This is a genomic window from Paenibacillus sp. J2TS4 (assembly GCF_018403245.1).
GTDB lineage: Bacteria > Bacillota > Bacilli > Paenibacillales > NBRC-103111 > Paenibacillus_L.
In genome coordinates this window covers 173015-230685 of the sequence record NZ_BOSH01000007.1, presented here as the reverse complement: position 1 = coordinate 230685, position 57671 = coordinate 173015, and the positions used below count along the sequence as shown (strand labels likewise).

Genomic DNA, 57671 nt, shown 5'->3' with positions numbered 1-57671 from the left:
TCGGAACGGAATGATCGCTTTCTTTAGTGCCATTTATATAGTAAACAATTGACGTCTCTGGCATATCCGTGAATAATAGAAAGAAGGCATCGAGCTAGGAGGTCATAATATGTCAATCATTCCGAGTCTATTGGAATTCAACAAGAAATTCGTAGAGGAGAAACAGTACGAAGCTTACTTAACGAATAAATTCCCTGATAAAAAAGTAGCTATTCTTACTTGTATGGATACGCGGCTTGTGGAATTGCTTCCGAAAGCGCTAGGACTGAAGAATGGGGATGCGAAATTTATTAAAAATGCGGGCGCTGTCTTAACCCAGCCTTTCGGCAGTGCCATGCGAAGCATATTGGTGGCGGTGTATGAACTGGGCGCGCGTGAGGTGCTGGTCGTTGGACACCATGGCTGTGGAATGACGAATCTGGACGCGCAAGGGATGGTCAATAAGTTTATCGAAAATGGCATTGATCCTACGGTGATCCGTACGCTGGAAAACTCCGGTATTCGCATGGAGAAGTTTCTGCGCGGGTTTGCCAATCCCGAGGATGGAGTTATGCAAAGCGTTAAGATGATCCGCAAGCATCCCTTGTTTCCTCAGACGGTGCCTGTTCACGGGTTTATTATGGATCCGGTGACGGGAGAGCTGGAGGTTCTGGTCGAGGATTACAGGGAAGAACAGTGAGAAAAACTGCAGTCTAACGTCCCTCGGGGGTAAATTCCATATGTGTTAAAAAAGAGACAACGCCGTCCAATCGGACTTACGGTTGTCTCTTTCATTTTTGCGATATTAGAATTTATAAGTTTTCGAGGGGGGGAGAGCAGGTCTCTTTCCTCTTCATGGATTAGTCAGAATTGGCGAGGATTAGTCAGCCTTGATGAATGAAAGCAAAAGTGCAGTCGATGGGTGACTTTTGATCTCATTTCGATAGATCTACTGCAAATATACAGTAGATTCGGCCATTTGGGCCCGAAAATGGCTGAATTGAAGAAATCGACTGCATGTTTGCAGTTGATGACCCTAAAAGAGCGGAGTCCGGTCAAAAGTGATGTATTATTGCAGTCGATTGTCAACGATGCTACTACACCAACACCTACTTTACGCTTGTTCCAGATACGGTGACGATCCAGGCTGCCTCACTGCATGCTCCTACACCTAAGGTTACTTATTCATCCTCAAAGGACGCCGTCAGGCGTTTTCTTATCATCCTCCAACGTCAGGCATGTTGCATGCAGCGCTGAGATATTATTTGGACGCATATTCCTCCGGAGTTTTACCGATAATCGATTTAAAATCTTAAATAAAATGTGATTGATCATAGTAACCGAGCTCTATGGACAGGTCTAGCCAATTGATGCATTGTCCTTGATCCATAGCCTCAGCCGCATTCTGCAGCCGGTAAAGCTTGATGACCCATTTCGGGCTGACCCCGACGTATTGGCTGAATATGCGCTGCAGCTTCCGTATGTTGAGCTGAAACGTCTCGCAGATCTGATCTACTTTCGTGATGCTGCGGTCGGCCTGAACCCGGTCGATGATTTCATTGATCAGCACGATCCTCTCATCCTGGTCCGGGAGCTGCTGGCGGATTAAGCTTTCGGCCAGCTTTACCATCTTATGAGGGTCGTCTTGGGACAGGATGCTGCTCCCTATTTGATCAGATTCCGCGTTAAATACGTTCTCTACAGGGATGGAGCCGGCCGTTAGCCTGGAGATAGGCCACTTTACAAAAGGGTAAAATCCCCCCGGTTTAAATTTGACGCCAAATACTTGATCCATCCCTTGAAGAAGGCGTGAGAATTTCTGTCTGGAAGCACCGTAAATGGATGAATGGTTCCGCTCGAACACCATATTGACGCAAGGATTCGGCACCACCTCCTGGGAATAGGAGAGCTGTCCTATTAAGTCCCAGCTGACGATCCAGAAGTGCTTGACGAAAAAGCCGATGTCCTCTGACGGAACATGACGGGTAAGCTGGAACTTCTTCTCGCCTTCTTGTAAATGCAACACGCCCAGACTGGGTCTTGGGGCATTGGAATTAGAATTGGAATTGGAATTCATCCTGCTACTCCTCCCGGCTGTGCATGGAATCAAGGGATGAAGAGATCATAAAGATGGTTTTGCTGATGAAGCAATGGACGGGCTTTGTCGTGTTTTTACAATACGGGCTTGGTTGCCAAAGTTATTATTATAGTAGCACAGTGGAAGGATGGTTCAAATAAATAACATTTCCCTGAAGCAAAGGAGTGATTCTGGATGCAATTGAAATACGAATTTTATATCGGCGCGACACCTGAACAAGTGTGGGATGCGTTCGTTTCCCCGGAAGGAACCCGCCAAACTTTTTTTGGATGTGTGATCCGGTCTTCTTTCCGGGCAGGAGATCCTTATGAATATGTAGGTCCGGGCAATGACGGAGAGGAAACGGTCCATGTCTACGGCAAAATATTAGCTTATGAGCCCCATAAAGTACTAAGCTACACTGAACATCCCGGTCCATCCTATTATTCCAACCATGAAGAGCTGGAAACAAGAGTAACCTTCACACTGGACACTGTTGGCAGCTGCACGAAGCTGACGCTAGTTAACGACGAATGGGCGCCCGACCACCCATCTTATCAAAATGCCAAGGAACATTGGTGGATGATCCTGAGCAATATCAAGACGTTGGCAGAAACAGGAAAACGGACTTTGGATGGTAAAAGCCATTCCGTTCTGCAGGAAAGTGCCTCCCGGCTTCAAGCAACTATGCCGACAATATAATTTTATTATCGCATCTATAGCTGCGGCGAAGATTAAACCGATCCTCCTAGAGAGGATTGGTTTTTTGACGTCTAGTCCTTCTGTATGTAAATATAGAGACAAGGCAGTGATGTATGGCGGAAGAGAGGGACTGATGATGGCAAAGCAAAAGTACTATGTCGTATGGGTCGGCCACCGGCCGGGAATTTATACGAGCTGGCCGGAATGTAAAGAGCAGGTGGATGGACGGAATGATGCGAAATATAAATCCTATTCTTCCAAGGCCGAGGCGGAGCAGGCCTACCGGGAAGGCTGGACCAAGCATTGGGGCCGCCAAGGAGCTGCTGCGAAGCAGACCCCATCCGTCTCCTCCCAATCCGTGAAGAAGATTGATTACGACAGTATTTCGGTGGATGTAGGAACACGAGGCAATCCGGGACCGATTGAATATAGGGGAGTCTGCACCCGGACAGGCGAGGTTCTCTTTTCCCATGGCCCGATTCCTAATGGCACGAATAATTTGGGTGAGTTTCTGGCCATTGTTCATTCCTTGGCTTATTTGAAAAACAAGGGCAGTACTCAAACCGTATACAGTGACTCGAGAACGGCTCTGAAATGGGTGAGGGAGAAGAAGGTGGCGACGACCCTGGAGCGTAACGAATCTACGAAGGAAGTATGGGATCTGGTGGATAGAGCGCTGGCATGGCTGCATACCCATAGCTACGACAACAAGGTATTGAAGTGGGAGACCGAGAAGTGGGGAGAGATTAAAGCCGATTACGGCAGAAAGTAAATGCACTGTAAGGATAATGAATAAGCTGGAAAGCAGCGTTGGAAATTCAGCCTTGATGTGAGGGCAACAAGGCACCACCGCCATGATAGGAGCAACCGTGTTAAAGGCACCGTAATCGGTGTCTTTTTCAGGCTAATCTTGGACGAGAGATGCGTTCAATCTACTTGCTGATGAGAGGTGAATGGGTGATGGAAAAGGGCAAGAAGCAGTGGCTCAACGATTATCTTTCCAAGCTGCGGATCGAGTTGTTACATGCCAAGCTGTCCATCTGCGGACGCGATTGGAAGCGTTTTAATTATGCTCCGTCCTATAACAAGCTGTACTATATATGCAACGGTGAAGGCTGGATTCAGTTCGGGCATGAGCAATACACTCCCATGCCTGGAGAGCTGATGTTTATTCCCGGAGGCATCCTGCAGTCGTTTTCCGTGACCGAAGGTACGCCCTATACGATGTATTGGTGTCATTTTAGATCCAATATCCAGTTTGTGCACTTGTTTAACCTGTTTGATATTCCGAAGATCGTTGCGGCTGATCCTTCCGCCGGGCTGCAGCAGCATTTCCTGGAGCTGTCCGATAACCGTGCCAATGACGGTCCCGCTACTTCCCTGAAAATTTATTCCGCATTGTTTGCGATCATCGCGTATTTTATCGACCAAGCCTTCATGGTTAAGGATGACAGTCCCCAGACGATGTCCATTCGGAAGCTGCTGGATACGATCCACTATATCGATACTCACTTGACCCAAGAGCTCACTATAGAAGAGCTGGCGCAAACTGCTCATTTTCACCCCAACTATTTTATCCGTTTTTTCAAGAAGCATCTGGGGGTGCCCCCTATGCGGTACATCTATGAAAGAAGATTGGAGGAAGCGAAGCACTTGCTTGCGTTTACCGATCTGGCTGTGAATGAAGTCGCCTACCGGGCGGGATTTAATGATGGCTCTTATTTTTCGGCGGCGTTCAAGAAGAGCTTGGGCTTGTCTCCTTCGGAATATAGAAACCGGATGAGCAGCGATGAGCGGGTGAATCCATAGGTTGGTTCGTGAACAGGTTAATTTAACAATAAAAAAGGTTAGAATAGCTAATTTATTTGGGCGGGAAGGCGCCATACAATGGAGGTGAAAGACGGCGATAGCGATGCTTGACAAGGAAGGAGGGGCGGTTGACGACAATTCTGACAGTCATATCCCAGCAGTTCATTAACTGTAAGAGGAGAGGTGAGATCGTATGAGAGACAAGCCGTGGTTAAGGGTTCTTGTTTTATTTACGGCAGTATGTACTATTCTTATAGTTAGCGGTCAAGGCCATTCCGTCATGGCGGAGGTTAATGCGGCGGTTCACTTGTATGTTGCCAAAGATGGAAATGACGCGAACGACGGGTCCCTCGATCAGCCGTTTGCGACATTGGAGAGAGCTCGGGATGCCGTTCGTGAGATGAAGAGCGGAGGGGGCTTTCCGGCCGGAGGCGTTGAAATTCAGATCAGGGAGGGAGTCTATCGGTTTACCGATACCTTCCAATTGGATGGGCGCGATTCGGGAGTCTTGAATGCCCCGGTCGTATACAAAGCGTATGAAGGAGAAAAGGTGACCTTCGCCGGGGGAGATTTGCTCGATGCCGCCTTGTTCAAGCCAGTTACCGATTCGGCCTTGTTGGCACGAATCCCGCAAGGAGCCAGAGATCACGTCCTTCAGCTGGATCTGCAGTCTATCGGTATAACCGATTACGGTGTTCTGGGGGACAATCTGGATGTAGCCCCGGAGCTGTTCATTAACGGGAACGTGATGACTCTGGCCCGCTGGCCCAATCATGGCTTTACACTGGTAGACCAGGTTTTGGTGAAACCGGATGAGGCTAACCCGGGCTATACGTTTACCTATAAAGATGAAATTCCTAACCCGTGGCCCAATAACAATGATGTCTGGATGTCAGGTTATTGGGGGAATGATTGGTTCGCCAATGATCTGCATATTAAATCGATAGATTTCGACCAGAAGACGATTGAAACCTATAACTCCTCCAGCTATGCCATGAAGGCCGACCAGCGGTTTTACTTTTACAATATCCTGGAGCTGCTGGATGCGCCGGGGGAATGGTATCTGGACAGGAATACAGGGATTTTGTATCTTTACCCGCCGACTCCGGTGGCAGAAGGGAAAATTCAGCTCTCGCTTATGAAAGACAGTTTAATTCGGATGGATCAAACGTCGAATATCGTCTTTAGCGGACTGAATATGGAAGTGAGCCGCGGCAACGGCATTGAGATCACCGGAGGGGAAAATAACCGCATCGAATATAGCGAAATTAGCAAAATGGGCGGATACGCCGTCAGGATTTATGGAGGGAGGAATAATGGTGTATACGGCAGCCTGATTTACAGCCTGGGGAATGGCGGAATTCGTCTGGATGGCGGTGATTTCGAGACGTTGACGCCTGCGGAGAATTATGTGGTTAACAATGACATCTCGGATTATTCGCGAGTGAAGTTGACGTATACCCCCGCTGTAGAATTGAACGGTGTCGGCAATCGTGTGGCCTATAACAAGCTGCATAATGCCCCCCACTTTGCGATTCAATTCCGGGGCAACGATCACTTGATCGAATATAACGACATCTATGATGTAGTCAAAGAAACTGCGGATGCGTCCGCCATTTATTCCGGCAGAAGCTTCGTATGGCGCGGCAACGTCATTCGCTATAATTATTTCCATGACATGGTGGCCAGCCAATTGCGGGTTTCCACTGCTGCTATTTATCTGGACGACTATATGAGTGGTGTGGAAATGCGCGGCAATGTATTTCACGATATCGGCAAGCAGGCCTTCAAGCTGGCGAACGGACGGGAGAATGTCGTGGAGAACAATATCGTCCTCGACAGCGGGACATTCATTGCTTTCATGAACCGGAACTATAAGCCGGGGGAGAAAAATTATGACTCTTTAATGAGCAAATTTGATCAGGTTCCTTATCAAGGGGAAATCTGGAGCGCGCGATATCCAACTCTCCCCAATATATTGGAGGACGATCCGCTGCTGCCCAAGCGAAATGTCGTCCGCAACAATGTATTCGTGAATACGGGCAACATCACTGGCGACAGCCGAAATATGGAAATGGGAACCTTTGAGAACAATATCGCCTTTGCAGATAAAGAGGGACTGGGCTTTGTGGACCCGGCTAACGGAAATTTTGGCCTGCGCGACGATTCACCGATCTATGCCCAACTGCCGGAATTCGAGAAGATCCCGTTTGACCAAATCGGGGTGATTGGGGACGGTCTGCCCCCTGCGCATGCGGAAATAAGTACCCCCTTCCTGGAGTACCCGCAAAATAACAGCGATCAGACCATCCGTATGAGACTGAACGGAAATCAGCTCGCTTCGATAGCCAACGGTTCTGTTGGGCTGATCGAGGGGCTGGATTATATCGTGAACGGAGAGACCGTAGTATTGACGAAAGCTTACTTGAGTTCTCTGAATATCGGGGAATATGCTTTGAAGTTCACCTTCTCTCAAGGCAATGACGCCTTTCTGAGTCTTAGTGTTGTGCTTCCGAAGAAGGCGGAGCTGGAAGTATCGACTCTCGTATATCCTCAGAATTCGGGAGATCGTGTGATCCCCATGAAATTGAACGGGAATACGCTCGTCTCTATTAAGGGGGAGACTGGTGATTTAACTGAAGGCGTAGATTATATCGATAATGGAGCCACGGTGACCTTAAAGCAGGAATACTTGGCTACCCTTCCACTTGGTCAGCATAAGCTCACTTTTCATTTCAGCTACGGGAGCGACGTGTTGACTGTAGAGATCCATAACGAGAATCTCGCAGCGAATCGAAGCTATTTTGCTTCGTCTGTCTGGGGCGGCAGTTATGAGGCAGCGAAGGCCTTCGATTCGAATGACGGCTCCCGCTGGTCTGCGGGAAAAGGGGAGGTCGCCGATCAATTTCTGGGCGTAGACTTCGGGGAAGATTTAACCTATAACATGGTTATCATTAAGGAGATCGATTATCCCCGGGTCAACTCCTATGTACTGCAGTATTCTGAAGACGGCATCAATTATATCGATATTCCCGGCACCGAGGGGACCACCATCGGGCCGAGCAAGACGATCGAGTTCGCCCCGGTGACTTCGTCCTATTTCAGGGTGTGGATGAACTCTACTACGGAGAAAGAACCGACGATTAATGAAATTGAGATCTACTATTCGGCGGAAGCTCCTGAACCGGAAATATTGGAGGCCGCTGTTGAGATCCATCCGCGCACTTTGAACCTGAAAAGTCAGGGAGGGGCGAATTCCATGACGGCGTACGTAGAATTGCCGTCCCCCCATGAGGTGTCTGGAATTGATCTCTTCTCTGTCAGGTTGTACGTAGGGGAAACCTATATCGAGGCCCAAACGCACCCGACTGAAATTGGAGACAGGGATCACAATGGAATTCAGGATCTGATGCTCAAATTTGACCGGCAGAAAGTGATTGCTGCGCTAGGAGAGGCAGAAGGGGAAGCGGAGATGGTGCTTAGCGGCCATCTGAACGATGGAACACGCTTTACGGGCCGTGATACGATCCGGGTAAAGCGGTAATAACCGAAACGGGCTTTCGCTTGGCGGCGGGAGTCCGTTTTTTTGTTAGAGGAAGCTTTTCTTGCCAACAGGAATCTTGTTTACACCGCTATAAAGAACTTTAAAATTTTTCTGTTGTAAAATAATCCCATAAAAAGTGACGTATGACCTTCGAAGTTTATTGCGTCCGCACTCCAACGGAGTCGGCGTCTAAACCTTCCTCTAATCGCGGTCGCTCTTCCTGACTTTGCTTCGAGGGCTTCCCGCCTCGTGCACATCGCCCATAGACTCGTCATAAACTGTAAGCGATAAAACTAACAGAGGAGTGAATCCGATGTACGGTTATGCTTACGGCTTTGGCCCCAGGCAGCCGGAGTCAAACCCATCCGCTGCCATGCTGATAGTGGATCGGAAGATCGGGGACGTCAATGGGGATCATGTACCCGATATGGTTTATTTGGTTGGCAGCAAAAGTCCGGGCAGTCCGTTCATACAGCACATTACGCTGCTCATTCAGGACGGAAGAACAAGAAGGAGTCGTCTCATCCCGCTTCCACAAAATGCAGGGTATAATCCTACTGTATCTTTGAAAGACTTTACGGGGGATAGGGTGGACGATATATTGATCCGCATCGATTCAGGGGGGTCTGGAGCATTTACATTTGACTATGTCTTTTCTTATGTCAATAATCAACCCCGTAAATTATTTGATGCGATGGAGTATAATGAACAGCACAAATACACCGTCCATTATTTGGATGGCTATAAGGCACAGGTCAAGAGTCAGACCCCAATGCGCACGTATATTATCGATCTGACCTATAAGGGACGCCAGTATTTGTCCGAAATATATGATGCCAACGGTAAATTAAAAGAGCCCATCCAAGGGGATGTCAATCCACTTAGCGGGCTGGAACCGGTAGATTTTGAACGGGATGGTCAATTTGAACTGATGGCTCTGCAGCGGATTACCGGAAGATACAACGCCGATGGTCTCGGTTATGTCATGAATATATTGAAATGGAACGGTGCTCGATTCACTCCTTCTCAACAGTGGGTTTGGATAATGGGGAAGGACTAGCCGAACGACAGTCTCCATACATTCACAGGTGCAAATTAAGACAGCGATGGTTAACGGGGGAGGACACCTTTCGGGTGTCTTTTTATGTTTTATTGGGCTTAAATCCCTATTTTTGCAGGATGTTTACTGAATAATTGAATCTTATGATGAGTGATGTGCTATAGTTTTCTAGGGAGGTTAATTTTGACATTTTGGTGCAAAGCGAGGGATAGAGATTTGAAAAATAACCAGTATTCGGGCTTGCCGAAAGTTTCTTTCAACTATGGACTATTTGAAAATCACTCTGACGCCATTTATATCACGGGCCTCCAGGGGGACATTGTTTATGCGAACCCGGCAGCATCAGACCTGTTTGGTTACTCCAAAATTGAACTGATCAACCGTCATTACAAGGAAGTTATGAATTCCGAGGATTTGGAAGCTTTTCATTATTATTTTCAAAGGGCGGTTGAAGGGGAGACCCATGAGTTCGAACTGGCAATGAACAGCGGCAAGAGGAACAGAATCCTCCTTCGGGTTATGATGGTTCCGAACGAAATAGAGGATCAGCCAGTCAGTATTGCCGTATACATAAGAGAGATCACTGAGCGTAAAAAAGCGGAGAACGACAACCTGGAGACTTCCAGAGGGCTCTGCGAATCTTTTATTGAAAATAATCGCGATCCCATTCTGTTATTGGATCTTGAGGCCACCATCGTGTTGGCAAATCGGGCTTTCTCGCAATTGCTGGGATGGCGCAAAGAGAATTTGGAAGGGGTTCACATTCTGGATTGTCCCTCTATTCCACCTAATCTTGTGGAACAAATGAAGGACTATTATGAGCGAGTCACTGCCGCCGCCTTCAGCTCCAAGCTGGCCACTGATTCTGAGCTGGCCACTCTGCAGACCATCCGAATGACGAACGAAGGAGAAGAGCATCAGATGCTGCTCTCCATTACACCTATATATGATCAATCCGGAAGCGTTTGCAACTGGGCGGTTCATCTAAGAGATGTGACGGATCATAAACAATTGGAGGAAAGACTGGAGCGTATCACTTTGGCGCAGGCCGTTTCTAATCAGCTGACACAGTTAGAGCATTTGCAGACGGTAAGCCAGCTAGCCGCCAGCATATCGCATGAAGTGAGGAATCCGCTTACAGTCACTAGAGGATTCATTCAATTATTACGGGATACGGTAGTTACCGAGGAGAAAAAGAAGCAGTACATCAGCATAAGCTTAGCTGAATTGGACCGGGCCGAGCATATCATAACGGATTATCTTTCCTTCGCCAAGCCTTCGCTGGACAATGTAGAGCTGCTGGAGTTGAACCGGGAGCTGGATTACATTGTTCAAGTTATTAAACCGTATGCCATCATGGGAAATATAAGTGTTCGCCTGATCAAGAATGAAGCAAAGCCCATATATATTATCGGGGAAGAAAAGAAGTTCCATCAGTCGCTTATTAATTTTATTAAAAATGGGATCGAAGCGATGGAGCTAGGCGGAGAATTGACGATTCGAATAACGGAGAAGGATGATAAGGCGACGATAGTTATTCGGGATACGGGGAAGGGGATGAATGCCGAACAGCTTCGCAAGCTGGGCACCCCCTTCTATACAACCAAGGATAAAGGCACCGGGCTCGGCATTATGGTTTCCTTCAGCATTATTAAAGCTATGGAGGGGGATTGCGAAGTGGAGAGTGAGCCGGGAAAAGGCACTTGTTTTATCATTTCTTTTCCCGTCATTCCGCTTCCATAATGTTGTAGTTGGCAGGAGCCTTCGAAAATGCGAGGGCTCCTGCCAGCGTTTAATGAATATTCCCCACCAGAGTCGTAATGGTCTTTCTTTGATGCGGCTTGGGCGGCTGCAATTTTTTGTGGTCTATCACTCCAGAAGGTATCCATCTGCCACAACGACAAACGGCCGCCCTGATTTCTTACCATAGGTCCGCAGATTTCATAGTGACGCAGGTCGAAAGGCAGATCCTCCCGGCTCCAATCCTGAGGGGCTATTGTTGCTGTAGCAATATACCGGCCTCCATCCTTCCGGAGTGGAATCCACTCCTGCTTCAACTCGAAGGCTTTGGCTGCGTCTCCTTGTTCTCCAATATTTTTGGGCAGCAGGGTCCACAGCAGAAAGTTATAGTCCTTGTCAGGATAATAAATCCCGGTTTCCTCTACTGAACAGCGAACATCCATCAAAGCCTGATAATGAAGATCCGCTATGGCGGCAGCGCATTCCTTGTACAAACTATAAGTTTCTACTAGCTGCTCCCGCGTCGTATTCCACAGAATCATGTTGGTTTGAAACTTACCTGGACTAACCTCGGTCAAAAAATCATATTCTGTGAGGTATCTGACTTCATCCTCGATGAAAGGGGGCGGAGTACCGAGTTCATCCGCCAGTTCGTGCACGGCTAAGGGCTTGTGATAAGCGGCATAAATAATGTTCTGTGAGATGGAGCTTCGGAGGAATCTTCCGGTTTCCCCGTCCGGCCCGGGTTGCCCGGTATGACCCATTCCTGCAAAACTAATCGGGTTAAAGCTAAGTTCACCTTTGGTTCGCATGCCATTCATTCCTTTCTTCAATTCTCTCTTGGCTTCGTGCAGATGCCATTTGATTGTTCCGACAGGAAGGTTCAGGGCGGCGGCTATTTCTCTTTGCTTCAAACCATCATAGTAGTACATAACAAGAATACGGCGCTGAAGATGAGACAAGTAGGCTATTTCCCGACGTAATCTTAGGAAGGCCTCTTCATGAATCAATTGATCAACCGGTTCGAGGGAACTGTCTCTCAGTTGTTCGGGGATACCATTAGTGTCGACAGATTTTACCCCCTTCTGATTCAGCCACTGAATCCAGGTATAACGGGCCACAGTCCAAACATAGGAATCCATGTTATGAATCAGAGTTCCTGATGCTAGTGATTTCATTAGCTGCAAAAAGATTTCTTGGGACAAGTCTTCCGCAGCCTGCCTGTTGCCCGTTCGGTTCAGTGCATAGCCGAATACGGGTTTAACATAATTTTGCAAGTGTTCCTTCCATGATTGCCCGAGCATTGAATCCTCTCCCTTAAGCTGCCTGTCATTAATAAAGTGGGCATGACTCAAAAAAGGTTGGAGAAAAGTTTAGATAAAAATTTAAAAGTTGAAATAAAAGCGCTTTCTAAAGCGAAACTTGGACAGACCAATTGGAAAATTTATAAGCTCTCTATTAATGACGTGCAACTAAGATCGTACGAAAAAACCGCGCCGTTTGATTATAGAAACACCATAGACCTTGATCAGTCCAGACAGGGCCTACGGAAATTTTAACGGACTTTTTCGGAAAAATGTACCTGCTAAGGGTAGCGAATGGGTCGTACAAGATACTCATAAAACTCAGCGATAAGGTTAAAAATTCCTGTACTATCGCACTCTTTAGGCTGATTTCAACCGAATTCCTAGCAAAAACTGCACTTTTCTTTTTCAGGAAAAAGGGTTACTACAACCTGGAAAACAAAACAGCCGCAAAGGTTACTGCGAACTCACCTTCTTTCGAATTATCCATCGCCTTTTCCACAATTATCGACAGCCTAAAATTTTGTTCAGATTTTGTTCAGAATGGCTTGGTAAAATACTAACGTCTGGAAATATTTCGGATCAATCAAATACGGCACACTAATCGAAAGATTAGGTCGCAAAGCCTTGGAGTCTACGAGTCGAAAGACTTATGATCGTCCGGTTGCAATTTTTAATAATTGCAACCGGACTTTTTTATTGGAAATCGACATTCGCTGGTTTAAAGGCCCGAGTATTTGATTGATGTAGAAATGGGTACGCATCAATGAAAGGAACTTCAAAGATTCGGCGCGCCGGCTTCTGGAGGCAGGCGTTCCCGGATAAGTAAATTTGCCGGGAGGTGACTTTACATAATCATAAAAGTAAAATAATGTATATTCATCTAGAAAATAGGATGAATTGAGAGGTGAGCAAGTAAACAAGATGAAAAAAAGATTCAAAATGACCATGTCCTGGATCGCGATTTTATCCGTTTTGTTCGGACTTCTACCCGTTTCGGCGTTTGCAAGTACCAATGATTGGCCCGGGTGGTCTGATGAACCGGGGGCAATCAATTTGAAAAAGGAAGCCAAGCCGACCGACACGCCGGGCGAATGGGAAATTACCTTGTCGGTTGCGGGGATCAACCTGGAGACGACTTCCGATGTCGTGCTTGTTATCGACAAATCGGGGAGTATGTCCAATAACAACAGACTTACAAATGCCAAGTCTGCAGCCAAGCAGTTTGTCAACTCGCTGCTGACTCCCGATTCCAGGACAAGAATAGCACTTGTCACGTTTAGTACAGATTCTCAGACAGTTTCCAATTTTGTCGGTCCGGACAAAAAGAGCGATTTAATTAGAAGTATCGATCGTATCTCGGCCACCGGCGGCACGAATATTCAGTCGGGCTTGCATACCGCCCAGCAGCTGTTCGACAACAGTACGGCGGATACGAAAGCGATCATTTTATTAAGTGATGGAGAGCCAACGTACAGCTACAGAGCAGCAAAAGCCCAAAGTTATACATGGCCGAACAATAAGTACAATTTCATCCTGTCCGACTTCAATTACAATAACCGTATCGGACCGGGTAATAATTACAATTTGTCCTCGTCGTATACGGTAGACGGGTATAGGGTCAGAACGAACGGCATTGCTACGATATCAGAGGCGAAGGCCGTGATGGATGCGGGGTTGACGATTTATTCGATCGGCCTTGATGTTAGAAACAATGCCAATGCGACTTATGTACTGCAAAATAGCCAGAACGGCGGGTACTACTCTGCTACGAGCGACGAATTAAGCGAAGTGTTTGACGAACTAACGGGAAAAGTGATGTATGCAGCTAGAGAATCCGTTGTTGTCGATCCGATGGGCGAGATGTTCGATCTTAAGATGAAGGGAGCTGCCTTCAGTCCTGACGATTATAAAGCTTCTCAAGGGACGGCAACCTGGAATCCGGAGACAGAAACTTTCTTGTGGGATATCGGTACGATCAGAGAAGGCACTCCGGTAACATTTACTTATACGGTCAAAATTGATTTGTCCAAAAACCCGAAACCGGGGGAATGGTATCCGACCAATAAAACGACAACGATCCACTACAAAGATAATGACGATGACGATAAAGACAAAGATTTTATCGTTCCAGAAGTGGAGTTCGGTAAGGGTTGGATCGTGGTGAATGGTTATCGGGTCAACGGTGCAGGCCTTCCGGTTGACGAATCCGGCAATGTAGTGGAATCTCCGGAAGCTGCGCAACGGTTATACAGCCATTATTATCAAAATAATAACGGACATACGGTGTTGGACCTGAACAAAACTTATTCCGTACCCGCACAGGATGTAGAAGAATTTCTTCTGAAACTGGGCGACAATCCTACCGAGGTAAACCTTACTAAAGATAACTATACTCAAACCGTATGGTTTGGATATATTCACACTCAGGATAGCGGTCCGGTCACTGTGAAGTATGTCGATGAAGAAGGCGAAGAAATTTCTGAATCGAATACATTGACAGGTAAAATCGATGATCCGTACACGACAACAGCGAAAGACATTGCCGACTACGAGTTGAAGGAAACGCCGTCCAATGCCACGGGTGTATTCACCGACCAAGAGCAGACAGTAATCTACGTATATACGAAGAAGCAAGGAGCTTCAGTCACTGTAAAGTACGTGGATGAAGCAGGCAAAGAAATTGCTGATTCGGCAACCTTGAACGGTAAAATCGGCGAAACGTATACAACGAAAGCGAAAGACATTGCCGACTATGAGTTGAAGGAAACCCCGTCCAATGCGGAAGGGGAGTTCACGTACGAAGAGCAGACCGTCACCTATGTGTATACGAAGAAGCAAGGAGCTTCGGTCACTGTAAAGCACGTGGATGAAGCAGGCAAAGAAATTGCTGATTCGGCAACCTTGAACGGTAAAATCGGCGAAACGTATACAACGAAAGCGAAAGACATTGCCGACTATGAGTTGAAGGAAACCCCGTCTAATGCGGAAGGGGAGTTCACGTACGAAGAGCAGACCGTCACCTATGTGTATACGAAGAAGCAAGGAGCTTCGGTCACTGTAAAGCACGTGGATGAAGCAGGCAAAGAAATTGCTGATTCGGCAACCTTGAACGGTAAAATCGGCGAAACGTATACAACGAAAGCGAAAGACATTGCCGACTATGAGTTGAAGGAAACCCCGTCTAATGCGGAAGGGGAGTTCACGTACGAAGAGCAGACCGTCACCTATGTGTATACGAAGAAGCAAGGAGCTTCGGTCACTGTGAAGTATGTCGATGAAGATGGCAATCAACTTACGGATCCGGAAACCTTGAAAGGCAAGGTAGGCGATCCGTATAAGACGGAAGCAAAAGACATCGACGGATACACACTGAAGGAGACTCCGTCCAATGCCACAGGCGTATTCACCGACCAAGAGCAAACGGTTGTCTATGTGTACACGAAAACTGTAGTACCCGGCAAACCGGTGAATGTGATTTACGTCGATGAAGAAGGTAACGAAATTGCTCCTTCGGAAACGTTGAACGGCAACATCGGAGAGCCCTACACGACGGAAGCAAAAGACATTGACGGCTACACGTTGAAGGAAGTGCCGTCCAATGCCGAAGGCACCTTCACCAATGAAATGCAAACCGTCACCTATGTGTACAAGAAAAATCCGGAGCCCGGCGATCCGGTTGTCGTTAAAGAAGTCGATAAGCCGGTCATATCTTCGTTAGATGAACAATTTACGTTTATCACAACGTATACTTTCGGGGATCAGGTGGGCGATTGGTCTCAAGTTACTTTGCGGGATCAGTTGGAACCCGTCTTGCAGGTGAAAAAAGCTGAAGTAAGTGTCAGCGGAAGTGTCTATAGACCTGCAGGCAGCGTTACCGATAATGTATACGGATCTGTAACCAGTGTAACAGATAGCGTATATGGCGGTGGCGGTACTGTGACAGATTATGTATACGGCGAGTTGACCATCAATGGAAACATAGTGACAGTACAACTTCCCAAGGTTGATGGCTCTTACCAATATCTGTCCGGTACAACATACCAGTTAATCATCACAGCTCAGATTTCCCAGGATGCCGATCTCAAAGACTACATCAAAGATGGCAAAATTGTTATTCAGAACATTTCTGAACTGTTGTTGGATGATAAGGTCATCAAATCTAACAGAGTAACAGTTACAAAGCATGATTCCGAAGGTCCCGGCCCTGTTGATCCAGTAGATCCAGTAGATCCGGTAGATCCGGTAGATCCGGTAGATCCAGTAGATCCTGGTCCCGGTCCCGGTCCCGGTCCTATTAAACCAGTAGACCCGGGCAATTCCGATGACTCTGATGATTCAGACGATACGGATAACCCGACCGATTCCGTAAATCCGAAAGATCCGGTAGATTCGAAAGATGATGAGGTCGTAGTTATAGAAGATGAACCTACTCCTAAAGGATCACCGAAAGAAGATTCTTCTAACAACACTTCACCTACTGAAGATGAGCCCACAGAAGAAGTTATCGAAGAGGATATTACCTCTGAGGATGAAACGACACTGGAGGACGAACAAGTTCCTTTAGCAACTACTCCTGAAGAAACGGTTTCTGTGAATGTGCTTCCTCAAACCGGTGAAGAGAGCCCACTTCCGTTCTATATGGCAGGCTTTGGATTGGTTGGTCTCGGTTTGTTGCTTCTAGTCAGAAATAGGAGAAAAATGGTTTAATTCGTTAAGAAGTAAAGAGGCCCGTGTCTCTTTACTTCTTTCTTTAAGAAATGAGTGGTGATGATGCGCAAATTTCCGTATGTTCTTGTTCTTATCGGTATTATTATTTTAGCCTACCCTAAGGCAACCGAATGGTATTATGAGGCAAAACAAGAACGACTAATGGAGGCATGGGAAATGACTTACACCGCCCCCGCTCCATCGAGCGTGCAAGCCAATTTTGAGCAATTGTCGGACATTTTTTTGCAGCCCCCCGCATCGAATGAGGAGACACCAGAAGAGACCGAATTAGGAGCCTCTGACCCGTCGGACGGCAAGGAGCAGCAAGGATCGGGGCCCGATCCAATCGCAACATTAATAATCGACAAAATTGATTTAATGCTGCCGATACTTGAAGGAGCCAGCGAAGAAAATATGAAATATGCCGCCACTCATATGGAAGAAACATCTCCGTTCGGTGAAATTGGGAATGCGGCGGTTGCAGCGCACAGGGTGCGTAAGAAAGGCCGTTTATTCAATCGGCTGGATGAGCTCTCCGTTGGCGACGATATTATTGTCAATCAGCAGGGGGAACAATACCTGTACACGGTATTTAACGTATCAAGAGTAGAGCCGACCGATGTTTCTGTTCTGAACAGGAACGATCAGGATAAAATTCTGACTCTGATTACTTGCGATCCTATAGTCAATCCGACACATCGAATTATCGTGCATGCCAAGATGGAAAATTAACTACTATATTCTGATCACTATTGTAAATATGCTAAATATTTGATACTATTAATATTACAAAGAAGCCTTATACGATAATGGCAAACCTATCGAAAGATAGGGACGCAAAGCTACAGGGCCTTCCCGTAAGGATGGCAGCCAGCTACCGAATGCAGGGGCTTTTTTCTTATCCAAATTTCTATGCTCCATATATTGATAAAGCTAAATCGATAATGGCAAACCTATCGAAAGATAGGGACGCAAAGCTATAGGGCCTTCCCGTAAGGATGGCAGCCAGTTACCGAAAGGAGTTTTATCCATGCGTAGACTTGTGCTTGCAATACTATCCGTATTTGTATGCATATTATCGGTTCCTATCACTGCAGAAGCGGAAGGAAGCGTTAACATTAACTGGCTGGATACTTCCAGAATCGATCAAGGAGTCGTTGGGATCTCTTATAATGTTCCGGCGGATATTCGCATTAAATTGATGGTGACCAAGGAAGGGCAAACCTATACGTATAATTTGTTTAGCTCCCAAGATACAGAATGGTTCCCTCTGCAATTAGGCAATGGTTCGTACAACATTTCTATCATGGAGAATATATCGGGAAATAAATATAAGACTATTCAATCGGATTCGGTTCAATTAGCAGTGGAAGATTCGAATGTAATCTACTTGAATTCCATCCAAAATATAAATTGGACTGAAGCGGATCTGGCCGTTAAGAAGGCAGAAGAATTAACCCGGAACTATAAGACCGATGAAGAAAAAGTAAAAGCAATCTATGAATATATAGTTAATAATATTAGTTATGATTACGAATTGGCTGACGAGATCACGGCCGGCTACATTCCGGATATTGACGATACCCTTACAACGGGTAAAGCCATCTGTTACGGTTATTCTACTTTATTTGCGGCTATGCTGCGAAGTGTAGAGATCCCTGCCAAATTGGTTATGGGTCATTCGCAGTACGTAACAGAATATCACGCTTGGAATGAAGTTTATTTAAATAACGAATGGGTGACTATTGATACTACAATAGATTCAGGTAAGAGCAATACGGCAGCAGTTTATAAAAATTCGGACAAGTATGAAGCCATGAGAGTGTACTAGGGTTTCCGGCATATCGACTAAAATTTATAACCATTTCATTAATAACCAGCTGAATGTTCCAGCTGGTTATTTTATTTTGTTCAGTTTTTGTTCAGAGGACCTTGGTACTATATGTCGATATATTACGGATTGGGAAAGGAGCGGATATTGGAAGCTACCTTTATCTTAAAGAGTGGGAAGGTGAGACAAAATAACTAAAAATAAATGGAAAAGCGGGGCAATTTTACTGCTTTTTGTGGCGGGAATCGTGCTTATTCTCTATCCGTGGTGGGACCGGCATATTCAAGAGAAGAAACAATTGGAAATGTTGGCTCAGTGGGATCTGCTGCAAGAGAAATCTTCTGAACCCTTATCCTCAGAGCCTGTATCCAAGTCCCCTGCGGACTCCTCTCAGGAGGGCGGGGTGGGAACGATCACTATCGATGGCCATGCTGTTCTCGGTACCATCACCATCGATAAGATTGATCTGCGCGAAACCGTGCTGGAAGGTACGGATAAAAAGACCTTGAAAGCAGGGATAGGAACTATCGAAACGGACCGTCATCCAGGACAGCCCGGCAATTTCGCGTTAGCCGGTCACCGCAGCTGGACTTACGGTAAACAATTCAGCCGTCTGGATGAGATGGAGGAAGGCGACCAGATTGTCATTGAGACCCAGAAGGACTCGTATGTCTACTCCGTCGCATCGAAGTTCCTTGTTGAGCCGGATGATTTATCTGTGTTGGACCAGAATGGGGACCTGGAAGAGGTGACTCTCGTTACTTGCGAGCCGGCGTATAACCCAACTCACCGGCTTATTGTCAAGGCTATACGAATAGATTAGTTCGTTATAGGGCCGGGGAACAGATTTTTCCCGTCAGTTTTTAAGGGGAAGGAATACTTTATTAACCGGAAGACCACATCTTAGTAAGGCACAGCTTCATGACTGGGATGGGGTGAATTTCAGCAATTTTTTTCGAAGGAGAAAGTACATACAACCATCCAATGGAGGAAAGATATGAAGAGGAAAGGGAATATTCTGGCCATAGCATTTTTGTTGATTATACAAAATTTTTTCTTTGCCATATCCGGACTGGCCAATCCAATAGTACCGCTTCAGGGAACTGGGAGCACAGTGACGAATGCGGTTTACTTCAGTGATGTGAAAATAACTGAAGATGATGAAGAAACGGTCATCAATGCAGTATACAATCCGGATAGTCGGATCGTCCCGGGTTCAGTTGTTGTTCTGCATTATGATTGGGGGCTTCCAGATGATCATGGATTACAAGGTGGGGAAATCTATCAATTTGAGCTTCCATCAGACTTTGAGCTTTACAACGACATTCCAGAAACTCCTTTATCCACTGATCTGGGGAGTGTAGGAACGTTTTCTGTTGATAAAAGCACAAATATAGTTACTATGAAGTTTAACCAAAATGTAGATCGTTCCAATGTCGGCGGAAAAATCATGATTTGGAGCGCTATTAGGGAAGACCTGGTGGGAGAAACGATAAATAGAGAAATCCATTTTCCCCTTGTAGGCGACGGTAAAATCATACCTATTAACCTGCAGCCCAAGGGAGGGTCGGCTATTCAAAAAGCGGGAACCCCAGATAAAGAATACAATGGGCAGGAATTGTATTGGTCTATAGATATTAATACGAACCTGAAATCCCTCAAGGGGGCATCCGTCAGTGATCCTATTCAAGCGGGCCAGACCTTGCAGATCGATTCCATAGAAGTGTATCGTCTGGATGTGGATCCGCAAGGTAGAGTGACTGAGGGTTCGCTAATAGATCCAAGCGAGTACAATAATCTTTCCGACAATCACGAAGTGAAGATTGAGTTCGGTGACATTGGTTCGGCTTATCAAATTCGGTATACAACAGAGGTTGCCGATCAGAATGACGGACCGATAACATTCAACAATAAAGCAACATTAACTAGCACTGAAAGTGGGGCTCAATCTGCGGAAGCCAGTATATCTGTACGACGCGGGGAGTTGTTGAATAAAAAGGCTGCGGGTTATGATCCGCTAACCCAAATCATTACCTGGGAGATCAAGTTTAACTATGCCCAGAAGAGTATCAGCAAAGAATCTGCTATACTGGAGGATACCTTTACTGGTAGTCAGGAATTAATAAAAGATTCCTTTAAAGTAGAAAAAGTAGCGATCAATCCGGATTCTGGAGATGAGGAGGGTTCCGAAACCGTTACTTCATCGGTTTATACGGTTACATCTTACTCTGAAGGGAACGGATTTACATTTCAGTTTAACGAAGAGATTGATTCGGCTTATAAAATTCAGTATCAAACCAAAGCAACAGATCGGGTTTTCGATGGCGCTACAATAACGAACACGGTTAAGTTTGGAGAAAAAGAGAAGCCGGCCTATCAACCTATTAAACAATTGATTCTAAACAAATGGCATTCGTCAGAGAATCCTAAGCTTGATTACGATAAGAAAACCGTGCAGTGGACAATAACACTTAACGAGGATAGGCATCCGATGAAGGATGTTGTACTCACGGATACTTTCACTAATAAAGGACTTGAATTAGATCCCAAGAGTGTATCTATTACCGGTTTAACCAAAGATGAACACTATATAGTTAACCCTAACGGAACTTATCAAGATGGATTTGTCATTGAGTTCAATGTTCCAATCACTGAAGCCCATACTATTACCTATGTCACTAAATTTGACTCGAGCTCCAGAGAAGATAAGAATCAATGGTTTGTAAACAAAGCACGTTTGGAATGGGCAGATAAGGATGGGAAAGAGCAATATAAGGAAGTCACCGATACATTCAAGCCTGATGAATACACCCAAAACAACGGCTTTAAAAATGGTTCCTACAACGCCGTAGATAAAAAAATCACATGGGAAATTGGCGTGAATTACAATCTGGATAAGATTGAATCTGCTGTTGTAGAGGACTTTATGCCGAAGACTCCGGAGCAAAAGTTTGTAGAGGGGTCTCTTACAGTTCATCATATGGAACTTACAGGAGGACGGAATGGAGTCAAGAAGGGCGATAAAGTCGATGAGGGCGAGTATGAAGTAGAAGACATTACAGATGTCGATGGAAATCCAGGATTCAAAATTACGTTTGAGTCTATTAATACCCCCTACCTCATTACTTATGAAACCTCTCTTGAAGGGACGCTGATTGACGAGGAGTACAGCAATACAGCATGGCTTAAAGAAGGCGATAAACTATTAACCACTTTGCCAGCTAGAGTAGGGATTGACCATGGAACGGAATACACCTATAAAGAAGGTGAGCAGAAAGGCGCCAAGATAGAGTGGAAAGTTTTCATTAACCGCGGACAGTCTCAAATTCCGGCAGGAGCTAAAATCATTGACACGCCCAGTATAAACCAGATCTTGCTTGAGGACACATTTAAACTTTATGGAACAAGGATTTCGGCAAATGGAGAAGTTTCGAAAGATGAGAGTAAAGTATTAGTGGAAGATCAAGACTATACTCTCGAATTCGATACGAATGCCAAGGGTCAAGAAACTTTTGAAATCACATTTATAGAAGATTTTAAGTCTGCCTATGTATTGGAATATCAGTCGTTTATTAACGCGAAGCATAATGAGGTCGTTGAGAACAAGGTTGAATTTCAAGGAGACGGAATTGCCACTGATAAAATGACTTCAAGCAAGCCCATCCAGGTAAAACTGTCAGGCGGATCTGGTACAGGAAGCGGCGAGCTTGGCAGTCTTACGATCACTAAAGTCGATGCCGATAATCCTTCCAAAACATTAGAAGGTGCCGAATTCTCGCTGTACTTTGCTTCGAATGGTAAGCTTATTAGAACATTAACAACGGGAATAGACGGAAAAGTAAAGTTCGAGAATCTTTTGTTTGCGAAATACATCTTGAAAGAAGATAAAGCGCCAGAAGGATATATAATTGAAGTTGCTGAACAACCAATCGAAATTAAAGAAACGATTAAAGATGCTGAGCTTACAGTAAAAAATAAGAGCAAGGATTCTCCAGGCCCAAGCCCAAGCCCAAGCCCAAGTCCGGAACCAACACCAAGTCCGGAACCAACACCAAGTCCGGAACCGACACCAAGTCCGGAACCGACACCAACTCCGGAACCAACACCAAGTCCGGAACCGACACCAAGTCCGGAACCGACACCAAGTCCGGAGCCGACACCAAGTCCGGAGCCGACACCAAGTCCGGAGCCGACACCAAGTCCGGAACCGACACCAAGTCCGGAGCCGACACCAAGTCCGGAACCGACACCAAGTCCGGAGCCGACACCAAGTCCGAAACCGACACCAAGTCCGGAGCCGACACCAAGTCCGGAGCCGACACCAAGTCCGGAACCGACACCAAGTCCGGAACCGACACCAAGTCCGAAGCCGACACCAGGCTCAGACCCGGGTCCGGACCCTGAACCAAGTCCGACACCGAGCCCAAGTCCAGTACCGGGACCAAGTGCGACACCAAGTCCAAGCCCGACACCAGAACCTGAAGTAACAGAATATCCGATTATATCGCCTGTTGAATCTGGTAATGAGGATAAGGATGACGATCCGACTGATAATAACCAAACGGATAATGGTCAAGAACCGGAAGACAACCGGCCGGTTGGGAATCTGCCCGACCCAGAAATATCCGATCAAGAAAAATCGGATAACGAACAGAATGCTGACAACGCTTTGAGCCCGGAGGCTTATCGACCTACAGAGCAAGAGACAAGCGATAGCCCTGAGAATAAGGAAGATTCCACCGGGAAAAAGGGATTGCTGCCGCTGACAGGAGAAACGATGCCTATTACACCATGGGTAGGATTACTTCTTTGTGCCGCAGCCGCGGTGCTCTGGTTCAGACAAAGAGCTTCGAAACGCTAAGGGTTCACCAAAATCCGTTGCCTGAAATAAGGCAACGGATTTTTTTATGCGCTTCTCATTTCTCAATTTACGCAGATTTCTATGGCTCAAAACCAGAATCAGTGCGTCGTCAGATAGGAAAACCAAATTAAGTGCAAATATACACCCCAATGTTACCAGCATGGCCATTTTTGCGATTAAGGTGTAGAAATGCGCTCTATTTTCTACGTTTGGTGAAAATAGAACGATTTCGTTAAATTAAAGGGTACTTTTGCACTTCAATTCCCGTTTTCGGTAAAAGGCTGGATTTAAGAGGCACTTTTGCACTTCAATTTCTTCCTATGTGACAGCATAGGGCGGTCCATCCCAATAGAGGGCCGTCCTTTTTGAAGTGCGGTACAATACGATTTGGAGTATGTTTAAAGGTTCGGAGCCTCTTTCCTTAGGAACGGAAGGATAGCTTTTTTAATGGAACGTTCGCACATTATCCTTCACTAGATTTAAAAGAGTATCTTCTTTAATAGGTCGCTATTGGTTATAATTGCCTATAGCTGAATAATTCTTCGACAGGGGGCAAAAGGTTGAAAAAGAAGTATATCGTGTTCGGGCTCGTGATTATTGTGGCTCTTCTGGCAGCGGCTACCACTCCCAAGAAAGATGATTTTACCAGGTGGATTAAGACGCAAGTCAAGAAAGAGGCGGATAATGTAATCGTTTCTTGGGGCATAGATTTTCTTGGAGATAAGCTGGACGGTCTGATCCAAAGCACAACGACCTGCTCGAACTATGTTGTTTTCACGGTCTGTGAGACCAAATTTACAGATAAAAACAAGATTAAAGCTTTAGGCGTATTTAATAACTTCCTATCTTTACATTGAGTAGAAAAAGGGCCTTCGTACCACTTTCATTGTGGTTCGGGGGTTCTTCTTTTTTAGAGGAGAATAGTCCGGTTTTCAGATCATTGACTATTTTTCAGATCCGGGCATTCGGCTCATGTTCGCATCAAATGTCAGTAGTTTTTTTTAGAGGAAGGGGATAAGATCAATACTGTCGCTGGAGTCGTGATGCAGCTTTCAATATGTTACGTTCAATATGTTACGTTCAATATGATCGATGTTGAATGTGCCATGCTCCATAAGATGAAGAAGGGGCTCCAGAATGGTGATGATCATTTCAAAATTGTGAAGGAGAGAAGGAAGCTTATGAGTAGGAAAATATGGGGGAAAGCAACCAAAACAGCCGCTGCCGCAGCTTTATTAGGCTCTGTATTGGCAGGTTGCGGCGGTGGCGGTTCAAGCTCAGGGACAGAAAAACCGCCGGAATCGTCAGGGCCGACCAGCCATCCTCCGGTCAAGCTGAATATGATGGTCGATTCCCATCCGAACTGGCCGTATAAAGAAGACTGGCCGATATACAAGTACATTAAGGAAGCGACGAACATTGAGTTCAATGTGCAGGCTCCCCCTAATGATTACGGGACGGCGATTAATCTGGCTGTGTCCTCGGGCGATATGCCTGATCTCATGACGATCACGAACCTGGCCACGGCTAATAAACATGGGAATAGCGGGGCATTCCTGAATATCTTCGACCATTTGGACGAGATGCCGAACTACAAGAAGTTTCTTGAGGATCATCCGGAAGTGAAGCAAAGGGTAATGTCCGCCGACGGTAAAAGCTATTACCTTCCGCTCTATGGACTCGAAAAGGAATCCAGGCGTTCGTGGCTGTATCGATCTGACATCTTTGAGAAGCATGACCTGGAGCTTCCGCAAACTTATGATGATTTGTACGAGGTAGCCAAAAAATTAAAGGAACTGTATCCCGACAGCTATCCGCTTGCACTCTTTGGCGGTATGAGTCCGCTCGGTAACATGGCAACAAACTTTAATACTTTTAACTGGCAGTATTACGACTACGACAAGGATGAGTGGAGATACGGTCCGATTGAAGACAATTACAAGCTCATGCTGACCTATTTGAACAAATTTTATAAGGAAGGGCTAATTCCGCCCGATTTCATGTCCATCCAGCGGAAGCAGTTCCAGGACCTGTTTGCCCAGGAGAAAGCTTTCATGGCCGTGGACTACATTGGGTCCATCGACCAGTTGATGTCTCTTCTCAAGGATGAAATTCCAGGGTTTAAAGTCGAGTTTATGCCGCCGCCGGCTGGCGGACCTGAAGGAAAACCGCTGAATGAATATTCCGGCTTTATGCCCAAGGGCTGGTCGGTAGCGAGCAATACCAAAAACAGGGAAGCCGTACTGCGCTATCTCGATTTCCTGTATTCTCCGGAAGGCATTGAGCTTGTGAGCTGGGGCAAGGAAGGCGAAACCTACATTGTCGAGAACGGGGAGAAAAAAATCAACCCGGAATATACCAGCTTTGCCGACTTAAGAACAAGAACGGGGATTGCCACCTACGGATCGTTTACGGCTCATGACATGGAAGGCTTCTTCAAAATGTTTTCTCCCGAAATGCAGGAGGGTTTGAAAGTGATCGACCAATACTCCTTAAACCCTCAGCAGCCGGTCTTTGCTTTTACCGATCAGGAGAACGAGCAGCTTAACATTACAGGCGAGAGCATCAAGAAATATATGGAGGAGAACGTCGGGAAGTTTATTCTCGGTCAGAAATCATTCGATGAATGGGATGCCTATGTCGCTGAAATGGAGAGATTAGGGGTACAGACCTATATCGACATCTACAAACAGGCTCATGACCGGGCGAAAAGCTTCCTGGATAAATAATCACACGGCCCCGTCCAACCGATCGAAGGATTGCAGGGAACATCTAATTCGGCTCCCACGCTTATAAGGGGGCCGCAAGGATCTCTTGTTCGGCAAAGGGCGGGGCCGGAAAGAGAAATACACGCAAGGAGATTGTAAAAAAACTATGTCAACCTCACGTCCTGCTGTAACTGATGTTCAACCAAAGCCTCTTTCCCATACATCACTGGGATATAAAATTAAGCGCGACCGATATCTCCTGCTCATGGTTTTGCCCTGTGTACTGTATTATCTAATTTTCAAGTATGTACCGATCTTCGGGATAGCGATTGCGTTTAAGGACTACAACATGTATAAGGGGGTATTCGCCAGCGATTGGGTGGGCTTGAAATATTTCCGGATGTTTTTTGACAGCCCGGATTTCTTTCCCATTATTCGCAATACCTTCTTGTTGGGCTTTTATAAGCTGGTGTTCGGGTTTCCGGCTCCGATTATTTTGGCCTTGCTGATTAACGAAGTAAGAAACTCTTTTAATAAAAGGTTTGTGCAAACGGTCAGCTACTTGCCGCATTTTATTTCCAATGTTGTAGTGGCCGGGATCGTCGTTATGTTCCTGTCCCCGTCCAACGGGATGGTCAATCGCCTTCTGGAAATGTTGGGTATGGACAAAATCAATTTTATGGTTGAGGCCTCCTGGTTCCGGACGATCTATGTAAGCAGCGATATATGGCAGCATGTCGGGTGGGGAACCATTATCTATTTGGCCGCATTAACGGCGATCGATCCTCAATTGTACGAGGCGTCGAGGATCGACGGGGCGAACCGCTGGCAGCAGACCCTGCATATTACTCTGCCGGGAATAGCTCCGGCCATCGTTATTCTATTAATTCTCGATATCGGAAAGATTATTGAAATCGGCTTCGAGAAGGTATACCTGTTGTCCAGTCCGGTCACCTATGAAACGGCAGATATTCTCAGCACATATGTATACCGCACGGGTCTGGCCAATGGAAATTACAGCTACGCGACCGCCATTGACTTGTTTACCGGAATTATCAGCTTCATCTTTATTATTGGCGCGAATCAAATCAGCAAAAAGGTGAGCGAACACAGCATCTGGTAAGCCGGTGCGGCTCAGGACTTCCCGGCTAAACGTGCGAGTCGGTGTTAGCGGCACGCCAACCATACCTTCCAGGTCTTGTATCAAATAAGGAGATTGCAAATGAAACAACGCTTAAATTGGTTTGATATCGTGAATGGAATCATTTTATTGGGAGTCGTGTTCCTCTGCCTATACCCGTTCATCTATATGATTGCAGTTTCGCTAAGCGACGATATCTACATATTGAAGGGGGAAGTCTGGTTCTGGCCCAAAGGCTTCACTCTGGAAGCCTACAAATATGTGATGGCCGACGGGAGAATCTTTACGGGCTATAAAAATACCTTCATCTATGTCACCCTGGGAACAGCGGTATCCTTGCTGCTGACTGCCTTGGGAGCCTATGCCTTATCGAAGCCAAAGATGGTTTTCCGCAAACCGTTAATGCTGATGATTGTGTTTACGATGTTTTTCGGCGGCGGGATGATTCCTACCTTTCTCGTTGTGAGAGAGCTCGGACTGGTCAATACGATCTGGGCGATGGTTTTGCCGGGGGCTATTTCAACCTGGAATTTGCTCATCATGCGAACGTTTTTCGCAGGGATTCCCAGTGAACTGGAGGAGTCGGGCAAAATCGACGGCTTATCGGAAATCGGCATCTTCTTTCGGATCGTACTGCCTTTATCCAAAGCTGTGCTGGCCACGATCGGTCTATACTATGCGGTAGGCATATGGAACAACTTTATGGGGCCGCTTCTCTATTTACGGAACCAGGAGCTGTTTCCCCTTCAGGTTATTCTGCGCAATATTGTTTTGTCCGGCCAGCTATCGGGGAGCGAGGGACCTACGGAAATTGTGGTCATTGAGGAAGCGATCAAATATGCGACCATCCTGGTGTCCACCCTGCCGATTCTGATCATTTATCCTTTCATCCAGAAATATTTCGTCAAAGGCGCGTTGATCGGATCGGTTAAAGGGTAGAATCAGGCCTCCGGCCCCGGATGTCTCCGGGAGACTGAAAGGATACGTAAGCCCCGGAACCCGGCGGAGACGCCGGGAACCGCATAGCATCGGCAGACAAGGAACAGGGGGGCCGTCTTATAAGTTCCGGTCTGCATAACGAAACATAGAAATGTTATTTGGGCAAAATGGATTAGACGCTGAGTCATACTAGCTATTTTCCTTTTCAAAGAGAAGGGTTTTGCGATAGTCGCCCGGAGGCGAGCCGGTCCACTTCTTGAACATGCGGATAAAGGAAGTGGAGTTGCGATAGCCGAGCCGTTCGCCGATTTCCTTAATCGTCAGGTCCGAATTAGACAATAGCTCCTTGGCCGCCCTAATTCGCACCCGGTTCAGATGCTCGGTGAAATTGTGTCCGGTCTTTTCCTTAATATATCCGGATAAGTAGGTGGAGGACATATTCAACTTCTCGGAAAGCAGATCCAGCGAAATATCTTCCTCATAATGGTTCTCCAGAAAATTCATGACAAACTCAATAATGTCATACTGCTCTTCGCGCTTCACTTTAATCGTCCGGACTGAGCGGGAAATAAACTGGCTGAGCACCCGTTTATATTGCTCCGTCGTTATACATTCCTGAAGCTGGGCAAGAATGTCGGCGGGAGAGCCCTCGCACGGAGCTTTAAGCAGCTCCATTGTTTTCCATGTCTTCACGATCAACGTTTCGGCAAACCTGGACAGCTGCTCCGAAGTAGCCTGATGCTTGTCCATCGACTCGAGCATCCGGGCAACGAGATGATTGCAATGAGCATCGTTGCCGGCCTGAACATTGACGTAAAATTCATGCTCTTGCTCCGCTGTAAACATGTAATGGGAGTCCGTTTGCTCCAAATCCCAAATAATTTGCGTCTCCTCTACCGGTCTGGCTTGGCGAATCATCATTAGCGTCTGCTCGTACGCTTTATCGAAGTCGGAGGACTGTTTAAACACGGAGCTGACGGCTACAGTCACGAGATAAAAATTTCGATCGTAGTCAAAGGTTTGCTTTAACGCCTCCACGCTGTACCGCAAGGGTTCATCTCTTTTGTCGGTATAGACGATGGAAAGAATCTGATTGTTCTCCATCTGAAGCGTGTGCGAAACGGGAAAGGACTGCCGGATATGCAGCTGAATAAATTCACGAATGCGGGCTGCCGCTTTTTCCGGCTTCAGGAGCATCTGGTCCATGGCGCTTTGCCGGTAATGGAGTCGATATAGCACAAGGATAAAGGTCCCGTCTCCCACCATAAACTCGCGTGAAAGGGGAACATCGGTATAAATCTTTTTAAACCGGGCCATATAGCCGTAATTGGTCAACAGAGACTTGTTGCTGATCAGCTTTTGATTCATCTGGTTTCTCTCCTGAAACAGTCCGTCCATACGATGGTGGATCAGGTTGAATTCACTGATGTTGCTGTGATATGCAGCTGGTTCTTTGCCTTGGGTAAAACCGGCAATTATCTCCCGTACCGGACGATGGATGCTGCGGCTGAAGAAGAAAGAAGCGGCGATGCCGATCAGCAAGGTTACAGCAAACAATAATACGGTCATCCAGTTCAATTGCTGCAGGGTGGAATTCAATGTCTGATAAGGAATAATCGAAACGTAAGTGGCTCCCGATTCCTCACCCTTCTCGAAAAAATAGTATGTATGATCTTGAAGCAGCCATTTCTTGTTCCCGTCCCATTCCGGGAGGGTGTGCTTACGGGCCGATTCCGACGATGCCATAATAATGTCGCCATCCGGGTCAAGCAGCAGCAGTTCCGATTTCGGAGTTCCCAGGTAAGCTTTTAGCAGCTTGTCAACCTCAATAAAGGCAATAATTTGATAGTCCCGCTTTTTTGTTTGAGCCGTGACGGGAAGAAGCTTTTTATTACTTTGAACAAGCTCGTTACGGAAGGAGCCTACGGGGAAAATATTGAAAGATTCGTCCTTCTCCCATGGTTCATTCCAGAAGGCTAGTGGGTAATGATCACTAATATAATAACGGTTGAACATACGTTCTTCCGAAACGATTCCTTCCTTTTCGACCAGAAAGGAAGACCCGGGATAGTAAATCATTAAATTTTCCAAATGGTAATAAGGATTCGCCACATCGTTCCGAAGCTGATTCACTAAATTAGTCATCATAATGTAGTCATAGTCCTGCATGCCGCCGGATATTGATTGTCTATAAAGCGCTCTCACGTTACTATCGTGGTATAGATTGAACATAAGTCCCTTAAGAGACCCGAACTGATTTTCCAACGTTTCTGATGTATTTTTTACCAAGGATAAATTATGGCTTATAATTTCTCTCTCCACATTGCGGGAGTACAGGTAGAGAGACCACAAATTATAGGAAGCTAGTAAGATGATAATAATCAGAAAGTTAATCAATAATTTCATAAATAAAGAGTTGACCTTGAAGTTAAGACCTGAAAACCGGAACATGCTGACACTCCTCATCGGTAACGTTCTTGCTTAATTATAGCTAATCCCGGCGTCTCCATAAATGAACACTTTTTAGGATTGCTGACTTTATTTCAGGTTTCATGCTCCCTGACTTAATGAATCAGCTCACTCTCCTGAGCCTTCTTAATAAAGCGGATTTTCCGTCAGAATGGACGCTATGTGCTCGGATGCGCCATGCCTGCTGTGGGCCTTTGCGGTGCGAAGTCTCGCCAACATATAATAAGGCCCTCCTTAATCCCTGTTTAGGGGAGGAAAAGAGGACCTTATTGCTTTGAAGTTATTTCAGAAAGAAGAACCGGCTCGATGGCCGAACGGCGGCCTCCAAAGCTTAATCCGGCTTGACTCCGAGATTAGAGTTGCTGAGCCTTATCCATGATTTTATACAGTAAAGTGGCAATCTGCGCCCGGGTCCCGCTCTCCTGAGGAGCCAGACGCCTGTCGCTTAACCCGCTCATCGCTTCCATCTTAATGTTGGCGGCGATGGCCTGCTTCGCCCAGCTGCTAATTTCATCCGCATCGTCGTACTTGCCGAGCAGAGCTTCCATTTCGCGGCTGGTGACGTCTGCGTTCATTCCGAGCTTCTGCTTCATCAGCCGCTCGAGGACTACCGCCATTTCTTCCCGGCTGACCAGAAGGTTAGGTTTAAACTGTCCATCCTCGTAACCTTCAATCAGTCGGTGATGGGCTCCCAGGACTACCGCCTCGTAATACCAGTCTCCAACTGTGACATCGCTGAAGCTGGTGTTCGAGGTGGAGCCTTCCAGATTAAGCGCGTTGACGAGAATCGTCACGAACTCGGCGCGGGTGATCGCCCGATCCGGTTTGAAGGTGCCGTCCTCATATCCGCTGACGATGTTTTTGGAGGCCAGAAATTCAATATGGGTTCTGCCCCAATGACCGGATATATCCGGAAAGCGGACAGGGGCGGGCTTCATAATAATGATCTCGCTGTTCCCTATCGTTGTGAACTCCTTGGTTGTTCCTCTTGTCTTGCCCGGAGCGATTTCCCATCTTTGGTAATCGGTATAACGGTACGCATTGGACGGTCTAAGCTCCGCTTCCGTCAACCGGGTAGGCAACTCGATAGTTCCTTTAATCGAGCTGCTGTCCGAGACACGGCCATCGGTTCCATCGAGGCCTTCCAGCGTTATCGAGTAGAGATCAGTAAGCGGCTCGTAATTGGCAGGAACATCGGTAATCGAATCCGCATCTTTAATTTCAAAAGCGGCCTTAAAGCCGTTCGCTTTGACGTCCCATGGGTTAACGGTTATCGTTCCGTCAGGAGTCTGCGCAATAATCATGCGGCTGTTTCTTCTTAAATATTCGAGCATGCTCTGATCCAGCATGACGTAATTCGGCTGGCTCGAATAATTGCCGCTCGCGATTTTGAAGATAATCCGGTTGAACGTTTGAGAGGACGTTTCCAGATGCGTCTTGAGCTTGGCGTAAGTGATATTGGCATCCGAAGGAGAAGCTATCGATACGATAAGATCTCCATCCTGAAGGTAAGGATTCAGAGCATGGCCCTCTTGCTCCGGACGGCTTCTAGTAATCCAGAAAGTATACGTTCCGCTGCTTCCTCCATAATGATTCTGCACCTTCACTTCAAACTTGTTATCCCCATAGCTTAGTGGCAGCTCAGGCGACAACTCGAGGCTATTGACGTTATAGCCATTGATCGTGATCGAATAGATGGAGCCGACCGGCATCATCTTAATAGACGTCATTCCCGATTCAACCTTGGCGTGGTAGTAAGAGACGTTCTTGTCGAACAAGGGGCTGTAGGTGACGCCCGGAATGATGATATTGGCCAGCTCACTAGGATCGGAGGAGTAGTCTCCCCGGCTAACAATAAATGTATAAGTTCGGGAAGCTCCGTTGTTGTTCGGAACCACCTCGATGACGACGCTGTTCTCTCCCAGATTCAGGGGCAGGGATACTAGTTGACCGGATGAATAATAAGTATTGTTAATTCTAATTCTGGAATTACCCGATGTGACGGGAGTAAAAGTGAACGAAGTATTCCCTGTATACCCCCGGTAATAGGTATCGTTCGGATGAAAGCTGCGATCCAGGGCGATGTTGGGTGAGCCGATCGAAATCAGACTATTGTCACCGACCACTCCTCCCGGATGGGTCTGTCCTTCGGCCAGCCGGGTAACGGCAATCGTGTAGTAGCTTAAGCCTCCTGAATCAGACCGGACCTCAATGGTCACCGTGTTCGTTCCCACATTGAGCGCTGCCCAGTAATACTCGCCGCTGGCTACGGATTGTCCGTTAACTTTCACGGACATATTGTAAGAATTATAGATCGGGCTTAACCGGAAATGGCTGACCGGATACGAGACGGTGGAGGAATATCCACTGATATTCGATTGAAATGCCTTGTCCAAAGAGAGTCCTTCGACCAGCAGATTATTCAGAACGGTCGATGGATCTCCTATGTTTCCTCCACTTCCGCCATCTCCATAATCGGAAGGAAGTCTCGTAATCGTCACGGTATAGTAACGAATATCTCCGCTGGAGCTTTGGACTTCAATGGCCACGTTATTGTCGCCGGTTTTTAACGGAATTTCCTGGTAGCTTCCGCTTTGCACGCTCTTTCCATTAATTTTAGCCGTTATGCCGGAGTAGTACGATACGCTCATTTGCAAGCTGGACGTACTGTTGTTAACGGTGGCATAGTATTTAAGCACGTTGGAATCGAATGCCCGGTTCAGATTTCCGCGGGTCAACGAAATGTTGGATAAATAGGCAAACTGCTGGTTGCCTCCGGAATCTCCTCCCCCGCCTCCGGGATTAGGGTTATCGTTATACGACAGGCGGGTGACCGAGATGCGATAGGTTTTTTTGGTGTTGTCGTAGGAATCTACTTCTATCGCTATTTCATTATCTCCGACCGATAGCGGAACCGTATAGAAGCTCCCGCTCGCGACTTTGCTTCCCCGGATAGTGACGGACCTGATATTACTGCCGTAGGTGGGGCTGACCTTGACTTCCGATACGTAATTATTGACTACGGAAGAATAAGAGGTCACGCTCGGATCAAAGCCTCTGTTTAAAGAAGCCCCTTCCAGATAAATATAGGACAACCCGTTCTTATCCGCCGTGGAACGATTCAGACTGATCGTGTAGACCGTCATTTCATTATTGGAGGAGCTCACCTCCACCATCAAAGAGTTTACTCCGGTGATTGGAATGGCGGCGGGCACTCCGCTGGACACGACTCTTCCGTTAATTTTAATCGTTAAATCCTTAAGATCCGTAGCAGCCGTTACGTTGATGAAAGACAGATACTCCGGGATGTTGGCGCTGTAGGACGTAACTTCCGGGTCGAAGGGCTCATTCAAGGAGGCCGCATCCATAAATAAGTTCACCAAGCCGATATTTTTACGTTTAACATTGATCGTATACAGTTTGGAGCTTCCGTTGGGAGCCACCACGGAGATCGTAATAATGTTGGAGCCGACGTATAAGGGCACGTCACGAGACGAGCCGTTCCCTACGGATGTTCCGTTGATGTTCAGGGTAACATTCCTGTCCTGAGCGGTGGCCGTGACTCGAATCGAAGTTTTATGATAAGGGACATTCGCTGTATAGGTCACATTGAGCGGGCTGAAAGCGGGGGAGAGCGAATAATTGTCCAAGGCCAGATTGGCGAGCGACAGGCTGTAGTTGTTGTTATCGGCGTAGGCTGTTGGACTGGAGGCGGCTGCCAACCAGGGGGACAGCAAGAGAGAGGAGCACAGGATAATTTTCCCGACCCATGACATTCGTTTCTTTCTCATGATTGATCTATACCTTCTTTCTTCAAATGATAAGGATATATAAGCTTCACACTTACCATCATGCTTATAATTCACCGCGAAACGTCGATCCGTCGTTAAAGGACGTCGGCAGCCGTTTATGCTTGATCACCCTTACGGCATGACAGGTCAAACGTCCGTTGCTGGAGAGATATAGCGGCTTCTGCCGGATATTACAATATATTGTGAATTAAATATCTCTATATAATATGAACTAATGATTGAATAGCTCATGAAGTGGAGAAAGAAAGATGCTTCCAGGGCGAGTTTTGGCTTTGTATTCCTACCATCCGAAGGCCCATCCATATAGAAGGAATACAAAACAAGATGTTTGAAGCTTCGGAGGCACTTTCCTTCGGAACGGAATGAGAGCTATTCTTTAGTTCAAGATATTTAGAAGGGGACTCACCGTTATATATCGGCAAAAGAAGATAAAAAACGTAGATATGAGGTGATAAAAAAATACCGCTTCCCCAAAATCATTCAGGAAAGCGGCGGATGAAGCCTATTTTATTTAAAGTCGTCCCCGGTTAAGTAGTTGTGGAACGGCTTGTCGACCCAAAACGTGTAGGTCAGGATATCGAGGTCGGGATCCAGCTTGCGGAATCCATCAGCGATTTGCTGTGAGTCGTTCTCCAATGAGAACGATTGGGCGTAATAGGGTCCCCCCACGATTTTATTGTTGGCAATAATCTCGTAATCCGCGATTTCTGTCAAGGAATAGTACAGCGGCTGCCACCACGAGCCGAGAATTAAGCCGGCTTGATCCTCGCTGTCCTTCTTGGCATACTGCAAGACAATGGGCTGAAACCGATTTTTATCGTCGACTGTATTGAATTCAAAGGAAAGATCGTATTCTTTCGCGGAAAAGATATAATTTCCGTTGTCGATTTGCGTCAATCGGTTAGTATCGGATTCGGTCGGCTCGCCCCATTCGGCCAGATGAATAAAGGCTGACGTTTTAGGCTCCAGTTGGACCTTGGCATTCAAACCTTCACTGCGAAGCAGGCCGATCAATTGCAGGGCATGCTCTATGTTGGAATGGCCGTATGTAAGGGATAAGGAATCGATAAAGTTCGAATCAAAACGGGAATCCTTCAAGTTATAGCCTGTGACGAGACCATTCTCCAAAGCACTGTTGACGATTTGCTGCAGCTCCGGCGCCTCGATAATGTCGGACGTGTTATAGGCCTGGATGAGTTTGCTATAAATATCCGGGTCGTTCACCTCTCCCAGGTATTGCTTGTACTGGCCTCTATAAGCTAAAATTTTGCCTAGCAGCTCTTCGGCGAACACTTTCGATGCCGCAGAATTGGTTCTTAAAGCTTCGTAGAACGCAGGAGACACGAGTCCGGTATCGATCGCGACAGCCAACTCCTGAGCGGCTTCCTTGGACAGGTAGACATCCGGGGCTAAATTAAGCTTAGCCAATGTCTTATCCGTTTTCTCTTGCGGGTACGTGTACGCCAGTTCCTTCAGTCCAGCCGCTTTAACGGCTATGAACACCGCTTGGAAGACATCTAGCGGTCGATCGGCATTCACCTCCGAAGCGGTGAGGATGCCTTGCTCATAAAGAGCAGCCGATGCGGGGTAATAAGGATTTGACTTGTCCAGATCGGCGAATGAAGGCGCCGTTGCTTCCTCCGAAGGGGCGTAATTCAGAACCTGGGCTACAAGCTGAATGAAGCCGCCTTTCGTTAATGAATCTCCAACAACTACCTTATACTTATCTTGAAGAAATAGAGAGTAATTCTCCTGTTGACCCGAAGCGGCGTTCGGGACGGTTTGTTCCTGTGAAGCTTGTTGGCCATAAGCGGGCAGTCCTGGAGACGACAGCAGTAGAGCGAACGATAAGGACGTCGCAAGCGCTAATTTGCTCCATTTTGCTTTAATTGGGTTCATGTGTCATTCCTCCTGTTAGTAAATCTAAATCCAATTATTCCGATTTGTTAAAATGGATATCGTAGCCAAAATCATATCTTAACAACTATATTGTGTCAATAGGGATGGAAAATTGAAAATCACGGACAGTTTTACAGAAGGATGTCAATGAAAATGATCGATGAATATTGCAATGAAGTTTCGCTACAGATATAATGGCATATAATATAGGAAGATTGAACAAAAGCGACGAAGAGAAAGAGTAGTTGGATTAATCTTTGAACAGAGAGCTCCGGCAGCTGAAAAGGAGTAAAGAAGCGTCCGATGAATATGGTCTCCGAGCTGTGCACCGAACCCTCATCAGGTAGTAGGCTGCACCGGGTGCGCCCGTTATAGTGCTAGGGTATAAGCACAATTTATGTGCCGTACCTGAAGAGATCGATACTGTGAAGTATCGGTGAATTTGGGTGGTAACACGTGAGATTTGACTCTCGTCCCTTCTGGGGGGGGAGTTTTTTATTTTGGCTTAAAGTCGGTTCCGAGAATTCTTGGCTGAGCGATATAAATAAACGGAGGTTGATCAAGATGAGTATTTTTATTGGCGGCGCGTGGCCGTATGCTAATGGCTCCTTGCATTTGGGTCATGTGGCGAGCTTATTGCCCGGCGATATCCTGGCCCGGTATTATCGGCTGCAAGGGGAGAAGGTGCTGTATGTTTCCGGAAGTGACTGTCACGGAACCCCTATCTCCATTCGGGCCAACCAGGAAGGGGTATCCCCTCAAGAAATCTCGGAGCGATACCATAAGGAATTCGCCGAGTGCTTCCACAAGCTTGGATTTTCCTATGATCTTTACACCAGAACGGACGACCCCTTCCATCATCAGACGGTGCAGCAGATTTTTCTTCAGTTGTTGGACAACGGCTATATTTATAAGAAAGCGGTTGGGCAGACCTATTGCGAAACCTGCGCTCGCTTCTTGCCGGACCGTTATGTGGAGGGCCAGTGCCCCCATTGCGGCAATAGGGCTCGAGGGGATCAGTGCGACCACTGCTCCTCGCTGCTGGATCCCTCTGACCTGCTTGGGAAGCAGTGTAAGCTGTGCCGAAGCTCTCCCGCCACAAGACAGGCGGAGCATTACTTTCTGGCCCTGTCTAAATTTCAGAAGCAACTGGAGAAGTATGTGAACGAGGCGAGCGGATGGAGGGAGAATGCAGTTCATCTGACCCGCAGATATTTGGATGAAGGGCTTCATGACCGTGCGGCGACCCGGGATTTATTATGGGGAGTGGACGTTCCGCTGCAAGGGCATGAGGGCAAAAAAATCTACGTCTGGATCGAAGCGGTCAGCGGGTATTTGTCCGCCAGTATGAAATGGGCGCAGCAAACCGGCGGCAGCTGGGAGACTTACTGGTCGGAGAAGACGACCGCCTACTACGTTCACGGCAAGGACAATATTCCGTTTCATACTTTAATTCTGCCGGCCATTTTGCTTGGAATAGGGAATCTCCATTTGCCAGACAGAATCATTTCGGGTGAATATTTGACACTGGAGGGCAGGAAAATTTCGACAAGCCAGAACTGGGCTGTATGGGTGCCGGATGTTTTGCAGAGATATGAGCCGGATTCTTTACGCTATTTCTTGACGATTAATGGTCCGGAGAACCGAGATGCGGACTTTTCCTGGAGGGAATTTATCTATAGTCATAACGGAGAGCTGCTGGGAGCCTTCGGCAACTTCGTGAACCGAAGTCTGAAGTTTATCGTGAATTCGTTGGACGGTAGAATTCCAAGTGGGAGGATGGATGAACGGATAAAATCCGAGCTGCTTAATCTTTACAGTCAAACCGGCAGGAGAATCGAGACTGGGAAATTGAAGGAGGCTTTGGAGGGGGTCTTTGCTTTTATCCGAGGAGCGAACAAGTTTTTCGACGAACGCAAGCCTTGGGTTCAATTGACGGAAGATTATGAAAGTTGTGCTGCGACATTGTATACATGCAGCCAAATAATAGTTAACCTGGCTAATCTACTCGAGCCCTTCCTTCCCTTTGCTTGTCAGAGAATCAGATCGTTTCTGGCGATCCCGCAGCCGGAATGGCAGTATACGGAGCTGAGGCCGTCTACACCGGTTCATAAGGTGGAGCACCTGTTCACAAGGATCGACGTGAGCGTTATCGCCGAGGAGCTCGGTCGGCTCTCCGCGCAGAAGTCGGAATAATGCAAGGCATCCGACTGGCCCATCCTCGAAGGATTCCGATAGAAGTTCCATGACGGATTTGGGCAGGTGAATAATCAACCTGCCCAAGCTAACTGGATTTGATGTAGGTCATTTAGTCAGATTTGACGAATTTTGCAGGTTAAACTGGAAGAACCTCCAGCTAGTTCGGACCAAATCTAACGAGCTGATCCATACCATGGTTGGGACAGAATTTACAAAAGGAAAAATTGCCCTGGCTCGGGTAGTTTATTTCGTCACGATAAAAGTCACGGTCGTTCCTTGACCAGGTGAACTGCTGATCTGCAGCCCTTTACCATAAATTTGCTTCAATCGCCGATCTGTATTGCGCAAGCCGATGCCCTGCCGATCCCGCGAATGGTCGAGGATTCGCCGCAGCGCTGCTTCATCCATGCCTATCCCGTTATCCCGGACCAATATCTGCACGTGATCTTCCCTGTCAGTGATTCGAATATGAAGCTCCCCTCCTTGAGACCGCTTCATCAAGCCATGTCTAATGGCATTTTCCACCAAAGGTTGGATCGATAGAGGAGGGATGGAAATAGTGAGGCTCTCCTCTATTTCCCAATTAATTTGCAGCCTTTCTTCAAAACGCTCCTTCTCTATAAACAGATATGACCGGACAAGCTCCAGCTCATGTTTAAGCGGAACTAGCCGTTCGGAGTTATGGGAATCGAAGCTTCCCCTGAGGTAATTTCCAAATGCCTCCAGAATATCTCGCATTCTTGGCGTATCGATATAGCTGAGAGCGGCGATTGCATTCAGAGTGTTGAACATGAAGTGCGGCTGAATCTGGGCCTGAAGCCAGGCCGCCTCCATCCGCAATCGATCACTGACTGAATGTTTTAATTCCGTTAGCGCACGCACCCGAGCCCTCAATTCCGTCGCTTCCACCGGTTTCGTCACGTGATCGTTGGCTCCTGACAGGAAGCCCGTTTCGATATCCTCTGCCCGGTTGCGCGCGGTCAGGAGCAGGATCGGGAGCTCGGACATGGAGAAACGTTGACGAACCCGGCGTGCCAATTCATAGCCGGACATGTGAGGCATCATGACATCGGAAATAACTAAATCCCAATCTCCGCCATTCAATAGCGACAATGCTTCCTTGCCGCTTGTGGCTGTGGTCAACTCGCAGCCTTCTGCAGATAGAATCGATTTCAGGATGTTCAGATTAATCGGGTCGTCATCTACAGCCAATATTCGGGGGCTGGTTGAATTCGCTGCCAGGCCGGGAGGAGCAGCCGGTTCGGAGCCTTCAGTCCCCTCGGATCTCTCAGGCCGCCCAGATACCTCTGATGTCTCGGACAATTGTGCAGCAGCCGCTTCTATATCGGTTAAAATCGGGACAGAGGTCAGCACCGGTTCCTCCCGCATGGTGAATGATTCGGCTACAGGAAGAGTGAAAGTAAAGACCGATCCTTGGTTGGGGATCGAGCGCACCTCTATGGTTCCTCCTTGCAGCTCCACCAACTGCTTGCAAATGCTTAATCCTAAGCCCAGGCCGCCCCCGCCGGCGGCTATGCTGGAATCGCCCTGTTCGTAAGGCTGAAAAACTTTTTGCTGTGTTTCCTCATCCATTCCGATGCCCGTATCTTCAACTTCGATAATCGCCATCCCGTCTCTCACCGAAGCATGAACGGCAATCCATCCTTCATTCGTGTGTTTCACCGCATTATGGAGCAGATTAAACAAAATTTGAATCAGTCGATTTTCATCCGCCCGAACAGGGGGAAAGGTATCCGGAATGTTATGAATGAGCCGGATCGACTTGCCTTCGGTCATAAGGCGAAGCATATCCAGTACGCCTGTAACTACCGTTTGAATGCTGATGCTTCGGACCTGAAGCCGGATGCGGCTCTCCTTAAGGCGGGTCAAATCAAGCAGGTCGTTCAGCATAAACGACATGCGCCGTCCTATGGTGATGAGCAGCTTCATATTTTTGGCGTTGGGATCGAGTAAGGACGATTTGCCGGAATCCAACATAGCTTGGGCAATATTAAGAATCGCATGAAGCGGATTGCGCAATTCATGGGAGGTGTTGGCCAGGAAATCGTCCTTCATTTTATGTTCTTGCTGGAGCTTCTTCGCGAGTTCTTCGGTTTGAGCGGAAGCCCGGAAATATCGTTTAAACCAGTAGGTCGCTAATGCAAGAAGAGTAGCCAGCATATCCAAGGGATAGTAATCCAGATCCAGCCATCCCTGGCCTTTAATAACTGCCCATCCCATATTCGTTGTGATCGCCGTAGCTCCAAGCAGTAAAAAGAGAATATCCTTGTCTCCATGCAGGGCGGCACGCAAGGTGATTATCCACGTTAACAGAAAAGGCAGATACACGAGAAGCGTTCGCAGCTGACTTGTGAACATTGTGTATTGAGTAGGCAGCAGCAGGAAGAACAAAGCGAATAGTCCACAGAACAGCGTGAACCAGCGAAAGCCTCTAATGTTCGAGTACTCGGGTAAAAGTTTTTTGATAAACTCCAGTAAAAATACGGCTGCCCCCAGATAAGACAGAGACAGAATCTTTGCCGTCCACTCAAAGTTCATGGGCACCCAGAAGAGCAGCAATCTATCATCGGCGACCAATATGGTCATAATCGCGCAGAGGATTAATAAGGAGAAGAAGATTAACCCTTGTCGCCTGGGTCCAATGAAATATAAAATCAAACCATAGAAAGCATGCATCGCAAGAATGGCACACATGACCAATTGTGTACCCATGGAAAAAGACACTTCCCGGTTCACCGCAGCATCCGTTCCAAACTTGATCGATTGGCGTATGCCGGTATTTTTGGGGTTATCAAAATTGGCTGCGTGGATGATGATTTCTATCTCTTCCTTATCGGTAGCAAAAAAGACGGAATAAGGGACGTTTCGGGCTGTATACTGATCAGCCGTCTGGGCCGGTTGGCCCGTTTTGTGCAAGGATTGGCCATCCACGAATAGCTCCGAGGAGTAAGGAATATTTCGGATTCGCAAGCCGTAGGCTTCGGGATGCTCGGGATTTAGCAAAATGCGCAGACGGTAGGACCCCGATTCGATGGACGAATGCTCAGGTGTATCCCATTGGCCGGGGACCTGAATGAAACTCCTTTCTTCCAAGCTCTTTTCTTTAAGCCAGATGCTTCTATTCAAGGGGTTCTGCATAATTAATTCATGAGGGTAAAATTCCCACTCCCCATTTAGCGTAAAGGTGCGATCCAATGGGAAATCCCAGGTTCGCAGATCCAGTATGCCTTGAACAGCCTGAGGCTGCTTCGGGGGCATATGCAGCATGATCCAGGCTCCGCGAATTCCTGTAAGAATAAGGAAGAATAATCCGGTAATAAGAACAATATTTCTTTTTGTCATCATAATTTGATATTTCGACAGAGTTTGCAAGAATCCTTGTCCGCTCTGACTGTAAAAATTAGAAGAAGTTTAACAATTCAAATATTTACGTTGCAGTAGCCAAGGGCTAGAATTAGAATCAGACAGAGAAAATGAACGGCCGGATAAGACATGGTTAAGATTGGACATCAGGAGCAGGCATTCGAATGACCGTCAAAATTCGGCTTCCCGAAACGGAGGTAGTTGAGCATCAAAGCGATTCTTGTAGATGACGAGCGTCTGGCTCTCCGCCATCTGGAGCAACTATTGCTGGATTTTGGGGAATTTGAAATTATAGGAAAATATCAAGATCCGCGGGAAGCTTTAAAAGCGGCCTCTATCAGCAAGCCCGACATTGTTTTTCTGGATATCGAAATGCCTGAACTGAACGGGATCGAATTAGCCGTGCGACTGCAAAGTCAGTGGCCGGATATCAATGTAGTATTTATAACTGCTTATGATGAATATGCTGTAAAAGCCTTTGAATTGAATGCGCTGGACTATGCACTTAAACCGTTGCAGCGCGATCGTCTGGCCCGAACGGTTCAACGGCTGGTAAGCAGGGAGAATCCCCGCACCTCTGCCGGCGCTTCGGTGACGGTTCGTTGTTTTCAGGGCCTGCAGATAAACTGGGGAAGTCTTGGTGCCCCCCGGCCCGTGGGGCTGCGTTGGAGAACCACCAAGGCACAGGAATTATTCGCTTACCTGCTGCATCATCGGGGACAGGCCGTAAGCAAGGATGCGCTGTTGGAGTTGCTGTGGCCGAACATAGACGGCAAGAAAGCGATGACTCAGCTATACACGACCGTGTATCAAACCCGCAAAATGCTGAAGACGGCCGGGGTTAATATAATTATTCATAGTCATGGAGAAAGCTATGTTCTCGATTTAGGTCAGGCCGAGCTCGATGTGGATGAATGGGAGCGCGGGCTGCGTGAAGTTCCCGCCTTAAGTGAAGCTACCTTATCGGAGCATATCCGGCTGTTAGAGCTGTATCGCGGAGATTACTTGGCCGATTATGATTATTTATGGGCGGAAAGCGAACGCCAGCGGCTTAGAATGCTCTGGAGTCAACAGGCGATGCGGGTCGGTGAATTTTTAGTTGCCAATCATGATTATTTGAATGCGATTGCGTTGTACCATCGAATCCAGATGCTTCACCCTTATATGGAAAGCAATTATTTTACTCTGATGCAGTTATACGATGCGGTGGGGGATCGCAGCTCTGTAGAGCGCGAATATGAGCGGCTGGAGACTATGCTGCTTCAGGATTATGACGTCGCGCCTCAGGAGGCGATTCTAAAGTGGTACCGGGCCTGGAAAGCGGATCAGGATAAAATTAAAAATCATTCAGATTCATCACCGAAAAAGATCATTCTCTAAAATGGGTTGTTCAGAAAATGTTCAGAAAATGTTCAGTTCCTTATAGTTAAATAGAACCAGTTATGTTATGTATGCATACGCAGGTACGACAAGGAAAAGAAATAAGGGAATGATCGCCATGGCACCGAACCAATGTGAAGGAACAAGGTTGCCTAAACCTGTTTCGCGCTCATACATTAATCCGACGCCAAAACGAAGAGACGTCCTATCTGCCCATAAGGAAGTAATGGCTGTTATTTGTTCTGTAACCGCTGCGTGGATTAAGCAACTAGAAGGAACACCCCTAGTCATAACGGTAATTGGCCGGGACGGACGTCTTGCGGAGATATCCGGAGATGAAGCTGTAACTGAACTCCTCCTCCATCAGCCCGATCAGGGCTCTCCGCTTACAGTAAGCTATTCGGCTCCATTCCAACATTCATATAATACGGAAATCTTAGGAACGATCACTATTACCACCCTGGCTACACATGCAAATCCATTACTAGGCACCATAGCGGCGGCCATCGTCGATTCTGTTGAACGGGAGCTGCGGCTGCAGAAGTTCAGCCAGCAATGGAGCCTGGTTAATGAGATGATGAATACGGTGAGGAGCGGGATGGTTGTTACCGATATGAAGGGCACCATCGTCGAATTCAATTCAGTGGCTGAACAACTGATGGGTTGGACAAAAGAGGATTTAACAGGAAGGCCGATTTCGGATTTGCGGCCTCTGAGCTTTTATGTGGAGGAGGCCGTTAACCAAGGGACGGGATGCGAGGATGTTTTGGTTGAAATTCATAATGACCAGACCCAGACCACCCGAGCTTGTCTGTTAGATGTCCAGCCTATTCTGGACGAGTATTCCCGCCCTATCGGAATATTAAGTCAACTTAAAGATATTACAGCTCTCCACCACAAGTTGGAGGATTATCAATACATGGCTTACCATGATGAGTTGACCTGTCTTCCCAATCAGCGGCATTTAGAAAAACATATCCACCAATGGCTCGAAACAACTAAAGAAAATAAACAATTGCTGGCGATTCTATACATGGATATGGATCGCTTTAAGCAGGTGAATGATACCTTCGGTCATTATAAAGGCAGCTCTTTGCTTAGAACCGTCGCAAAGGAGCTCAAGGCTTGTCTTCCCGATCAGACCATTAATCGGGTGGGAGGCGACGAATTCGTCATCTGTCTTCCTGTGGAGCGTCATTCGGAGGCAGTTGCAGCCGCACGCAAAATTTTGGGCCGGTTTGAACAGGATTTCGTCGTAGATAACGAGCCATTTCGGGTGTCGGTCAGCATCGGGATTTCCTTCTATCCCCATGATGGACTCGATGCCAAGACTCTTATCAATCATGCTGACCAGGCTATGTACCGAGCTAAATCTTCAGGCAGAAATCGATATAAGCTGTACTCCTCACCTATGAAGGGCTGGTCGAGGGCATCGGTTCCGTCCGTTGCCAAGCTTCGGCTTAACACTGACTCGCATACAGGAATCAGGATAAGCTGCTTTAACCCTGGTTCGATCAAGCGCAGTGGTCTCAACAGAAGACTTTATTTCAACAAAAGAATGCTCTATCGATGAGCGTTCTAAATGGAAAAGGAGAATGGAGAGATCCCAGATGATGACCGATATAGGAAAACGGAGAAAAATACGCAGTATCATTAAACATTATCCGAATATATCGGAACAGGAAATGAACTTCTTGGTTAATATCATTAAAGAAAGGAAGATTCATCTCATTGTCAACCAGAATCATCCCATCTTCCTTAAAGACGAGTCGAAATATACCAATCTTATGGAGAAGCTGACGCATATTGAGCGCCAGTTGGTTTCCATGGATGGAAGGGCTGAGCACTCGGCCCGGGAAATCAAAGAGTTCTTCGTCAATAACTCATGACTTCAGTCATGGGTATCCTTCGCGTAGATAGCGAGTTGAGGGCGGTAACTTACAGGGGATGGCGCAGAATCTTGCTGTTCTTTAGGAGGCATGTTGGAATCGGATGAATAACGGTAGAGGAGGCTGTCACCCTGTTGAGCGGCCTCCACTTCGTCGAGCAGCAATTCGACGAAGAGTACCAGACCAAAGCTGACGCTGCCAGGGTCAAAATCGAATCGATACTGAGCCCATAAGCTCGCAGCTCTTAGCAAATTAAACCAAAAAGTGGAATTTCCTTGCGGCAGGCGCTTGCTTTTATAGATGATTAATGTTATGATAAATACAGTATACGATTACAATCAGAATTCACATGTTGTAAAGGGTTATCCTTCGTATTGCGGTGCCTTTTCCAATGTGTGAATTTTTATTTTCTATCCAGAAATAAAATGATCATGTTAATTTTGAAGGTTTGGGGGCTGTTTCTATGCAAACAGGTACAGTTAAATGGTTTAACGCTGAAAAAGGCTTCGGGTTCATCGAAGTGGAGGGCGGCAGCGATGTATTCGTGCACTTCAGCGCGATTACAGGGGAAGGCTTCAAGTCGTTGGATGAAGGCCAACGCGTTCAATTCGATGTGGTACAAGGTAATCGCGGACCGCAAGCGGAGAACGTAGTGAAGCTCTAGAATGAAACCCATAACTGCTCTTAACTTAAGTTAGGGGCAGTTTTTCGTTTATTCCATTACTATCCTACAGAGAGGGGTTTGCGAAATGAGCTACCGTAGAAAGCCGTTAGAGGAAATTCCCGAGGAAAACACAAGAATATGGTCTTGTACCCAGCCGGGCTGCAAGGGCTGGATGAGGGACGACTTTGCCTTCGATTGTTCTCCGAAGTGTCGGCTGTGCGATTCTCCCATGGTTAGCGGCACAAGGATGCTTCCGCAATTAGTCAACTCGAATGGAGACCTCAAAGCTATTAAAAAAGGCATTCCTATCAAATAAAATCATAATCATGGAAACCCTGACCGCACGAGGTCGGGGTTTTGTTTTTTTACTGCTGGACAAGTTTACCCATTGCCGATTTTTCAGGAATATGGTTTTATTGGTTTTACAGGATGGTGGGTATCATCGGGTTGTCCTCTCCGGGATTATCCCCTCTGGACCGGATATAATCTCCTCTTGCTGAGTGGTTCCGGGCTTCTCCAATAAATTGTAAACGTTTTAATCGAAGGTGGTGAGCGGAGATTGGAGCTTAGAAAAAGATTAATTCTGCTGTTTCTTATGGTGGCTGTCACTCCTCTTGCCTTACTAGGGGCGTTCTCCTATTATAAATCGGCGGAGGTCATTTTGGAGCAAGTATGCGGAAGCATATTGGAAAATTTATCGCAGGTGAACCATAGCATCAATTATTTTGTTCGGGATATTGAGCAGTTGTCGATGTATATATACAGCAACGAGGAAATCCAGGAAGTGCTCTCCAAAGACAAGGACCGCAGCTTGTTTGAAAAGCACAACGACCGGAAAAAAATTAACGGAATTCTGGAGTCCTTCCTCGGCTTTAAAAATTGGGATATTTCAATCTATTTGCTAGGTGAGAACGGGGACAGGTATTTTACGGGGGAATTGCTGCCCAATTCCTACCGGGACTATAACATTCATTGGGGATTGTTCCGCAAGGCCAACCTGGCTAACGGCAACGTCGTCTGGGATACCCATTACGCGATGAAAAAAATGGATGATTTCGGAGTGGTGCTCAGCTCAGGACGCATGCTCAAAAATATAGAAACGAACCAACCGCTAGGTTATCTAGTTATCGATATTATGGAGCCTGCTCTTGCCGATAAATATAACAAGGCTCAGTTATATCCGGGGGGAGAGGTGTTCTTGCTGGACCGCAACGGGTATGTCGTCTCCAGTCTGCCCTCCAAGCATCAGGTCGGCACGAAGCTGGACCAGCCCTATATTTCGAAGCTATTGGAGGAGAGAAAGGGCTTCTTCAGAATATCCCCTCGTGAACGGGGGAGCTCCGCGGCCATGGTTACCTTCGACACGTCGGAGATGACCGGCTTCAAGCTGGTTAACGTAGTGCCTGTCAGCGCCCTGACGAAGGAAGGAAACAGCATTCGCAACTTAACGTTGATCATTATTGCCATCTGTATTCTGTTCGCTTTTTGGCTGGCCTATTTTCTGTCGAATAATGTCACCGGCCCATTGCGCAAGCTGCGATTTTTGATGAGACAGGTCGAGGAAGGCAATATGAATGTTACGTTTGCCGCTGGCTCCAACGACGAAATCGGCCAGTTGGGCAGAAGCTTTAACACGATGCTGTTCAACATTAAGCAGCTGATCCGGGAAGTGTATGAAAAACAGCTGAAACTGCGGGAGGCGGAGTTGAAAGCGATTCAAGCGCAGTTTAATCCTCACTTCCTGTACAACGCTCTCGACTCCATCAATTGGATGGCCCGGATTCATAAAGTGAATGACATTAGCAAGACCGTTGTATCGTTAGGCGAACTGCTCCGGTTCAGCATTCGCAAGGACCGGGAGATCATTGAGGTGAGGGAAGATATCCAGCAAATTAAAAACTATCTCGTCATTCAGAACATGCGGTATCGGGACAAGTTTGAGGTTCATATCGAGATTGAGGAAGAGATAGAATCGTATTTTACATTAAAGCTTCTGCTGCAACCGATTGTCGAGAACGCGATCACCCATGGCCTGGAAATGAAGGAGGACAAAGGGACGCTGAGAATTATCGGCAGAAGCCGGGGAGAACGGTTGGAATTTATAGTTGAGGACGACGGGGTCGGGATGAGTCCGGAGCTGCTGCAAGTCATGAGGGACGGCCGCTATCGCTCCGTCACCTCGGAGAAGACAGGCATCGGTTTGGCCAACGTGCGGCGCCGGCTGGAGTTGTACTTTAGCACGCACTATGAAATGGAAATAGAAAGCGGGCCCGGGCAAGGAACCCGGATTCGTATAGAAATCCCCATTCTCGAGGAGAGGGAGAGCGGTTATGTACAGAATCCTGATAGTTGACGACGAGTGGCTGGTCCGGGAAGGGCTCAAGCAGACCATTCCCTGGCATGAAATCGAATGCAGCCTCATCGGCGAAGCCTCCAATGGCCAGGCCGGCTGGCTAATGGCCAATCAATATGAACCGGATATTTTACTGACGGATATTCGCATGCCCGGCATCGACGGGCTGGAGCTGGCCAAGCGGGTCGGCGAGGCTCATCCTCGCACGAAGATTGTCTTTCTGACGGGCTTCGATGAGTTTGCTTATGCGCAGCAAGCGATTAAGATAGGGGCTGCCGATTTTGTTCTTAAACCAACTGATCCTGAAGAGCTCATCCGCACCATTCGCAATGTAACCCGGCAAATTGACGAGGAACGCGCTCGGCAAGAATACTCGAAGCGGCTGGAGCTCAGGATCGAGAACAGCCAGCCCATTCTGCTGGAGAAATTGCTGTATGACTTCATGCTGGATAACGCACGGGAGTACGAAGCCGGTCTTCTGCGGGAGCTGTTAGGCCAGCGTCTGGAGACGATCTTTTCATCGTTTCAGGTGGCCATTGTGGAATGGAAGCGGGAACCGGATGAAGACCAAGGAGCTAAACAGCGATGGACAGCATCATTGGAGGAGTTGCTTGCAGCAGTCGAGGGAGAAGCCCGCGCGGGCTTGGACAGCACCAGAGTCCCCATTCACGAGAATAGAATCGCGGTTATTCTTGCGAATCGGTCTCCCCATTGGCTGGAGGAAGCGGACAGGTGCGTCGCCGCCGCCCGGGAGAAGGGATGGGGCGTCACCGTTGGAGTTAGCGGTGTGCATCAGCATTATGATTCGATCGCCAAGGCCTATCACGAAGCGGAAGTTGCCTTGCAGCAGAAGGAGTACATTGAACAGAATCGAATTATTGGTTTTGCCGAGCTGGATGAGCTGAAGATCAGGGAAAAGTATGGTTTGTCTCCCATTGAAAAATATATAAGGGAGCACTACGATAAAGATATTTCGCTTCAGGACGTGGCTGCCACCGTTCATATGAGCGAAAGCTATTTTAGCCGGGTGTTCAAGAAATACAGCGGGGTGAGTTTTATCGAATATGTCACTCAGCTCCGCTTGGAGAAAGCGAAACAATTGCTGCAGCGGCCGGATGCCAAAATTTACGAAGTCGCTCTGGCTGTCGGATATCAGGACTCTCGCTATTTCAGTCAACTGTTTCGTAAATGGACCGGGGAAACCCCGACCGAATTTCGCAGGCGAATGGGATTGCACTAGCAGTGCGTCCGTGGGCGCCTGTTTTTTTCTTGGCCCGGGAATGTGGACAAAAAATTCAACAGTTTAGAAATTTTGTCACATTGGCAGCGCTTTCAGTTTATTTTAATATTTCTAATAACACCTTTGATCCTGGACAAGCGGACAAGCTTGACATGAGTCAGAGGGTGATCGATACAAAAAGAATGGGAGGTCTTCAAGGTGAGAAAGAAAGCGTTTTTATCTTTTTTGATGGTGGTTATGCTTTTGATATCCGCTGGCTGTGGCTCGGGTGATAGCGGCAGCAGCAACGGGAAAGGCACGGATTCGGGTGCTTCTCCGGAAGGATCGAAGGGAACGGGCAGGCTGACGGTCTATTCGCCGAACCAAGCCGAGATTAACAATCCGATCATTAAGGAATTCCAGGATCGCACCGGGATTCAGGTGCAGTTGATTTCCGGTGGAACCGGGGAGCTGCTGAAACGGGTGGAGGCTGAGGCATCCAATCCGCTGGGAGACGTTTTCTTTGGCGGAGGCCAAGAGTCTCATGATGCGTACAAGGATTATTTTGAGCCCTATGTCACCTCGGAAATCGACAATCTGGAAGCCGATTATACCGATCCGGGGCAAACCTGGACGCCTCTGTCGATCCTGCCGATGATCATTATCTATAATCAGGATCTGGTGCCGGAAGGGGAGAAGCCCAAAGGCTGGGAAGATCTGCTGGATCCTAAGTGGAAAGGAAAAATTGCTTTTTCCGACCCCGCCCGCTCGGCTTCATCCTATACGCAAATGGTTACTATGCTGACGGCATTCGGTCTGAACGACGAAAAAGGCTGGGATTTCATCAAGAAGTTTGTAGGCGCTCTGGACAACAAAATTTTATCCAGCTCTTCCATGGTTTATAAAGGGGTGGCGGATAAAGAATTTGCACTGGGGATTACTTCGGAAGATGCCGCGCTTCGCTACATTGAAGGTGGAGCCAAGGTCGGAATTATTTATCCGGAGGAAGGAACGTCCGCTCGCGCCGATGCTTTATCGATTATGAAAGGCGCGAAGAACCTCGAGGAAGCGAAGCAATTCATCGACTTTGTAGCTGGACCTGACGTACAGAGCCTTATTCAAAAGGAATTTAAACGCCGCTCCGTCCGCAAGGATGCGGAGAAAGTGGAAGGAATTCCGCTCACGAAAGATATTAAAGTATTGCCGTATGACACCGAATGGGCATCTAACAATAAAGACGAGGCGGTTGCTCGCTTTACCAGAATTGTGACGGGTCAAGAACAATAAACAGTTGACTGGTGCCCTAACTTAACCGTTAGGCACCATTCTTATCTTATCGAGGAGGTCCGGTTATGCAAAGAATTACGTTTGAGCACGTCACCAAATATTTTGGGTCCGTGAAAGCCGTCAATGATGCGCATTTCGTCATTCAGGAGGGGGAGTTTTTTACTCTGCTGGGGCCGAGCGGCTGCGGCAAAACCACTCTGCTTAGGACCATCGCCGGGTTCTACAGGCAGGAGGAAGGCGACATCTATTTCGGGGATCGGCTCATTAACGATGTCCCGACCCATGAGCGGAATATCGGGATGGTCTTCCAAAACTACGCCATCTTCCCCCATATGACTGTATTCGAAAATGTTGCGTACGGGTTGAAAGCGAGAAAAGTAGACAAGAAGGAAATTGAGCGCCGGGTCATGGAGGCTCTGGACATGGTGGAGCTTACTCACTTGCGGGATCGAGTGCCGTCCGATATGAGCGGCGGGCAGCAGCAAAGGATTGCCTTGGCGAGAGCAATCGTCATCCGTCCCGGGCTGCTCTTGATGGACGAGCCCTTATCCAATCTCGACGCCAAGCTGAGAATCAAGATGCGGACGGATATTCGGAAGCTGCAAAAAGAGCTGAACATTACAACCATTTACGTTACTCACGATCAGGAAGAAGCGTTGGCGGTATCCGACCGGATTGCGGTGCTCAGTGAAGGGCGGGTTCAACAAATTGCTCGTCCGCACGAAATCTACGCTTATCCGCAGAACCAGTTTGTCGCTAATTTTATCGGAGCTTCGAACTTTATAGAATGTCGGGTCGGAGCAGTTGATCCGCAGACCGGTAAGGCCCGGATGGAGCTGCATGGTATTCATTTTCCACTGAAGCTGTACCGTTCCTATGAAGGCCCGGGGTTGCTCTCGGTCAGACCGGAAAAAATCCGGGTAGAGACCGAGAAGACGAAAGAAACATTGATTCCCGCGGAAGTGCAAACCGTCACTTATTTGGGCGACAAGGTCAGCTACAGCGTGAAGCTTGGCGGTAAGCAGATGATCGAGGTTCAGCAGCATGCCGTCGAGCCGGAGAAATTGATTAGCGAGAAGCAGAAGATTTATTTGGACCTGCAGCCGGATAAGGCCGTTCTGTTCGACCAGGAGGGGAAGGAGGTCCTTTACAATGCAGCAGCCCATCATTCGGCCCGCTCTGGCCAGCCGGCTTAGTTTAAAGAAATGGGATTTCTGGACCTGGGTTACCGTTGCCGTTTATCTGTTTTTGCTTTCCTTTATTGTGTATCCGCTCTTCTCCCTGTTTTATGCCAGTCTTTTCAATGAAAAAGGTGTCCTGTCTCTGCAAAACTACGATAATTTTATCAAGCTGAAATATTATCGGGACGCTCTATTCAACAGCTTCAAAGTATCGGGTCTGGCCACTCTGTTCGCCATCCTGATCGGTGTTCCCTTGGCATATATTACGACACGGTATAATATTAAATTCAAAGGCCTCATCAACATTATGGTCATCATGTCGCTGTTGTCTCCGCCTTTTATCGGGGCGTACTCCTGGATCTTGATGCTGGGAAACAACGGCTTCATTACCCGGTTTTTGCATGACATCGGTATTCCGATGAAATCGATTTATGGCTGGCATGGAATCGTCTTTGCCTTTACGCTTCATTATTATCCTCACATTTATTTATATGTGTCGGGGGCACTGAAGACGATTGACACCTCGCTGGAGGAAGCGGCGGAAAGCTTGGGAATGCCCGGCTGGAAAAGACTGCTGAATGTGACTTTCCCGCTTATTTTCCCAACGTTGTCTACAGGTGCGCTGATGGTCTTCATGGCTTCCTTCGCCGATTTCGGTACACCGATGCTGCTGGGGCAAGGCTTTAAAGTATTGCCTATTCTCGCTTATGAGCAATTTATTAGCGAAATGGGCGGCAATCCGGCGATGGCGAGTACATTGAGCGTCGTCCTGATTATGTGCTCTACTTCGATTCTGTTTTTACAGCGCTATTTGGTTTCGCGGAAAAATTATTCCATGACCGGGATGCGGACGCCTAAAGTGAAATCGCTGCCGCCGTTCCTCAAATGGGGCTTGACGGCACTTGTCTTTATTCCGGCTACTATCTCTATCATTCCGCAAGTGACGGTAGTGGTGACGTCGTTTATTAAAACGAAAGGGCCGGTATTCCATCCCGGCTTCAGCCTGGACAGCTACAAAGAAATTTTGTTCCGGGTGCCGAAGGCTATTATGAACACTTACACGTATTCCTCCATCTCGATCATTATTATGATTGCGATGGGGATGATGGTCGCCTATTTGCTGGTCCGCCGGAAGTCGAAAATTACCGCAATGCTGGACAGCTTGCTGATGGTTCCCTATGTTATGCCGGGTACCGTATTGGGGATCAGCCTGATTATCGCCTTCAACAAGCCGCCGCTAATTTTAACGGGGACCTGGATCATCTTGGTCATTTCTTACGTTATTCGCAAGCTGCCTTATACGATCCGATCCAGTACCGCTATTCTCCAGCAGCTGGATAAGAGCGTGGAAGAAGCGTCAATCAGTCTCGGAGTGCCTCCGGCGAAGACGTTCTTTAAAACTACGGCGCGGCTGATGGCGCCGGGCGTGCTGTCAGGGGCGATCCTGAGCTGGGTCACGACGATTAACGAGCTGAGCTCGACGATCGTTCTCTACTACGGAGCGACGGCTACCATTACCGTAACGATATACAGTGAAGTGTTTACATCCAACTATGGAACAGGGGCGGCGCTTGCTTCCATCTTGACTTTGACCACTTTAATTTCGCTATTAATTGCTAATAAACTGGCGGGTAAAAAAGGGCTTCAGCTGTAATTTCAACCCGTCATGCTGAGGGTTAGGAAAGCGGATTGGGGCTTCGCGCATGGACAGCATCGGAACGGAACAAGGAGGGATGTGCGAATGGAGTCTAAAAGGATATGGGCTTTCGTCTCCCTTTTCTTGCTCATCTTTGTCGGGGCCGGCTTTTACTGGTTTCGGCATGCGAACTCCAGTCCGCTGGTCAAGAGGGAGATCACCCATCCCGTCACGATAGAAGCATGGGTCTATACGAAAGCTCTGGCCTCGTCCTTCGCCGAATTTGACAGAGAGAACGACGAGGTGGAAGTCGAGACCCGGGTTTTTCGCTCCTATGAACAGCTATACGATGAGTTGACCGCGGCCATTTCGGCTCATCATGTGCCGCAGGTGGTAGAGTTAAGCAGCTTCTATGGCATTGCCCAGCTTGCCGAAACGGGGGACCTGCTGCCGTTGGACGAGCATCTGCCCGCTCGGCTGTGGGACAGCCTGCACCCTGATCTGACCGCTTATTTTCAATACCGGTCAAGCTCGTGGGCGATGCCTTATGGAGCCAGCATTCCTGTGCTGTTCTACAACCAGGATTTACTTAGGTACTCCGGTGTGAACGATGGGAGTGACGGGGCGCAGCTTAACGGCTGGAACGAGCTGATTCAGGCGGCGAGGCAGGTGGCCGCCAGTGAATATTGGGGGCTGGTCGTCGATGATGAAGCTCCTTGGTACTTTCAGAATTGGTTGTTATCCAACGGGGAGGACAAGGTCACGCCGGGCAAGGCAGCCAAGGTTCTCGCCTTGTGGCAGCGGTTGGTCGAAGAAGAGCGGATGATGCCTCCTTTGCAGCAGCAGCTGGCGGCAAGTGATTTTATTGATGGAAGAGCGGGCTTGTTTCTCTCTTCTTCCGATAAACGAGCTATGCTGGAGAAATATATAGGAGGGAAATTTTCCTTCGGGATGATGGCTATTCCGGATGCCTCCAGATTCATTCCGAAAGTAAACGGCTTGGCCGTCCTGCGCTCTTCCGAGGACAAGGAAGAGAAGGCCTTGGCTGCTCTAGCCTACATGAATCAAACCATGACGCAGGAAAGGATAGCCGAAGCTACCTCGCAATTTCCGGCCAGGCGGGAGGACGACGGTTCCCCTACCCGTGTGACCGGGTTCGATGCGTTGGAAGGGGCACGGAACCCGCTATTGTCCTTGGAAAATCGCTTTAATCCGGTGACACCGAGTATAAAGGACAAGGAGCGGTGGAAGGAGATGGAGACCCTGATCGAAGAGATAGAATTGTCGCGGGAGGTTTCGGCGGACGACCTTATTAAATCGATGGAGGGAGAACGGACGAATTGAGATTGAACATAGAACAGATATCTATCCAAGGAAGTAACGAATGGAATGAGGATGCTCTCATTGTGAGGGAAGAAGTCCATGTATATGGTGTGCTGGACGGGGCTACCTCCGTCACGCCTTATCGGGGACCCCAAGGGGAAACGGGCGGCTATCTGGCTTCTAATGTGGTCAGAAGGGAACTCGAAGCGATGGACGAACAACAGTGGGCCGCAATTCATGTTAAGGACGCTGTTCTGCAGGCCAATCAATCACTGAGGGAAGCGATGGTCTTGAGCGGGATAGATCCGGAAGACCGGGAAGCGCTGTGGACGACCGAGGTTGCCCTGGTCAGAATAGAGGAGACCCGGGTGCAATATGCCCAAACCGGCGATTGCATGATTCTCGCCGTGTACAAGGATGGAACGGTCCGAACCGTCACTCATGATCAACTGGATCACATCGATTTGCAGACCCGTAAAAGATGGAAGGCCTGCCTGTACCAGGGAATGTCTTCGAGAAAAGAAATAAGGGCGCAAGTAGAGCCCTATATTCGTAAAAATAAAGTGCTGATGAATACGCTCCAAGGGTATTCCGCCATGAACGGCCAGGCGGAGCTGGCCTCCTTCCTGGAGTATGGCGTCATTAACCGGATCAATCTGACCGGCTTGCTGCTGATCACCGACGGCCTGTTTCCGCACTCTGAAGACATCGAAGAGAAATGGGATGCCGTCTCTCTGATTAAGGAAGTTGAAGAGAAGGGACTGCGGGGCTACGCGGAAAGCCTGATCGAGCTGGAGCAGAGCGATCCCGATTGTCAAACCTATATCCGCTTTAAAACATCCGATGACAAAACAGGAATATGGATTCGTTTTTAAAGAAACAAGAACCTGGCAGCCGCCCGCTTGGCGGATTTGCCAGGTTTTTTATGCACATAAAAACTTTCGATCTATTAATTCCTTAGTGTAGTGATGCAAAAGTACAGTCATTTGGTGACTTTTGAGCTCAATTTGATGGGTTTACTGCAAAAATACAGTGGATTCAGCAATCTAGACCCAAAAATCGATTAATCGAATGATTTTACTGTATTATTGCAGGCGATGATCGAATAAGAGGTGATTCTGATCTATCATAATGTATTATTGCAGTCGATTAGCGAATATCCAGCTTCGAAGGACTAACGCCCGGCTGCTGTCGGACCGGGGGCTGGGCTGGGGCTGCTCTGCCTTATCCCTTTAATTTCGCAAATCCAGGTCTCCTTCTCGCAGGCCAAGCTGGTTGCTCACGTCTCCAGCCCTTTCAGGAACTGTACATTACGGAAAGGGAATCTTACAGGGAGCGGGAGCGATTCAAGATGGCCATTGCGAGAGCAACGCTTTCTTGGGTCGGCGGCTGCACATGCTCCAGCGGATATTTAAGGCCGAGCGCTTCCCACTTATAGACTCCGAGCTGGTGATAAGGAAGCACCTCGATCTTTTCCAGGTTGTGCAAGGTTTCAATAAACGAGGCGAGCCTCTCCAGATCGTCCCTTCCATCCGTTACGCCGGGAACCAGAACGTGGCGAATCCATACCGGGACCTTCCGTTCGGAGAGTAATCTCGCAAACTGCAGAATGTGCTGATTCGTCTTGCCGGTCAGCCTGCGATGAGCCTCGTCATCTATATGCTTAAGATCCAGAAGAATCAAATCCGTGTAGGGCAGCAGCTCGTTAAGCCTCGCCTGGAACCGGGGTTCGGTGGAATAACAACCTCCCGAGCTGTCGATAGCCGTATGGATGCCCAGCTTCTTGCATTCTTTAAACAAAGCAGTCAAAAACTCGATCTGCAGCAAAGGCTCGCCCCCACTGACTGTAATCCCGCCATTGGACGCCTGCAGATAAGGGAGGTAGGACTGCAAATCTTGCACGATTTCGTGAACGGTCATCTCTTTGCCTTGGCCGATTATCCAGGTGTCAGGGTTATGGCAAAATTGACAGCGCAGCAAACAGCCTTGAGTAAAGACGACATAGCGAATGCCGGGTCCGTCGACGGTGCCAAAGGTTTCTATGGAATGAATGGATCCTTTCATAAAGAGCCTCCTCCCTATTATCTATATAACTTTTGTCCAATGTAACAAAATGGGAGCGCGAAAGTGAGTCTAATTTACTCTAAAAGCCTTAATGCAATAAAATAGTGCAAGTCTCCGCTGCTATTCTGCTCCTAAGCCTCGTATGAGGACCGCTAGGATCCTCTATCGGACTACAAGCTGTTATGGAAAGTGCGGTTAATGACATCGATTTGCTGCTGACGGGTCAGCTTGATGAAATTAACGGCATAGCCCGAGACGCGAATCGTCAACTGCGGATATTGCTCGGGATGCTCCATGGCGTCCAGCAGAGTATCCCGGTTCAAGACGTTAATGTTGAGATGGTGGCCCGTCTTGGCGGCATATCCGTCGAGGATGCCGACCAGATTTGTTTTCTGACTTTCCACGTCCTTGCCGAGAGCTTGCGGGACGATGGTGAACGTATTGGAGATTCCGTCGAGTGAGTAATGGTACGGCAGCTTCGCCACGGTGTTGAGCGACGCCAGCGCT

The 57671-nt window shown here is 47.5% G+C and carries 37 protein-coding genes, 1 pseudogene, 3 riboswitches and 1 other annotated feature (1 of these 42 cut by a window edge); of the genes and pseudogenes, 30 read left to right on the top strand and 8 right to left on the bottom strand.

What is annotated here, in order from left to right; all coding sequences use genetic code 11:
• The first annotated feature begins 109 nt into the window (after positions 1–109).
• Positions 110–679: a beta-class carbonic anhydrase gene (locus tag KJS69_RS16755; protein ID WP_213584921.1), complete on the top strand. Its 570-nt coding sequence runs from the start codon at positions 110–112 to the stop codon at positions 677–679.
• A 612-nt stretch (positions 680–1291) separates the two neighbouring features.
• Here KJS69_RS16755 and KJS69_RS16750 read toward each other — a convergent pair.
• Positions 1292–2056 carry a helix-turn-helix domain-containing protein gene (locus tag KJS69_RS16750; RefSeq protein WP_213584920.1) on the bottom strand — a complete coding sequence of 255 codons (765 nt, stop codon included), beginning with the start codon at positions 2054–2056 and terminating at the stop codon, positions 1292–1294.
• A gap of 195 nt (positions 2057–2251) precedes the next feature.
• Between KJS69_RS16750 and KJS69_RS16745 the strand changes: the two genes are divergently transcribed.
• The 6 genes from KJS69_RS16745 (at position 2252) to KJS69_RS16720 (ending at position 10914) form a co-directional block, all read left to right on the top strand.
• Entirely contained in the window at positions 2252–2758 is a 507-nt protein-coding gene (locus KJS69_RS16745; protein ID WP_213584919.1) for an SRPBCC family protein, read from the top strand.
• Positions 2759–2894: 136 nt separating this feature from the next.
• Positions 2895–3530, top strand: a complete 636-nt coding sequence (rnhA, locus tag KJS69_RS16740) for a ribonuclease H (RefSeq protein ID WP_213585024.1) — start codon at positions 2895–2897, stop codon at positions 3528–3530.
• Positions 3531–3718: 188 nt separating this feature from the next.
• The gene (locus tag KJS69_RS16735; protein ID WP_213584918.1) at positions 3719–4567 is read left to right on the top strand and encodes an AraC family transcriptional regulator; all 849 of its coding nucleotides are present in this window, start codon (positions 3719–3721) and stop codon (positions 4565–4567) included.
• A 193-nt stretch (positions 4568–4760) separates the two neighbouring features.
• Positions 4761–8111, top strand: a complete 3351-nt coding sequence (locus KJS69_RS16730; RefSeq protein ID WP_213584917.1) for a X2-like carbohydrate binding domain-containing protein — start codon at positions 4761–4763, stop codon at positions 8109–8111.
• 313 nt (positions 8112–8424) lie between these two features.
• A complete protein-coding gene (locus KJS69_RS16725) occupies positions 8425–9171 on the top strand; it encodes a VCBS repeat-containing protein (RefSeq protein WP_213584916.1) in 747 nt (248 codons plus the stop codon).
• A 183-nt stretch (positions 9172–9354) separates the two neighbouring features.
• Positions 9355–10914 (top strand): PAS domain S-box protein, encoded by a 1560-nt coding sequence (locus KJS69_RS16720; RefSeq protein WP_213584915.1) that lies wholly within the window; start codon positions 9355–9357, stop codon positions 10912–10914.
• An 830-nt stretch (positions 10915–11744) separates the two neighbouring features.
• On the opposite strand, the pseudogene KJS69_RS29720 reads toward KJS69_RS16720, so the two are convergent.
• Positions 11745–12215: pseudogene (locus KJS69_RS29720) on the bottom strand (RNA polymerase sigma factor); the annotation flags it as partial.
• A 584-nt stretch (positions 12216–12799) separates the two neighbouring features.
• Positions 12800–12887, top strand: a riboswitch (cyclic di-GMP riboswitch).
• Positions 12888–13139: 252 nt separating this feature from the next.
• Between KJS69_RS29720 and KJS69_RS16715 the strand changes: the two are divergent.
• From KJS69_RS16715 to KJS69_RS16675, 9 genes are all read left to right on the top strand, one after another.
• Positions 13140–16925: a MucBP domain-containing protein gene (locus tag KJS69_RS16715; protein WP_213584914.1), complete on the top strand. Its 3786-nt coding sequence runs from the start codon at positions 13140–13142 to the stop codon at positions 16923–16925.
• A gap of 60 nt (positions 16926–16985) precedes the next feature.
• The gene (locus KJS69_RS16710) at positions 16986–17657 is read left to right on the top strand and encodes a class D sortase (protein WP_249730567.1); all 672 of its coding nucleotides are present in this window, start codon (positions 16986–16988) and stop codon (positions 17655–17657) included.
• 69 nt (positions 17658–17726) lie between these two features.
• Positions 17727–17807, top strand: a riboswitch (cyclic di-GMP riboswitch).
• Positions 17808–17861: 54 nt separating this feature from the next.
• A riboswitch (cyclic di-GMP riboswitch) is annotated at positions 17862–17942 on the top strand.
• Positions 17943–17955: 13 nt separating this feature from the next.
• Entirely contained in the window at positions 17956–18756 is an 801-nt protein-coding gene (locus KJS69_RS16705) for a transglutaminase-like domain-containing protein (protein WP_213584913.1), read from the top strand.
• 247 nt (positions 18757–19003) lie between these two features.
• Positions 19004–19579: a class D sortase gene (locus tag KJS69_RS16700; protein ID WP_249730566.1), complete on the top strand. Its 576-nt coding sequence runs from the start codon at positions 19004–19006 to the stop codon at positions 19577–19579.
• 174 nt (positions 19580–19753) lie between these two features.
• Positions 19754–23617 carry a collagen binding domain-containing protein gene (locus KJS69_RS29995; protein ID WP_213584912.1) on the top strand — a complete coding sequence of 1288 codons (3864 nt, stop codon included), beginning with the start codon at positions 19754–19756 and terminating at the stop codon, positions 23615–23617.
• Positions 23618–24177: 560 nt separating this feature from the next.
• A complete protein-coding gene (locus KJS69_RS16690) occupies positions 24178–24474 on the top strand; it encodes a DUF4359 domain-containing protein (RefSeq protein ID WP_213584911.1) in 297 nt (98 codons plus the stop codon).
• A 324-nt stretch (positions 24475–24798) separates the two neighbouring features.
• Entirely contained in the window at positions 24799–26346 is a 1548-nt protein-coding gene (locus tag KJS69_RS16685) for an extracellular solute-binding protein (RefSeq protein WP_213584910.1), read from the top strand.
• A 145-nt stretch (positions 26347–26491) separates the two neighbouring features.
• Positions 26492–27448: an ABC transporter permease gene (locus KJS69_RS16680; protein WP_249730565.1), complete on the top strand. Its 957-nt coding sequence runs from the start codon at positions 26492–26494 to the stop codon at positions 27446–27448.
• Positions 27449–27547: 99 nt separating this feature from the next.
• The gene (locus KJS69_RS16675) at positions 27548–28405 is read left to right on the top strand and encodes a carbohydrate ABC transporter permease (protein WP_213584909.1); all 858 of its coding nucleotides are present in this window, start codon (positions 27548–27550) and stop codon (positions 28403–28405) included.
• Positions 28406–28594: 189 nt separating this feature from the next.
• Here the strand turns inward: KJS69_RS16675 and KJS69_RS16670 are convergent, their stop codons facing one another.
• From KJS69_RS16670 to KJS69_RS16660, 3 genes are all read right to left on the bottom strand, one after another.
• Positions 28595–30856, bottom strand: a complete 2262-nt coding sequence (locus tag KJS69_RS16670) for a helix-turn-helix domain-containing protein (protein ID WP_213584908.1) — start codon at positions 30854–30856, stop codon at positions 28595–28597.
• Positions 30857–31227: 371 nt separating this feature from the next.
• Positions 31228–34665, bottom strand: a complete 3438-nt coding sequence (locus tag KJS69_RS16665; RefSeq protein WP_213584907.1) for a cadherin-like beta sandwich domain-containing protein — start codon at positions 34663–34665, stop codon at positions 31228–31230.
• A 528-nt stretch (positions 34666–35193) separates the two neighbouring features.
• Positions 35194–36585, bottom strand: coding sequence for a hypothetical protein (locus KJS69_RS16660; RefSeq protein WP_213584906.1), 1392 nt, complete (start codon positions 36583–36585; stop codon positions 35194–35196).
• Between the two features lie 219 nt (positions 36586–36804).
• Positions 36805–37066: a binding site (T-box leader), on the top strand.
• Positions 37067–37149: 83 nt separating this feature from the next.
• Here KJS69_RS16660 and metG point away from each other — a divergent pair.
• Positions 37150–38781, top strand: a complete 1632-nt coding sequence (metG, locus tag KJS69_RS16655) for a methionine--tRNA ligase (RefSeq protein ID WP_213584905.1) — start codon at positions 37150–37152, stop codon at positions 38779–38781.
• Positions 38782–39027: 246 nt separating this feature from the next.
• Here metG and KJS69_RS16650 read toward each other — a convergent pair whose 3' ends face one another.
• A complete protein-coding gene (locus KJS69_RS16650; protein ID WP_249730564.1) occupies positions 39028–42150 on the bottom strand; it encodes a hybrid sensor histidine kinase/response regulator in 3123 nt (1040 codons plus the stop codon).
• 219 nt (positions 42151–42369) lie between these two features.
• On the opposite strand from KJS69_RS16650, the gene KJS69_RS16645 reads away from it, so the two are divergent.
• From KJS69_RS16645 to KJS69_RS16585, 13 genes are all read left to right on the top strand, one after another.
• Positions 42370–43548 (top strand): response regulator, encoded by a 1179-nt coding sequence (locus KJS69_RS16645; protein ID WP_249730563.1) that lies wholly within the window; start codon positions 42370–42372, stop codon positions 43546–43548.
• Between the two features lie 118 nt (positions 43549–43666).
• Positions 43667–45121, top strand: coding sequence for a GGDEF domain-containing protein (locus tag KJS69_RS16640; RefSeq protein ID WP_213584904.1), 1455 nt, complete (start codon positions 43667–43669; stop codon positions 45119–45121).
• Positions 45122–45158: 37 nt separating this feature from the next.
• Entirely contained in the window at positions 45159–45437 is a 279-nt protein-coding gene (locus KJS69_RS16635) for a hypothetical protein (protein ID WP_213584903.1), read from the top strand.
• Positions 45438–45900: 463 nt separating this feature from the next.
• The gene (locus KJS69_RS16630) at positions 45901–46101 is read left to right on the top strand and encodes a cold-shock protein (RefSeq protein WP_213584902.1); all 201 of its coding nucleotides are present in this window, start codon (positions 45901–45903) and stop codon (positions 46099–46101) included.
• An 85-nt stretch (positions 46102–46186) separates the two neighbouring features.
• Positions 46187–46417 carry a cold-shock protein gene (locus tag KJS69_RS16625; RefSeq protein ID WP_213584901.1) on the top strand — a complete coding sequence of 77 codons (231 nt, stop codon included), beginning with the start codon at positions 46187–46189 and terminating at the stop codon, positions 46415–46417.
• Between the two features lie 243 nt (positions 46418–46660).
• Complete coding sequence (locus tag KJS69_RS16620; protein ID WP_249730562.1) at positions 46661–48454, top strand: cache domain-containing sensor histidine kinase; 1794 nt, start codon at positions 46661–46663, stop codon at positions 48452–48454.
• Positions 48432–49694, top strand: coding sequence for a response regulator (locus tag KJS69_RS16615; RefSeq protein ID WP_213584900.1), 1263 nt, complete (start codon positions 48432–48434; stop codon positions 49692–49694). Before KJS69_RS16620 ends, KJS69_RS16615 begins: the two co-directional genes overlap by 23 nt.
• Before the next feature lie 2 nt (positions 49695–49696).
• On the top strand, positions 49697–49966 hold the full coding sequence (locus KJS69_RS16610; protein WP_213584899.1) for a hypothetical protein: 270 nt from the start codon (positions 49697–49699) through the stop codon (positions 49964–49966).
• Positions 49893–50960 (top strand): ABC transporter substrate-binding protein, encoded by a 1068-nt coding sequence (locus tag KJS69_RS16605; protein ID WP_249730561.1) that lies wholly within the window; start codon positions 49893–49895, stop codon positions 50958–50960. The genes KJS69_RS16610 and KJS69_RS16605 overlap by 74 nt, the downstream gene beginning before the upstream one ends.
• A 65-nt stretch (positions 50961–51025) precedes the next feature.
• On the top strand, positions 51026–52156 hold the full coding sequence (locus KJS69_RS16600) for an ABC transporter ATP-binding protein (protein ID WP_213584898.1): 1131 nt from the start codon (positions 51026–51028) through the stop codon (positions 52154–52156).
• Complete coding sequence (locus KJS69_RS16595) at positions 52113–53795, top strand: ABC transporter permease (protein ID WP_213584897.1); 1683 nt, start codon at positions 52113–52115, stop codon at positions 53793–53795. The genes KJS69_RS16600 and KJS69_RS16595 overlap by 44 nt, the downstream gene beginning before the upstream one ends.
• Positions 53796–53882: 87 nt before the next feature.
• The gene (locus KJS69_RS16590) at positions 53883–55121 is read left to right on the top strand and encodes an extracellular solute-binding protein (RefSeq protein WP_213584896.1); all 1239 of its coding nucleotides are present in this window, start codon (positions 53883–53885) and stop codon (positions 55119–55121) included.
• Complete coding sequence (locus KJS69_RS16585; protein ID WP_213584895.1) at positions 55118–55975, top strand: protein phosphatase 2C domain-containing protein; 858 nt, start codon at positions 55118–55120, stop codon at positions 55973–55975. The genes KJS69_RS16590 and KJS69_RS16585 overlap by 4 nt, the downstream gene beginning before the upstream one ends.
• A 451-nt stretch (positions 55976–56426) precedes the next feature.
• Here KJS69_RS16585 and pflA read toward each other — a convergent pair whose 3' ends face one another.
• Both pflA and pflB read right to left on the bottom strand, forming a co-directional pair.
• A complete protein-coding gene (gene pflA / locus KJS69_RS16580) occupies positions 56427–57164 on the bottom strand; it encodes a pyruvate formate-lyase-activating protein (RefSeq protein WP_213584894.1) in 738 nt (245 codons plus the stop codon).
• A 170-nt stretch (positions 57165–57334) separates the two neighbouring features.
• A protein-coding gene (gene pflB, locus KJS69_RS16575; protein WP_213584893.1) for a formate C-acetyltransferase crosses the window boundary here: on the bottom strand, positions 57335–57671 show its final stretch. The gene runs 1892 nt beyond the window's last position; only the last 337 of its 2229 coding nucleotides appear in the window; its start codon lies off the right edge, out of view; the stop codon is at positions 57335–57337.

What these genes read in the sequence shown, in the direction of transcription:
- KJS69_RS16730 (WP_213584917.1), top strand. Translation starts at nt 4,761, where the DNA reads ATGAGAGACAAGCCGTGGTTAAGGGTTCTTGTTTTATTTACGGCAGTA.
- KJS69_RS16675 (WP_213584909.1), top strand. Translation starts at nt 27,548, where the DNA reads ATGAAACAACGCTTAAATTGGTTTGATATCGTGAATGGAATCATTTTA.
- KJS69_RS16680 (WP_249730565.1), top strand. Translation starts at nt 26,492, where the DNA reads ATGTCAACCTCACGTCCTGCTGTAACTGATGTTCAACCAAAGCCTCTT.
- KJS69_RS16725 (WP_213584916.1), top strand. Translation starts at nt 8,425, where the DNA reads ATGTACGGTTATGCTTACGGCTTTGGCCCCAGGCAGCCGGAGTCAAAC.
- KJS69_RS16660 (WP_213584906.1), bottom strand. Translation starts at nt 36,585, where the DNA reads ATGAACCCAATTAAAGCAAAATGGAGCAAATTAGCGCTTGCGACGTCC.
- KJS69_RS16600 (WP_213584898.1), top strand. Translation starts at nt 51,026, where the DNA reads ATGCAAAGAATTACGTTTGAGCACGTCACCAAATATTTTGGGTCCGTG.
- KJS69_RS16710 (WP_249730567.1), top strand. Translation starts at nt 16,986, where the DNA reads ATGATGCGCAAATTTCCGTATGTTCTTGTTCTTATCGGTATTATTATT.
- pflA (WP_213584894.1), bottom strand. Translation starts at nt 57,164, where the DNA reads ATGAAAGGATCCATTCATTCCATAGAAACCTTTGGCACCGTCGACGGA.
- KJS69_RS16715 (WP_213584914.1), top strand. Translation starts at nt 13,140, where the DNA reads ATGAAAAAAAGATTCAAAATGACCATGTCCTGGATCGCGATTTTATCC.
- KJS69_RS16685 (WP_213584910.1), top strand. Translation starts at nt 24,799, where the DNA reads ATGAGTAGGAAAATATGGGGGAAAGCAACCAAAACAGCCGCTGCCGCA.
- KJS69_RS16665 (WP_213584907.1), bottom strand. Translation starts at nt 34,665, where the DNA reads ATGAGAAAGAAACGAATGTCATGGGTCGGGAAAATTATCCTGTGCTCC.
- KJS69_RS16650 (WP_249730564.1), bottom strand. Translation starts at nt 42,150, where the DNA reads ATGATGACAAAAAGAAATATTGTTCTTATTACCGGATTATTCTTCCTT.
- KJS69_RS16590 (WP_213584896.1), top strand. Translation starts at nt 53,883, where the DNA reads ATGGAGTCTAAAAGGATATGGGCTTTCGTCTCCCTTTTCTTGCTCATC.
- rnhA (WP_213585024.1), top strand. Translation starts at nt 2,895, where the DNA reads ATGGCAAAGCAAAAGTACTATGTCGTATGGGTCGGCCACCGGCCGGGA.
- KJS69_RS16755 (WP_213584921.1), top strand. Translation starts at nt 110, where the DNA reads ATGTCAATCATTCCGAGTCTATTGGAATTCAACAAGAAATTCGTAGAG.
- KJS69_RS16735 (WP_213584918.1), top strand. Translation starts at nt 3,719, where the DNA reads ATGGAAAAGGGCAAGAAGCAGTGGCTCAACGATTATCTTTCCAAGCTG.
- KJS69_RS16630 (WP_213584902.1), top strand. Translation starts at nt 45,901, where the DNA reads ATGCAAACAGGTACAGTTAAATGGTTTAACGCTGAAAAAGGCTTCGGG.
- KJS69_RS29995 (WP_213584912.1), top strand. Translation starts at nt 19,754, where the DNA reads ATGAAGAGGAAAGGGAATATTCTGGCCATAGCATTTTTGTTGATTATA.
- KJS69_RS16670 (WP_213584908.1), bottom strand. Translation starts at nt 30,856, where the DNA reads ATGTTCCGGTTTTCAGGTCTTAACTTCAAGGTCAACTCTTTATTTATG.
- KJS69_RS16635 (WP_213584903.1), top strand. Translation starts at nt 45,159, where the DNA reads ATGATGACCGATATAGGAAAACGGAGAAAAATACGCAGTATCATTAAA.
- KJS69_RS16705 (WP_213584913.1), top strand. Translation starts at nt 17,956, where the DNA reads ATGCGTAGACTTGTGCTTGCAATACTATCCGTATTTGTATGCATATTA.
- KJS69_RS16640 (WP_213584904.1), top strand. Translation starts at nt 43,667, where the DNA reads ATGGCACCGAACCAATGTGAAGGAACAAGGTTGCCTAAACCTGTTTCG.
- KJS69_RS16750 (WP_213584920.1), bottom strand. Translation starts at nt 2,056, where the DNA reads ATGAATTCCAATTCCAATTCTAATTCCAATGCCCCAAGACCCAGTCTG.
- KJS69_RS16615 (WP_213584900.1), top strand. Translation starts at nt 48,432, where the DNA reads ATGTACAGAATCCTGATAGTTGACGACGAGTGGCTGGTCCGGGAAGGG.
- KJS69_RS16625 (WP_213584901.1), top strand. Translation starts at nt 46,187, where the DNA reads ATGAGCTACCGTAGAAAGCCGTTAGAGGAAATTCCCGAGGAAAACACA.
- KJS69_RS16595 (WP_213584897.1), top strand. Translation starts at nt 52,113, where the DNA reads ATGCAGCAGCCCATCATTCGGCCCGCTCTGGCCAGCCGGCTTAGTTTA.
- KJS69_RS16745 (WP_213584919.1), top strand. Translation starts at nt 2,252, where the DNA reads ATGCAATTGAAATACGAATTTTATATCGGCGCGACACCTGAACAAGTG.
- metG (WP_213584905.1), top strand. Translation starts at nt 37,150, where the DNA reads ATGAGTATTTTTATTGGCGGCGCGTGGCCGTATGCTAATGGCTCCTTG.